The organism is Klebsiella sp. GG_Kp173 (genome assembly GCF_040062415.1).
GTDB classification, from domain to species: domain Bacteria; phylum Pseudomonadota; class Gammaproteobacteria; order Enterobacterales; family Enterobacteriaceae; genus Klebsiella; species Klebsiella quasipneumoniae.
Window position 1 is genome coordinate 1 of record NZ_JBEAFZ010000026.1, and the last position, 57,151, is coordinate 57,151.

Sequence of the window (57,151 nt, forward strand, 5' to 3'; positions counted from 1 at the left end):
GCGCACGTCCAACACGGAGCCGGTGGTGCGTCTGAACGTGGAGTCCAGAGCGGATGTAGCGCTTATGAATGAAAAAACGACCGAGCTGTTACACCTGTTAAGCGGGGAATAAGGTGAGAGATTTACTAACGACGATTTATCGTTATCGGGGATTTATCTGGAGCAGTGTTAAGCGTGACTTTCAGGCACGCTATCAAACCAGTATGCTGGGCGCATTATGGCTCGTTTTACAACCGCTCTCTATGATTCTGGTCTATACTTTGGTTTTTTCCGAGGTAATGAAAGCCAGAATGCCCGATAATACGGGGCCGTTTGCCTACAGTATTTATCTCTGCTCCGGGGTGCTGACCTGGGGATTATTTACAGAGATGCTGGATAAAGGTCAGAGCGTATTCATTAACAATGCTAATCTGATTAAGAAACTCAGTTTTCCGAAAATCTGTCTGCCGATCATCGTGACGTTATCGGCGGTACTTAATTTCGCGATTATCTTTAGTCTGTTTCTTATTTTTATCATTGTCACAGGTAACTTCCCTGGCTGGCTCTTTCTCTCGGTAATACCAGTACTGCTTTTGCAGATCCTGTTTGCCGGTGGGCTGGGTATGATCCTTGGTGTGATGAACGTCTTTTTCAGGGACGTGGGACAACTGGTTGGGGTTGCGCTGCAATTCTGGTTTTGGTTCACCCCTATTGTTTATGTACTAAATTCATTGCCAGCATGGGCAAAAAATCTGCTGCTGTATAACCCAATGACGCGGGTGATGCAATCTTATCAGTCCATCTTTGCCTATCATCAGGCTCCTAACTGGTATTCGTTATGGCCAGTATTGGCTCTCGCCATTATTTTCTGCGTCATCGGTTTCAGGATGTTCCGCAAACATGCGGCGGATATGGTGGATGAATTATAATGAGTTACATCAGAGTAAAGAATGTCGGTAAGGCGTATCGCCAGTATCACTCAAAGACAGGGAGACTGATCGAATGGTTATCTCCACTGAATACCAAACGCCATAATTTGAAATGGATCCTCAGCGATATTAATTTCGAAGTCGCTCCGGGAGAGGCTGTAGGTATTATTGGTATCAACGGTGCGGGTAAGAGTACCCTACTTAAACTCATTACCGGGACGTCCAGGCCTACGACCGGAGAAATTGAAATCTCCGGTCGTGTCGCTGCATTACTCGAACTGGGGATGGGGTTTCACTCTGATTTCACGGGTCGGCAGAATGTTTATATGTCTGGGCAACTGCTGGGATTATCCTCAGAGAAAATAACTGAACTGATGCCGCAAATTGAAGAATTTGCGGAGATTGGGGACTATATTGATCAACCTGTGCGTGTCTATTCCAGTGGTATGCAGGTTCGATTAGCTTTTAGCGTAGCGACGGCTATCCGTCCCGATGTGCTAATTATTGATGAAGCATTATCTGTTGGGGATGCTTATTTTCAGCATAAAAGCTTTGAGCGTATCCGAAAATTTCGTCAGGAAGGGACCACGCTGTTGCTGGTATCCCATGATAAACAGGCGATCCAAAGCATTTGCGATCGGGCCATTTTGTTGAATAAAGGCCACATTGAGATGGAAGGCGAACCTGAAGCAGTAATGGATTATTACAATGCGCTTCTGGCCGATAAGCAAAATCAGTCCATTAAACAAGTTGAGCACAATGGTAAAACGCAAACTGTTTCAGGCACTGGTGAAGTGACTATCTCTGAGGTTCATCTTCTCGATGAACAGGGCAATGTGACTGAATTTGCCTCAGTAGGGCATCGTGTTAGCTTGCAGGTCAACGTTGAGGTCAAGGACGATATTCCTGAGCTTGTCGTCGGATATATGATTAAGGATCGACTAGGGCAGCCGATTTTTGGGACCAATACGCATCATCTCAAACAGACTCTCACCTCCCTGAAAAAAGGAGAAAAGCGCTCGTTCTTATTCTCTTTCGATGCGAGATTGGGGGTTGGTTCCTATTCTGTCGCTGTCGCGTTGCATACTTCCAGTACGCACCTCGGCAAAAACTATGAATGGCGCGATCTGGCCGTGGTATTCAACGTCGTTAACACGGAACAACAAGAGTTTGTCGGCGTGTCCTGGTTGCCACCTGAACTGGAGATTTCTTAATGGGTTCGTCGTTTTATCGTTCATTTGAAGAACGACACAGAGGTTCGGTTGAAGATATCAAGAGCCGCCTGAGTTTTTATTTGCCTTTTCTGTCACGTCTTAAGGAAATTTATCCTGATGGCGTGATTGCGGATATTGGTTGCGGGCGTGGCGAATGGCTGGAGATCCTGACTGAAAATGGCATTGCGAACATCGGCGTCGATCTCGATGATGGCATGCTGGCGCGCGCAAAGGAAGCCGGACTGAACGTGCAGAAAATGGATTGTCTGCAGTTTCTACAAAATCAGGCGGATCAGAGCCTGATTGCGTTGACAGGTTTTCATATTGCTGAACATTTGCCTTTTGAGGTACTGCAGCAGCTCGTCATGCATACCTTGCGGGTGCTGAAACCTGGCGGTTTACTGATCCTCGAAACGCCGAACCCTGAGAATGTAAGCGTCGGCACCTGTTCATTTTATATGGATCCCACGCATAATCACCCTCTGCCGCCGCCACTGCTTGAGTTTTTACCTATTCATTATGGTTTTAAGCGGGCAATTACCGTTCGTCTTCAGGAAAAAGAGGCTCTTAAATCTCCGGATGCTGCCGTCAATTTGATCGATGTACTAAAAGGGGTTAGCCCAGACTACAGCATCATTGCTCAGAAAGCCGCGCCTGAAGATATTCTTGAACGCTTTGAAACCCTGTTTACTCAACAGTATGGTCTAACGCTGGATGCCCTGAGCAACCGTTACGATGAGATTTTGCGCGAACAGTTTTCGTCCTATGCCTCACAGCTGGAGACGTGGAACCATACCTATACGCGCCAGATAAGCAAAATGTCGGACACTATTCAGACGTTGCAAGGTCAGATCGACGAACTGAGCCATATCATCGGTCAGAATCATCAGCTTCATCAGCAAATGGCGGACTTACATAACAGTCGTTCATGGCGTATCACTCAACCACTACGCTGGTTGTCTTTGCAACGTCAATTATTACGTCAGGAAGGGGCAAAAGTGAGAGCCCGTAGGGCGGCGAAAAAAATATTGCGCAAAGGAATGGCGCTCTCGCTGGTCTTTTTCCATCGCTATCCTAAGTCAAAGGTTTATCTGTTTAAGGTTTTGAGAAAAACAGGCTGCTACACATTGCTACAACGTTTGTTCCAGCGGGTCATGCTGGTGCACTCTGACACGATGATGATGCAGTCCAGAAGATATGATGTGGGTACTGAAGAAATGACAAGCCGCGCGTTGAGTATTTATAACGAATTAAAAAATAAAAATACGGAGAAATAACGATGCGTATTGTCATTGATTTACAAGGTGCGCAGACGGAAAGCCGCTTTCGTGGCATTGGTCGTTATAGTATCGCTATCGCCAGAGCCATAATCAGAAATAACAGCCAGCATGAGATTTTCATCGCGCTATCTGCCATGCTGGATGAGTCAATTGCGGATGTTAAGGCGCAATTTGCCGATCTCTTGCCGGCTGAAAATATTGTCGTCTGGCATGCCGCAGGCCCTGTGCGTGCGATGGACCAAGGTAATGAATGGCGTCGGGAGAGCGCGGAACTGATTCGGGAAGCATTTCTTGAATCATTGCGTCCAGATGTCGTTTTCATTACGAGCTTGTTTGAAGGTCATGTCGACGATGCGGCCACATCGGTACACAAATTTAGTCGTCAGTATAAAGTAGCCGTACTGCACCACGATCTTATCCCACTGGTACAGGCGGAAACCTATCTTCTGGACGATGTATTCAAACCCTACTATTTACAGAAAGTTGAATGGTTAAAAAACGCTGACCTTTTATTGACGAACTCAGCGTATACTGCCCAGGAAGCGATCGAGCATCTGCATTTGCAGGGCGATCATGTACAGAATATTGCAGCCGCAGCTGATCCTCAGTTTTGTATGGCGCAGGTGACAACGAGAGAAAAAGAGACGGTCCTTGGCCATTACGATATTCAGCGCGAGTTCGTGTTGTATGCGCCCGGAGGATTTGACTCAAGGAAAAACTTTAAACGGTTAATTGAGGCCTATGCCGGGCTCAGTGATGCCTTACGTCGCAGTCATCAACTGGTTATCGTCAGTAAGCTTTCCATTGGCGATCGTCAGTATCTGGAATCCCTGGCATCAGGTAACGGTTTACAGCAGGGCGAACTTGTGCTGACTGGTTATGTGCCGGAAAATGAGCTGATCCAGCTCTATCGCCTGTGTAAGCTGTTCATCTTTGCTTCGTTACATGAAGGTTTTGGATTGCCTGTTCTGGAAGCTATGTCGTGTGGTGCGCCGGCCATTGGCTCAAATGTCACGAGTATTCCTGAAGTCATCGGTAATCCTGAGGCATTATTCGACCCGTATTCTATCTCTTCCATTCGGGATAAGATGGCGCAATGTTTGACTGATGATTCCTTCCTGGCACGTCTGAAAGAAATGGCGCAGCATCAAGCGGGTAATTTTTCTTGGGATAAAGCTGCGGTGACTGCTCTGGAAGCTTTCGAGAAGATTGCGACAGAAGATACAGGTATTGCGCAGATGTTGCCTGAGGCATTGATTCAGAAGATCCTTGCTATCTCTCATGGACAACCAGATGAGCGCGATCTGCGCTTGTGCGCAACGGCCATTGATTACAATCTGAAGACGGCAGAACTTTATCAAATTGACGATAAGGCGATGACCTGGCGTGTGGAAGGCCCATTCGATAGTTCATATAGTCTGGCGCTAGTCAACCGGGAATTTGCCCGGGCACTCTCAGCTGATGGCGTAGAGGTGTTATTGCACTCCACTGAAGGGCCGGGTGATTTTGCCCCGGATGCCTCGTTTATGGCACAGCCGGAAAATAGCGATCTCTTGGCATTTTATAATCAATGCCGTACCCGCAAGAGTGACGAAAAGATAGATATTCTTAGCAGAAACATCTATCCACCGCGGGTTTCCGAAATGGATGCCAAAGTAAAACTCCTTCACTGTTATGCCTGGGAAGAAACGGGCTTTCCACAACCATGGATCAATGAATTTAACCGGGAACTTGACGGAGTACTGTGTACTTCGGAGCACGTTCGTAAGGTATTGATTGATAACGGACTTAATGTGCCCGCATTCGTTGTTGGCAATGGCTGCGACCATTGGCTCAATACCCCAGCCGAAACGACAAAAAATGTAGATGACGGAACCTTCCGTTTCCTGCATGTCTCTTCTTGTTTCCCACGCAAAGGGGTACAGGCAATGCTCGAGGCTTGGGGGAGGGCATTCACTCGTCGTGACAATGTCATCTTGATCATTAAGACGTTTAACAATCCGCACAATGAAATTGACGCGTGGCTGGCTCACGCCCAGGCTCAATTCGCGGAATATCCCAAAGTTGAAGTGATCAAAGAGGATATGTCTGCCAGCCAGCTTAAGGGGCTTTATGAAAGCTGCGATGTTCTGGTTGCTCCAGGTTGCGCCGAAGGCTTTGGCTTACCTATCGCTGAAGCAATGCTGAGTGGGCTACCGGCCATCGTCACCAACTGGAGCGGGCAACTTGATTTTGTTAATTCACAAAATTCATGGCTGGTTGATTATCAGTTTACCCGGGTAAAAACACACTTTGGTCTGTTTTCCTCAACCTGGGCCAGTGTGGACATTGACAACTTAACGGATGCGTTAAAAGCCGCAGCCTCGACCGATAAATCGGTGCTGCGTGGCATGGCCGATTCTGGACGCGAGCTTATTCTGCAGCAGTTTACCTGGAAAGCAGTGGCCGATCGTTCTTGGCAGGCGGTCAAGACCCTGCGTGCGCATATTGATATTGCTCAGCATCGGGCGCGCATTGGCTGGTTGACGACCTGGAACACGAAATGTGGGATCGCAACCTATTCCCAACATCTGGTGGAGAGTGCACCGCATGGCGCGGATGTTGTTTTTGCTCCTCAGGTCAGTGCTGAAGATCTTGTATGTGCAGACGAAGAGTTTGTACTGCGGAACTGGATTGTAGGTAAAGAGAGCAACTATCTGGAAAACCTCCAGCCACAAATTGATGCTCTGCGACTCAATGTCATCGTGATCCAGTTCAATTATGGATTCTTTAATCATCGCGAACTGTCGGCCTTTATTCGTCGCCAGCATGATGCTGGTCGTTCAGTGGTCATGACGATGCATTCAACTGTGGATCCGTTGGAAAAAGAGCCGACCTGGAATTTCCGTCTTGCCGAAATGGCGGAGGCGCTGGCGCTTTGCGACCGGTTGTTGGTGCATTCTATTGCCGATATGAACCGCCTTAAAGATTTAGGCTTAACTGAGAATGTTGCTTTATTCCCGCACGGTGTAATCAACTACTCCGCACCGAGCGTCGCGCGTCAACAGCAGGCTTTACCGTTGATTGCGAGCTATGGCTTCTGCTTACCGCATAAGGGCCTGATGGAGCTGGTCGAATCCGTCCATCGTCTCAAGCAAGCCGGTAAGCCGGTTCGTTTACGTCTGGTGAACGCGGAGTATCCTGTTGGAGAGTCACGCGATCTGGTGGCTGAGCTCAAAGCAGAAGCTCAGCGGCTAGGTGTTACCGATCTCATTGAGATGCATAATGATTTCCTGCCGGACGCAGATAGTCTGCGGCTGCTCTCGGAAGCTGACCTTCTGATTTTTGCTTATCAGAATACCGGGGAGTCTGCTAGCGGGGCGGTACGTTATGGTATGGCGACGCAAAAACCTGTCGCGGTAACGCCTCTGGCGATATTTGATGACCTGGACGATGCAGTCTTTAAATTTGATGGATGCAGCGTCGATGATATCAGTCAGGGAATTGACCGGATCCTGCATTCCATCCGTGAACAGGACGCTTGGGCGACCAGGACTCAACAACGTGCCGATGCATGGCGGGAACAACATGATTATCATGCTGTTTCACGCCGTCTGGTTAATATGTGTCAAGGCTTAGCTAAAGCTAAATACTTTAAATAAAAATATCCCTCTTGTATTTTTGCCTTTGAATACAAGGGGGATAGATGATGATGTGTCATTTATAATGAAAATTATTTTTGCTACTGAGCCAATTAAATACCCGTTAACGGGCATCGGTCGGTATTCCCTGGAGCTGGTTAAGCGGCTGGCGGTCGCTCGCGAAATCGAAGAGCTGAAGCTGTTTCACGGCGCGTCGTTTATCGACCAGATCCCCCAGGTAGAGAATAAAAGCGATACCAAAGCCAGCAATCATGGTCGTCTGTCGGCGTTTCTGCGCCGCCAGCCGCTGCTGATTGAGGCGTATCGCCTGCTGCATCCGCGGCGCCAGGCGTGGGCATTGCGCGATTACAAAGACTACATTTACCATGGCCCTAACTTCTATCTGCCGCATCGCCTGGAACGCGCCGTAACCACATTTCATGACATCTCTATATTTACCTGCCCGGAATATCATCCAAAAGATCGGGTTCGCTATATGGAGAAGTCCCTGCACGAGAGCCTGGATTCGGCAAAGCTGATCCTGACCGTCTCTGACTTCTCGCGCAGTGAAATCATCCGCCTGTTCAACTATCCGGCGGAGCGGATCGTCACCACCAAGCTGGCCTGCAGCAGCGACTATATTCCGCGTAGCCCGGCGGAGTGCCTGCCGGTCCTGCAGAAATATCAGCTGGCGTGGCAGGGCTATGCGTTGTATATCGGCACCATGGAGCCGCGTAAAAATATCCGCGGTCTGCTGCAGGCCTATCAGCTGCTGCCGATGGAGACCCGCATGCGCTACCCGCTGATCCTCAGCGGTTATCGCGGATGGGAAGACGATGTGCTGTGGCAGTTAGTCGAGCGCGGTACGCGAGAAGGGTGGATCCGTTACCTGGGCTATGTCCCGGATGAAGACCTGCCTTATCTGTACGCGGCGGCCAGAACCTTTGTTTATCCCTCCTTCTATGAGGGATTCGGTTTACCTATTCTTGAAGCGATGTCTTGCGGTGTGCCGGTAGTATGTTCCAATGTCACTTCTTTGCCTGAGGTGGTTGGCGATGCCGGCCTCGTTGCCGATCCTAATGATGTAGACGCGATTAGCGCGCATATTTTGCAGAGCCTGCAGGATGATAGCTGGCGGGAAATCGCCACCGCGCGCGGTCTTGCCCAGGCGAAACAGTTTTCGTGGGAGAACTGTACGACCCAGACCATTAACGCCTATAAATTACTCTAAGGGTGTCAGTTGAGAGTTCTACACGTCTATAAGACCTACTATCCCGATACCTACGGCGGTATTGAGCAGGTCATTTATCAGCTCAGTCAGGGCTGCGCCCGCCGGGGAATCGCAGCCGATGTATTTACTTTTAGCCCGGACAAAGAGACAGGACCTGTCGCCTACGAAGACCATCGGGTCATTTATAATAAGCAGCTTTTTGAAATTGCCTCCACGCCGTTTTCGCTGAAAGCGTTAACGCGTTTTAAGCAGATTAAAGATGACTACGACATCATCAACTACCATTTTCCGTTTCCATTCATGGATATGTTGCATCTCACGGCGCGGCCTGACGCCAGAACAGTGGTGACCTATCACTCGGATATTGTGAAACAAAAACGGTTAATGAAGCTGTACCAGCCGCTGCAGGAGCGATTTCTCGCCAGCGTCGACTGCATCGTCGCCTCGTCGCCCAACTACGTGGCCTCCAGCCAGACCCTGAAAAAATATCAGGATAAAACGGTGGTGATCCCGTTTGGTCTGGAGCAGCACGACGTGCAGCACGATCCGCAGCGGGTGGCGCACTGGCGGGAAACCGTTGGCGATAATTTCTTCCTCTTCGTCGGCGCTTTCCGCTACTACAAAGGGCTGCACATTCTGCTGGATGCCGCCGAGCGTAGCCGGCTGCCGGTGGTGATCGTCGGGGGCGGGCCGCTGGAGGCGGAAGTGCGGCGTGAAGCGCAGCAGCGCGGGCTGAGCAATGTGGTGTTTACCGGCATGCTCAACGACGAAGATAAATACATTCTCTTCCAGCTCTGCCGTGGCGTGGTCTTCCCCTCGCATCTGCGCTCCGAGGCGTTTGGCATTACGTTACTGGAAGGCGCGCGCTTCGCCAGGCCGCTGATCTCCTGTGAGATCGGCACCGGGACCTCGTTCATAAACCAGGACAAAGTGAATGGTTGCGTGATCCCGCCGAATGACAGTCGGGCGCTGGTGGAGGCGATGAATGAGCTCTGGCATAACGATGAAACCGCCAGCCGCTATGGCGAAAACTCGCGCCGTCGTTTTGAAGAGATGTTTACTGCCGACCATATGATTGACGCTTACGTCAATCTCTACACTACGCTGCTGGAAAGCAAATCCTGATGCTAGCTACCCCCGCCGTTGCGGCGGGGGTTAATGCGTTAGTGACGACTCTTCAGATTATCAATCACTTCCCCGAGATCCAGCCCCTGGTCCTGCAGCAGCACCAGCAGGTGATACATCAGGTCTGACGCCTCATTCTTCAGCTCGAAGCGGTCGTTCACCGTGGCGGCCAGCGCGGTCTCCACGCCTTCTTCTCCCACTTTCTGCGCGATGCGCTTGGTGCCGCTGGCATACAGCTTCGCCGTGTAGGAGCTCTCCGGGTCGGCGTGCTTACGCTCGGCCAGCAGCTGCTCCAGCTGATACAGGAACAGCCACTGGTGGCCGGCGTCGCCGAAGCAGCTGGTGGTGCCTTTGTGGCAGGTCGGCCCGATCGGGTTCACCAGCACCAGAAGCGTATCGTTGTCGCAGTCCGGTGTGATGCTCACCACGTTGAGGACATTTCCCGAGGTTTCACCCTTGGTCCACAGCCGCTGTTTGGTGCGTGAGTAAAAGGTGACCTTGCCGGTGGCTTCGGTTTTCTCCAGCGCGTCCTTGTTCATGTAGCCCAGCATCAGCACTTCGCCGGATACGGCGTGCTGCACGATGGCCGGCATCATGCCGTCCGTTTTTTCCCAGTCCAGCTGTTCAGTCAACATACCCTTATCTCCACGCCCTGTGCCGCCAGGTACGCTTTCAGTTCGCCAATATTAATAATCTGTTTGTGGAATACTGAGGCCGCCAGCGCGCCGTCAACGTCGGCGTCGCGGAAGGCTTCGAGGAAGTGTTCCATGGTGCCTGCGCCGCCGGAGGCGATCAGCGGCACATGGCACACCGCGCGGACCTTCGCCAGCTGCTGCAGGTCGTAGCCGTTGCGCACCCCGTCCTGGTTCATCATATTGAGGACGATCTCGCCCGCGCCGCGCTTCTGCACTTCCTCCACCCAGTCGAGGGTTTCCCACTGCGTCACCCGGGTGCGGCTCTCGTCGCCGGTGTACTGATTGACGTGATACTTGCCGGTCTGTGCATCAAACCAGGTATCGATCCCCACCACGATGCACTGCACGCCAAAGTGGTCGGCAAGGCGGGTGATCAGCGTCGGGTCGGCGAGAGCAGGGGAGTTAATCGAGATCTTATCGGCGCCGAAGGTGAGGATCTGCGCCGCGTCTTCCAGCGACTTGATCCCGCCCGCCACGCAGAAAGGAATATCAATCACTTCCGCCACCCGCGACACCCAGCTCTTGTCGACCACCCGGCCATCGCTGGAGGCGGTGATATCATAGAACACCAGCTCGTCGGCGCCTTCGTCGGCATAGCGCTTGGCTAGCGGGACGATATCGCCGATGATCTCGTGATTACGGAACTGCACGCCTTTCACTACCTGGCCGTCGCGGACGTCGAGGCAGGGGATTATCCGTTTTGCCAGCATTGAATGGCCTCCGTTACGTTGAATTTGCCTTCCAGCAGCGCGCGACCGACAATCACGCCGCGCACCCCGGTGCCGCGCAGGGCGGCAATATCATTGAGATCGCCGATGCCGCCGGACGACTGAAACGCCACCTGCGGGTAGCGGGCGCAGACTTCCTCGTACAGCGAGACGTTGGAGCCCGCCAGCGTGCCGTCGCGGGAGATATCGGTGCACAGCACATGCTGCAGGCCGACCGGCAGATAGCTCTCCACCAGCTCCTCCAGGGTCACGCCGGAGTTTTCCTGCCAGCCACTGACCGCCACCTGCTTATTGCCGTCGGCGTCGATACGCACGTCGAGGGCCAGCACCAGCCGTTCAGGGCCAAAGCGTTTAAACCAGCCTTTCACTTCCTCCGGGGATTTCACCGCAGTGGAGCCGACCACCACGCGGGCGACGCCGGCTTCAAGCAGGGCCGCGACATCCGCCTCGGTCCGCACGCCGCCGCCAACCTGCACCGGGACGTCAACGCCGGCGACCAGCGATTTCAGCAGCGGGATCTGGCGCTTCGCCGGATCCTTCGCCCCGGTCAGGTCGACCAGGTGCAGGACTTCCGCTCCCTGAGCGGCATAGGACTGCAGGCGCGGCAGCGGATCGCTGCCATAGTCGCGCTGCTGGCCATAATCGCCCTGGTGGAGACGAACGACGGTGCCGTCGATTAAATCTAAAGCAGGAATAATCATCACATCTCCAGGAAGTTTTTCAGCAGCTGCGCCCCGGCGCTCCCGGAGCGCTCCGGATGGAACTGCACGCCAAAGAAGTTATCTTTCTGCACCGCGGCGGTGAACGCCTCGCCGTAATTGCACTGGGCGATGGTGTACGGGTTGACCGGCATGGCGTAGCTGTGCACGAAATAGAAGTAAGCCCCTTCTTCAATGCCGCGGAACAGACGATCGCCCGCTTTGGCATACACCCGGTTCCAGCCCATGTGCGGCAGCGGCAGGCCGTGGTCGGTCATCTTCGGCACCTCTTCCTCGATAATGCCCAGCAGATCGACGCCGTTGTTCTCTTCACTGCGCTTGCCGAGCAGCTGCATGCCCAGGCAAATCCCCAGCACCGGCTGGGTACAGGCTTTGATCAGGTCGATCAGCTCGCGGTCGCGCAGCTGGTCCATCGCCGCCTGGGCGGTGCCGACGCCGGGAAGAAACAGTTTATCGGCACGCAATACCACCTCCGGGTCGCGGCTGACCACCGGCTCATAGCCGTGGCGGCCAATCGCCGATTTCACCGAATTGAGGTTGGCGCACCCGGTATCAAGGATCACCACATTCATTACAGCACCCCTTTGGAAGACGGCAGGGCATCGCCCTGGACGCGGATCGCCTGGCGCAGCGTACGGCCAAAGGCTTTGAACAGGCTCTCCACGCGGTGGTGATCGTTCTTGCCCTTGGTTTTCAGGTGCAGCGTCACCGCCATGGTGTAAGAGAGCGAGCGGAAGAAGTGTTCCACCATCTCGGTGCTCAGATCGCCGACGCGCTGATAGGTGAAGTCCGCCTTATACTCCAGGTGCGGACGGCCGGAGATATCCAGCGCGCAGCGGGCGAGACACTCGTCCATCGGCAGCACGAAGCCGAAACGGTTGATGCCGCGCTTGTCGCCAAGCGCCAGCTTCAGGGCTTCGCCGAGGGCCAGGCCGGTATCTTCCACCGTGTGGTGATCGTCGATATACAGATCGCCGCCGACGTTGACCTCCATGCGGAAGCCGCCATGGGTGGCGATTTGGTCGAGCATATGGTCAAAAAAGCCGACGCCGGTGTGGATCTTGCTGCCGCCTTCGCGGTCCAGCCACACTTTCACATCCACCTGGGTCTCTTTGGTGATGCGCTCGACGTGGGCATAGCGGTCGCGGCGGGTCAGTTGCTCGCAGATGGTCGGCCAGTTCAGCGTCTCGCGGTCATAGCGCAGACCGATAATCCCCATGTTATCCGCCAGCTCAAGGTCGGTGGCCCGGTCGCCAATCACATAGCTGTGGGCTTTATCCAGTACGCCCTCTTCCAGCCACGGCAGCACCAGCTGGGTTTTCGGCTTGCGGCAGGCGCAGTTGTCGCCCGGGAAGTGCGGACAAATCAGCACTTCTTCAAAGTTAACGCCCTGCGAGGCGAAGATCTGCATCATCAGGTTGTGCGGGCCATCAAACGCCTCCTGCGGCAGGCTGTCGGTGCCCAGACCATCCTGGTTGGTGATCATCACCAGCTTATAGCCTTCCTGCTGCAGCTTCAGCAGCGCCGGGATCACCTGCGGCTCAAACGCCAGCTTGTCGAAACGGTCCACCTGGAAATCCACCGGCGGTTCGGAAATCAGGGTGCCGTCACGGTCAATAAAGAGATACTTCTGGGTCATACATTCTCCGCAGTCAAGGCGTCAATCACGCGCTGGCTCTCGGCACGGGTACCGATAGTGATACGCAAACAGCCGCTCAATGAAGGTTGTTTATTCTGGTCACGTAAGATAATGCCCTGATCCCACAAAGATTTAAACACTGCGCTGGAGGCGGTTATCCGCGCCAGGACGTAGTTGGTTTCGGAATCGAAGACCTGCTCCACGCAGGCGATGCCGCGCAGCTGTTCCACCAGGTAGCGGCGCTCGTCGAGGATCTGCGCCACGCGCTGACGCATCGCGGCGATCCCTTCCGCGCTCAGCGCCTGGGCGGCGATATCGGCCACCGGCGTGGAGAGCGGGTACGGGGCGATCACTTTCAGCAGCACGTTAATCACCTCGGCGTTGGCGAGGGTGAAGCCGCAGCGCAGGCCGGCGAGGGCGAAGGCTTTAGACAGCGTGCGCAGCACCACCAGGTGCGGGTAGTCGCTGAGCCAGCCGGCGAGCGTCGCCTGCGGGCAGAATTCAATATAGGCTTCGTCGGCCACCACGATAGCTTTGCCGCGGGTCATCTCCAGCAGGTCGCGCATCGACTGCGGGTCGATAATTTGCCCGGTCGGGTTGTTCGGGCTGCAGACGAAGACCACCTTCACCCCGTCCAGCTGCGCCTCGATGCCCGGCAGGTCGAGCTGCCAGTCGGCCAGCGTCGGCACGGTGCGGCACTCGACGCCGATGGTCTCGGCGCTGACGCTGTACATGCCGTAGGTCGGCGGGCAGTAGAGCACGGCGTCTTCGCCTGGCTCGCAGAAGGCGCGGATCAGCAGCTCAATGCCTTCGTCGGCGCCGCGGCTGACCAGCACCTGCTCCGGTTTAACCTCGGCGTAGCGGGCGTAGCTCTCAATCACCGCCTTCGGCTGCGGCTCCGGATAGCGGTTCAGCGTCTGCTCGGTCAGCTGGAAGGCCACGGCGGTGGGGAATTCGTTAGCGTTCAGCCAGACGTCGCCTTTCCCACCCAGGCGGCGAGCGGATTGATACGGGGTCAGCGCGCGAACGTTGGCGCGGGCTAAATCTTCAATGCTCATGCTTGCTCCTTCAGGGCGGCAACGCGCAGCGTTACGGCGTTTTTGTGGGCGTCAAGGCGCTCGGCGGCGGCCAGAATCTCAATCGTCGAGGCGAGGGCGGCAAAGCCGTCGCGCGATAACTCCTGCACGGTCATCCGTTTCTGGAAGTCGGCCAGGCCGAGGCTCGAGCAGGTGGCGGTATAGCCATAGGTCGGCAGGACGTGGTTGGTGCCCGAGGCATAGTCGCCCGCGGATTCCGGCGACCAGTCGCCAAGGAAAACCGAGCCGGCGCTGGTGATGCTGTCCACCAGCTCACGGGCCTGGCGGGTCTGAATGATCAGGTGCTCCGGGCCGTACTGGTTGGAGATGGCCACGCACTGCGCCAGGTCGCGGGCCACGATGATCCGGCTGGCGGAGAGCGCCACGCGGGCGGTTTCGGCGCGCGGCAGGGCGGCCAGCTGGCGCTCCACGGCCTCGGCGACGCGGTTGCCCATCCCGGCGTCCGGGGTCAGAAGGATCACCTGCGAGTCCGGGCCGTGTTCCGCCTGCGACAGAAGGTCGGAGGCGACGAAGTCCGGGTTGGCGCCGCTGTCGGCGATCACCAGCACTTCCGACGGGCCGGCCGGCATGTCGATGGCCGCGCCGTCCAGACGCTGGCTGACCTGGCGTTTGGCCTCCGTGACGTAAGCGTTACCCGGGCCAAAGATTTTATCCACCTTCGGCACCGACTCGGTACCGAGGGCGAGGGCGGCGATGGCCTGCGCGCCGCCGACGTTAAAGATGGTTTTCACGCCGCACAGCTGCGCGGCGTAGAGGATCTCATCGGCGATCGGCGGCGGCGAGCAGAGCACCACCTGCTGACAGCCGGCGATGCGCGCCGGCGTCGCCAGCATCAGCACCGTGGAGAACAGCGGCGCCGAGCCGCCCGGAATATACAGCCCGACGGAGGCGATAGGGCGGGTCACCTGCTGGCAGCGCACCCCCGGCAGCGTTTCGACATCCACCGCCTGCAGCTTTTGCGCGTTGTGGAAGGTCTCGATGTTTTGCACTGCTACCGCCATCGCCTGCTTCAGCTCGTCGCTGAGGCGCTCGCCGGCGGCGGCGATCTCCGCCTCGCTCACCTGCAGCGCGGCGACGGTGGTTTTATCAAACTTCGCGCTGTATTCGCGCAGCGCCGCGTCGCCGTTGGCTTTGACGTTATCGAGGATCTCCGCCACCGTTTTACTGATGCTGTCGGAGGCGGAAATCGCCGGGCGCGTTAAGAGTTGTCGCTGTTGGTCTGCGCTACAGCCGTTCCAGTCGATGATTGTGTTGAAGCTCATGATTGTTTTCCCCTGTGTGTCCCGTGACCGGCTGGCCGATTACTCCATCATCTTCTCAATCGGCAGCACCAGAATGGAGCTGGCGCCCAGCGCCTTCAGTTTTTCCATGGTCTCCCAGAACAGGGTTTCGCTGCTGACCATGTGCATCGCCACGCGCTGCTTGTCGCCTGCCAGCGGCAGAATGGTCGGACGCTCGGCGCCCGGCAGCAGGGCAACCACTTCCTCAAGGCGTTCGGTCGGGGCGTGCATCATGATGTATTTCGACTCGCGGGCCTGGATCACGCCCTGAATACGGGTCAGCAGGCGGTCAATCAGCTGCTGTTTGGCGTCGGCCATTTCGCCGTCGCGCTGGATCAGGCAGGCTTTGGAGCGGTAGATCACTTCCACTTCGCGCAGGCCGTTGGCTTCCAGGGTGGCGCCGGTGGAGACGAGGTCGCAAATGGCGTCGGCGAGGCCGGCGCGCGGCGCCACTTCCACGGAGCCGTTCAGCAGACAGGATTTAAAGGAGATACCTTTTTGATCGAGGTAGCGCTTCAGCAGGTGCGGGTAAGAGGTGGCGATACGTTTGCCGTCCAGCGCCGCCGGGCCGTTCCAGGCTTCATCCACCGGGGTCGCCAGCGACAGGCGGCAGCCGCCGAAGTCCAGACGACGCAGGGTGAAGTAGCGCGGGTCTTCGCCCTGGGCGCGGCGGCTGAGCAGCTCTTCTTCCAGCACGTTTTCGCCGATAATGCCGAGGTCGACAACACCGTCCATCACCAGGCCCGGGATATCGTCATCACGCACGCGCAGAATGTCGATTGGCATATTTTCCGCCAGCGCAATCAGACGCTGGGTGTGCAAATTGACTTTAATGCCGCAGCGGCTGAGTAATTCGCGTGAATCTTCGCTTAAACGGCCTGATTTCTGAATAGCTATGCGTAAACGGGTGTTGTCTAACATTGTTCTTTTCCTCTGAATACCTGTCTGAATCTGTCCGAATTTGGTCCAAAAAAAAGCCCCCGGAAGTGAATCTTCCGGGGGCTCTCTGCGCGTTCATGCACCACTGGAAGATCCAAATGTCTTCCAGCACACATCGCCTGAAAGACTAGTCAGGATGATGGTGATGATGGTGGTGTTTAAATTGAACGCGGTTCATAAAATTCTCTGTGAATGACTATGCATTTGATGTCCTTTAACCTAAACCACTTCCGCCGCAGAAAGCAAGGGCTTTTTTCTATCATTAATTCATTTCACATTGAGCGAAGAAATTGTCAGTTGCCGCTGGCTGGCGTAGCCTGTAATCAGCACAGCGAAAGAGTCAGGAGCTTGGGATGAAAAAGGTCGCGATAGTCGGTTTGGGATGGCTGGGGATGCCGCTGGCGCTGTCGTTGACGGCGCGAGGCTGGCAGGTCACCGGCAGTAAAACCACGCAGGATGGCGTGGAGGCGGCGCGGATGTGCGGGATCGACAGCTATCCGCTGCGCCTGGAGCCGCAGCTGGTCTGTGATACCGAGGACCTCGACGCGCTGATGAACGTCGATGCGCTGGTGATCACGCTGCCGGCCCGGCGGACCGGCGCGGGGGAAGGGTTTTATCTGCAGGCGGTGCAGGAGATCGTCGATACCGCGCTGGCGTACCATATTCCGCGGATCGTCTTCACCAGCTCCACCTCGGTGTATGGCAACGTCAACGGCACGGTGAAAGAGAACTCCCCGCGCCTGCCGGAGACCGCCAGCGGGCAGGTGCTAAAGGAGCTGGAAGACTGGCTGCACAACCTGCCGGGGACGTCGGTGGATATTCTGCGCCTGGCCGGGCTGGTGGGGCCGTCCCGTCATCCGGGACGTTTTTTCGCCGGCAAGTCGGCGCCGGATGGCCAGCATGTGGTCAATCTGGTGCATTTGCAGGATGTGGTGGCCGCCATCGAACTGCTGCTGCAGGCTCCGAAGGGCGGGCACATCTATAATCTATGTGCGCCCCGCCATCCGGCACGCGGCCTCTTTTATCCGCAGATGGCCCGCGAGCTGGGGCTGCCGCCGCCGGTGTTCAGCGACAGCCCGGACGGCGGCCAGGGCAAGATTGTGGATGGCAATAGAATCTGCAATGAGCTGGGGTTTGAGTACCAGTACCCCGATCCGCTGGTGATGCCGATGGAGTGATGCGCCAGCGGTGATTCGCATACCGTAAGGGGGTAGCGATGAAACCACTGCTGGATGTCCTCGTGATCCTCGACGCACTGGAAAAAGAGGGGAGCTTTGCCGCGGCGTCGGCAAGGCTCTTTAAAACGCCCTCGGCGCTGAGCTACACCATTCACCGGCTGGAAAGCGATCTCAATATTCAGCTGCTCGACCGCAGCGGCCACCGCGCGCGCTTTACCCCCACCGGACAGATGCTGCTGGAGAAAGGACGGGAAGTGCTACATATCGCCCGCGAACTGGAGATCCGGGCGGTTAAGTTGCAGCAGGGGTGGGAGCATACCCTCCGCCTGGCGGTGGACAGCACCTTTCCCGTGGCGCAACTCTCGCCGCTGATCGCCGCATTTTATCAACAGCAGCCGCTGACCCGGCTGCACTTCACGCTGAACTCCTCGCTGCTGGACTGGCGGCCGCTGACTGAAGGGCAGGCCGATCTCCTGCTGGGGGCGCTCGGCGAGCCGCCGCCGCTGAGCGGCTATGATTATCTTCCCCTTGGCGAGCTGGATCTGGAGCTGGTGGTCTCCCCGCAGCATCCTCTGGCGGAGCGTCGCGCCCCGTTGAGCTGGCGAACTCTGCGCCGTTATCGCGCGGTGGCCACCGGCGAAGGCGGGGCGCTGCTCGGCGATCAGGAGACCCTGACGGTATGTGACGTTACGGCGCAGCTGGCGCTGCTGCGCATGGGACTGGGGTGGGGCTGCCTGCCGCGTTACCAGGTGCAGGGGCTGCTGGAGGGCGGCGAACTGGTCAGCTTGACCGTGCGCGGGCAGTCGCCTCGTCAGCACGCGTGGATCGGCTGGAATGACGCTACCTGCGGTTTGGCTGGTAAATGGTGGCGGGAAACGCTATTAGCAAATAGTGCTATTTTTACAATTTATCATATGGAAACCGTATAGATATTAGCACGTTAAAAAATATGCTTACGCAATGAACTTCATAACATCTTGTCAACGCCGTTGAATTTGTTGCAAAATATGCGGCCTGAAAACCAGAGACTAGCCGACGCTTTTTTTTAAAGTGTCGGTTATTTTTTTGGTCGAAAGACACATCATTCAATACCAAGAGGCCGGGCTTCGTACCGGATAGATATTTACTAAAAACCGACAGTCGTTGTCGCTGAGGAATAGAAAGAAATGGGGCAATTTTTTGCTTACGCGCTGGCGTTCACCGTAAAAGGGGATAACTATGTCGCATAACGCTACTCCAAATACCTCTCGCGTGGAATTACGTAAAACACTTACGCTAGTTCCGGTTGTAATGATGGGCCTGGCCTATATGCAGCCGATGACGCTGTTCGATACGTTTGGTATCGTCTCTGGTATGACCGACGGTCACGTGCCGACGGCCTACGCCTTTGCGTTAATCGCTATCCTGTTTACTGCGCTGAGCTACGGCAAGCTGGTACGTCGTTACCCGTCCGCCGGCTCGGCGTATACCTATGCACAGAAATCCATCAGCCCGACCGTTGGCTTTATGGTGGGTTGGTCCTCGCTGCTCGACTACCTGTTCGCGCCGATGATCAACATTCTGCTGGCGAAAATCTATTTTGAAGCGCTGGTGCCTTCGATTCCGTCGTGGGTGTTTGTTATCGCGCTGGTCGCCTTTATGACCGCCTTTAACTTGCGCAGCATTAAATCCGTGGCCAACTTCAACACCGTGATCGTGGTGCTGCAGGTGGTGCTGATTGCCGTCATTCTCGGCATGGTGATTTATGGCGTGTTTGAAGGCGAAGGCGCTGGTACGCTGGCCAGCAGCCGTCCGTTCTGGTCCGGTGACGCGCACGTGATCCCGATGATTACCGGGGCGACGATCCTGTGCTTCTCGTTTACCGGCTTCGACGGCATCAGCAACCTGTCTGAAGAGACCAAAGATGCAGAGCGCGTCATTCCGCGCGCGATCTTCCTGACCGCGCTGATCGGCGGCCTGATCTTCATCTTTGCCACCTACTTCCTGCAGCTGTACTTCCCGGACATCTCGCGCTTTAAAGATCCGGATGCGTCACAGCCGGAAATTATGCTCTACGTGGCAGGTAAAGCCTTCCAGGTTGGCGCGCTGATCTTCTCCACCATCACCGTACTGGCTTCCGGTATGGCGGCGCATGCTGGCGTGGCGCGTCTGATGTACGTGATGGGTCGTGACGGCGTGTTCCCGAAAAGCTTCTTCGGATACGTCCACCCGACCTGGCGCACTCCGGCGATGAACATCATCCTGGTCGGCGCTATTGCCCTGCTGGCGATTAACTTCGACCTGGTGATGGCGACGGCGCTGATTAACTTTGGTGCGCTGGTGGCGTTTACCTTCGTTAACCTGTCGGTAATTTCGCAGTTCTGGATCCGTGAGAAACGCAACAAGACGCTGAAAGACCACTTCCAGTATCTGTTCCTGCCGATGTGCGGCGCCCTGACCGTCGGCGCGCTGTGGGTCAACCTGGAAGAGAGCTCGATGATTCTGGGCCTGATCTGGGCCGGTATCGGTCTGGTCTATCTGGCCTGCGTGACCAAAAGCTTCCGCAACCCGGTGCCGCAGTACGAAGACGTGGCGTAAGGCGTAGCGTGATGTGATTGAGAAAAGCCGGAGGGAAACCTCCGGCTTTTTTTTCGACTGTGCTTGTTCGATACCGAGGCCTGTTTTTTGCCCGGCGGCGCTGCGCTTGCCGGGTCTGGGGAATATAAGCTGACGGCAGGTCTTTGCAGGACGGGTCAGGCGCAGTGGCTACCCGGCGTAAATACTTATCCCTCCCGCACCATCACGTTAAGCAGCGTATCCAGCAGGCCGGGAAAACGGGCGTCCAGATCTTCCCGGCGCAGCGAAATCATATTCTCCCGTCCCTGAGGCCGCTGCCAGATCACACCGCTGTCGCGCAGGACGCGCCAGTGGTGGGTCATGGTGGACTTGGCCACCTCTTCCTGACGCAGCGCGTTACAGCTCTGCTCGCTGCCGTCGGCCAGCGTGCGGATGATCTCCAGTCGCAGCGGGTTGCCGAGCGCGGAAAGGACATTTTCCAGGCGAATTTGTTCTCGTTCGGGGTGATTGGCGATCATAATAATCCTGTGTCGGCGGTGGCGCGGCGCATGGCGGTCGCAGCCCGTATCGGCGGCTGGCGGCTACTATACCCAAACTCCAGGTCTGATGCCACGCGCGCCGCCGCAACCTGACCAATCATAATAATAGTCAAAATAGTTCGAATATACTCGTACAATTGTACTATCATAGGCGGCAGTTAAATGAACTGCGGATCATTCCGACCGCAGACTGACAGTCAAAACGACTAAGGACGCATCATGCCCCGACCCATCCCCCTCGAACGTTATCGCAACATCGGTATCTCCGCGCATATCGATGCCGGTAAAACCACCACCACCGAGCGCATCCTGTTTTACACCGGGATGAGCCATAAGCTGGGTGAAGTACACGATGGCGCGGCAACCACCGACTGGATGGCCCAGGAGCAGGAGCGCGGGATCACCATTACCTCGGCGGCGGTGAGCTGCTTCTGGCCGGGTATGGACCGCAGCTTCGAGCCGCACCGGATCAATATCATCGACACCCCGGGGCACGTGGATTTCACCATTGAGGTGGAACGTTCCATGCGCGTGCTCGACGGCGCGGTGATGGTGTATGACTCCGTCGGCGGAGTGCAGCCCCAGTCGGAGACTGTCTGGCGCCAGGCGAATAAATACCATGTCCCGCGGCTGGCCTTCGTTAACAAGATGGACCGCCCCGGGGCGGATTTCTTCCGCGTGGTACAGATGATGATTGACCGCCTGAAGGCCAACCCGGTGCCGATTGTCATCCCCATTGGCGCCGAAGAGCATTTCACCGGCGTCGTCGACCTGGTGAAAATGCGTGCCATCCTGTGGGATGACGCCACTCAGGGCATGACCTTCAGCTACGGGCCGGTCCCTGACGATCTGCTGGCAACTGCCCGCGAGTGGCGGGAGAAAATGGTCTCGGCGGCGGCGGAGGCCAGCGACGCGCTGATGGACAAATACCTCGAAACCGGCGAGCTGGACGAGGCGGAGATCGTCGCCGGTCTGCGCCAGCGCACGGTGAAGGGGGAAATCCAGGCAGTGCTCTGCGGGAGCGCCTTTAAAAACAAAGGTGTGCAGCGCATGCTCGATGCGGTGGTGGAGCTGATGCCGTCGCCGCTGGATATTCCGGCGATACAGGGCGTGGATGAGAAAGGCCAGCCGGCGGAACGCCATCCGAGCGATGATGAGCCGCTGTCGGCGCTGGCGTTCAAACTGATGACCGACCCCTACGTCGGCCAGCTAACCTTTATCCGCGTCTACTCCGGGACGCTGAAGAAAGGCGATGCGGTGTGGAACCCGGTGAAGGGCAAGAAAGAGCGCATCGGGCGTATCGTGCTGATGCAGGCCAACGATCGCCACGAAGTTGACGAACTGCACGCCGGGGATATCGCGGCCTGCGTTGGGCTGAAGGATGTCACTACCGGCGATACGCTATGCGACCCGGATGCGGTGATTACCCTTGAGCGGATGGAGTTTCCGGAGCCGGTGATTTCGCTGGCGATTGAGCCGAAGACCAAAGCGGACCAGGAAAAAATGGGCATCGCGCTGCAGCGGCTGGCGGCGGAAGATCCGTCGTTCCGTCTGCATACCGATGAAGAGTCCGGCCAGACGATTATCTCCGGCATGGGCGAGCTGCATCTGGAGATCATTGTCGACCGGATGAAGCGCGAGTTTGGCGTCGAGGCCAACATTGGTCGTCCGCAGGTCACCTACCGCGAAACCCTGCGCAAGAAAGTGACGGACGTGGAAGGCAAATTTGTGCGCCAGTCCGGCGGTAAAGGGCAGTACGGGCACGTCGTGCTGACCCTGGAGCCGCTGGAGCCGGGCAGCGGTTTCGTCTTCGAGGACGCCACCAAAGGCGGGGTAGTGCCGCGCGAGTACATCCCTTCCGTGGAGAAAGGGCTGCGCGAAGCGATGGGCACTGGCGTGCTGGCGGGCTATCCGGTGGTTGACGTGAAAGCGACCCTGACCTTCGGGTCGTACCACGACGTGGACTCCTCAGAGATGGCGTTCCGCATGGCGGCGATCTTCGGCTTCCGGGAAGGGGCGCGCAAAGCGGACCCGGTGATCCTGGAGCCGGTGATGCACGTGGAGGTGGAGACGCCGGAAGAGTACGCCGGGAATATCATGGGCGATCTCTCTTCCCGTCGCGGGATGGTGCAGGGGATGGAAGAGCGCTTCGGCAGCCAGATCATCCGCGCCGATGTGCCGCTGGCGGAGATGTTTGGTTATTCCACCACGCTGCGCTCGATGTCTCAGGGACGAGCAACCTACAGCATGGAGTTCCACCACTACGCCGAAGCGCCGCGCAACGTAGCGGATGAAATCATCGCCAGCCGCGCGAAAAGTTAAGCCAGTCATCCCGGGTAGCGGCTAGCGCCTTACCCGGGCTACTCTGGTACCAGCGTCAAGGCCCGGGTAAGGCGAAGCCGCCACCGGGCAAAAAGATAAGCACGAACTGGGGAGGCAATGCCCGGCGGCGCTGCGCTTGCGCGGGCCTACGGTCAGGCGTCCTCCCCGGTCATCGTTTGTAGCCCGGGTAAGGCGTTAGCCGCAACCCGGGAATTTCAGCCAATCAGACAATATCCTGTGCGTACTGCCACAGCGCCTTTAGCTGCGCCAGCTTCTCTTTATCATCCGCATACTGCTGATACAGCATCTGCAGCTCATCGGCATAGGCCTGCAAAAACTCAGGCGTAAATACCTGACGACGGTGCTCTAACCAGCGCTGCTGCTCATGTTCATCGAGCGTGCCGGGGAAGTTGCGCGCCCGGTAGTTAAACAGCAGGCGTTCGATGCGCTTGTCGGCGAAGGTGATATCCAGCGCCGGCAGATTGCGCGGTTCGGTTTCCAGCACGATTTTCATCGCCGCGCGGTCGGCATCGCTAAAGAACCCATTGTAAAGCTGGGCGTCGACGTTTTCGGACGGCACGAACGGCTCGGCTTCGGCATACACCGCCACCACTTTCTCCCGCACCTGCGGATTCGCCCGCAGCAGCTGGGCATTGTCCAGACAGCGTTGAATGGAGATCCCCAGCCGGTCGGCATCCTGCGGGCGCAGGGTATTGGCCTGGGCCAGCACCGGACATTTGTTCAAATGCACCAGCTTAATCGGTGCTGCCGGCAGATCGCCAAGCTCGGCGCGTGGGGTGTAAAGCCGCTCGCGCAGGGCGTCGGCATCCAGTTCCAGCAGCGGCGCCATATCCCCCACCAGATCGACCATGATCACCGCATTGCGGTTTTCCGGATGCCAGGCCAGGGGCGCCACCAGGCTGGTGTTGCCGCGCGCGGCGCCGAACATGCCGGAGACATGCACCAGCGGCTTCATTTGCGGCACGTCGATGAGCGTCGCTAGCTTGCGCTTATTGCGGTGGCTGTAGAGATAGTCAAACAGCCGCGGCTGCCGGGTTTTCACCAGCTTCGCCATGGCGATAGTGGCGTAAACGTCGGCCATCGCGTCATGGGCGTTCTGGTGTTCAATACCGTTGGCGACGGTCAGATGTTCAAGCCGGAAGCTCGGCAGACCCTCGTCATTTTCCGGCCAGACGATCCCTTCCGGACGCAGGGCATAGCAGGCGCGCATCACGTCGAGCAGATCCCAGCGCGAGTTATCGTGCTGCCAGCTCCAGGCATAAGGGTCATAGAAGTTGCGATAGAAGATATTCCGCGTCACTTCGTCGTCAAAGCGCACGTTGTTATAGCCGACGATGCAGGTCTGCGGCACCGTGAACAGATCGTGGATGCGGCGGGCAAACGCGGCCTCGTTATCCCCTTTGGCCAGCGCTTCCTGCGGGGTGATCCCGGTGATCATCACCGCCTGCGGCTGCGGCAGATAATCGTCAGCGGGCTTGCAGTAAAACACCTCGGGCTCGCCGAGCACGTTTAACTCCGCGTCGGTGCGGATGGCGGCGAACTGCGCCGGCCGGTCGAGGGAAGGGCTGGTGCCGAAGGTTTCATAATCGTGGAATAAAAATCCGGGCTGGTTGACGCTATCTTGCATAGTCTGTTCATTATCCGTGGTGGCGTGCGACCGGTATGGTAAACGATTTGCCCGGTCATCAGAAGGGTAACGGCAAGCAACTTCCTCTGCTGTGTCATATTTTCTTGCAATTAAACCCTGATATGAAACGCGAAGTTCCGTAAAAAGGACGGCGGATCTGTAAATCTAGAGGATATGCCGTTGAAAGGCCGTTTGTTTATTGCTGTATCTTTGCTCGCTTCGAGCGTTTCCTGCGCATTTGCCGTCGACTTACCTGCTACGGTCGCGCCGCCTTCTATTCAGGCTGGCTCATGGGTGCTGATGGATTACACCACCGGTCAGGTGCTGACCGCGGGTAACGAACATCAGCAGCGTAACCCTGCCAGCCTGACCAAACTGATGACCGGCTACGTGGTCGATCGCGCCATCGACAGCCATCGTATCACCTTTGACGATATCGTCACCGTAGGTAAAGACGCCTGGGCGAAGGGCAACCCGGTGTTCGACGGGTCATCCCTGATGTTCTTAAAGCCAGGGGATCGCGTCAGCGTCCGTGACCTCAGCCGCGGGTTGATTGTCGACTCCGGTAACGACGCCTGCGTCGCGCTGGCCGACTATGTCGCCGGCGGTCAGCCGCAGTTTGTCGCCCTGATGAATCAGTATGTCGAAAAACTGCATCTGCGGGACACCCATTTCGAAACCGTCCACGGCCTCGATGCCCCGGGCCAGCACAGTTCGGCCTATGACCTGGCGGTGCTGTCGCGGGCGATTATCCATGGCGAGCCTGACGTCTACCACATGTACAGCCAGAAAAGCCTGACGTGGAACGGCATTACTCAGCAAAACCGTAACGGTCTGCTGTGGGATAAAACCATGAACGTCGATGGCCTGAAAACCGGCCACACATCGGGCGCCGGGTTCAACCTGATCGCCTCGGCGGTGGATGGCCAGCGCCGGCTTATCGCCGTGGTAATGGGGGCCGACAGCCCGAAAGGCCGCGAGCAGCAGGCCGCGAAACTGCTGCACTGGGGGCAGCAGAACTTCGACACCGTGCAGGTGCTGCAGAAAGGGCAGAAGGTCGGCACTGAGCGCATCTGGTACGGCGATAAAGAGCAGATTAAGCTCGGCACCGATCAAGATTTCTGGTTAGCGCTGCCGAAGGCGGAAGTATCGCGGATTAAGGCGAAATACGTGCTGGATAAAAAGGATCTGGAGGCGCCGATCGCCGCCAATCAGCGGGTCGGCGAGATTTCTCTGTATGACGGCGACAAGGTCGTGGGCCACTATCCGCTGGTCACCCTCGAAAGCATTAATAAAGGCGGGGTATTCTCGCGAATGAGCGATTACCTGCACCACGAGCTGTAACCATGATAACCGCCTCTTTGCAGGCGGTTTTTTTTCGGCTGCCGCCCGGCAGACGCGGCGACAAAATCGCCGTTTTTTTCATCAGCCGCAATGGCGACTCTGTGAATTCGCGCACATACTGAGGGGGGATCTCCTGCTAGATTAACTGTACATTTATACAGTAATATATTCACGAAGGAGGCAAGATGAACTACAGTGTCACCACCCTCGGCAAGAAAACCATTGCCGGTTTCCATCTGGTCGGGCCCTGGGATCAAACCGTCAAGCAGGGGTTTGAGCAACTGATGATGTGGGTTGAGAACCATAAGGTGCCCGCCCGCGAGTGGCTTGCCGTCTACTACGATAACCCGGAGGACGTGCCAGCGGAAAAACTACGCTGCGCCACCGTGGTCGCCGTTGACGAGGATTACGTCATTCCCGCCAACAGCGAAGGGGTGATACTGGCGGCGATTGCCGGCGGGGATTACGCCTGCGCCCGCGCTCGGGTGGTGGATTACGATTTTGCTACCCCGTGGATGCAGTTTTTCGACAGTCTGCTGCAGAGCACAACGCATCGCGTGGCCCCCAGGCCCTGTTTTGAGATCTATCTCAACGATGGCAACCACGACGGCTACTGGGATATCAACATGTATGTCCCCGTTGAGCGCGTTGCGTCGTAGCGGTTTATCCCTGTTCCGGACAAGGATTTTTACATTCCCGGCACGCTCCGGGCGAAAAAGCAGTTACAATTGGCCTTTTCGTTTTGCCGGAGAGGGTTGTGCGCGCTGATAAATCACTCAAGCCATTTGAGATCCGCTTGTATCGCCATTATCGGGTGGTGCATGGTGTGCGGATTGCGCTGGCCTTTGTGCTCACCTTTTTGCTGGTGCGCCTGCTGAACGTGCCCGAGGGGACCTGGCCACTCATCACCCTGGTGGTGGTGATGGGGCCGATCTCCTTCTGGGGCAACGTCGTGCCGCGGGCGTTTCAGCGCATCGGCGGCACGATCCTCGGCTCGGCGCTGGGGCTGGTGGCGCTGAAGCTTGAGCTTATCTCCCTGCCGCTGATGGTCCTCTGGTGCGCGGCGGCAATGTTCCTCTGCGGCTGGCTGGCGCTGGGCAAGAAACCCTATCAGGCGCTGCTGATCGGCATTACCCTGTCGGTGGTGGTCGGGGCGCCGCCCGGCGATATGCATACCGCGCTGTGGCGAAGCGGCGACGTGATCTTCGGCTCGCTGCTGGCAATGCTGTTTACCGGTATCTGGCCGCAGCGGGCGTTCATCCACTGGCGCATCCAGATGGCCAGCTATGTCACCAACTTTAACCGCCTCTACCAGGCCGGCTTCTCGCCAAATCTGGTGGATCGGCCGCGGCTGGAAAAGCATCTCCAGCAGGCGCTGAACGACGTCGTCAAAATGCGCGGGCTGATCACCCCCGCCAGCAAAGAGACGCACATCCAGAAGGCGATCTTCGAGGCTATCCAGACCGTCAGCCGCAACCTCGTCTGCATGCTGGAGCTGCAGATCAACGCCTGGTGGGCAACCCGTCCGGGTCACTTCGTGATGCTCAATGCGCACACCCTGCGGGAGACGCAGCAGATGACCCAGCAGACGCTGTTGGCCATCGCCCACGCGCTGTACGAAGGAAACCCTCAGCCTGTGCGCGCCAACAATGAAAAGCTGAATGAGATTGTCCTCGAACTGCGCCAGCTGATGAAAGAGCAGGGGGACGACAGCCTGGCGGAAACCCCGATCCATGGCTATGTTTGGCTCTCTATTGAACTGGCACGCCAGCTGGAGCTGCTGTCGCATCTGATCTGCCGCGCATTGCGCAAATAAGCACCAGATGCGCCGGGTAACAGCATGGGTTGTTTCGATTCAGCAGCGTTTAGGGTTATGATAAACGCAAAGGAAAAAACATTGTCATCAGCGACTGCTAGCAGTTATGTTAGCCCTATAACGCAGTCGCTTTACGAATCCGAATCTCAATTATTAGGGGTGTAAAAATGGAAACAACTAAGCCTTCTTTCCAGGACGTACTGGAGTTTGTTCGTCTGTACCGTCGTAAGAACAAACTGCAGCGTGAAATTCAGGACGTTGAGAAAAAGATCCGTGATAACCAGAAGCGCGTTCTGCTGCTGGACAACCTCAGCGACTACATCAAGCCGGGCATGAGCGTGGAAGCCATCCAGGGCATCATCGCCAGCATGAAGAGCGATTACGAAGACCGCGTTGATGACTACATCATCAAGAATGCCGAGCTGTCCAAAGAGCGTCGCGACATCTCCAAAAAACTGAAAGTGATGGGCGAAGCCAAAGTCGAAGGCTAATCCCTGCTGTCCGGCGGCGGTCAGCGTCGCCGGGCTGTTCTGCACTACCAACTCCTGTCTCTTTTTCTGCGAAAACTTTGTCCCGGCAACTGCCTCTCCTCACCGACTCTTTGCTATACTGCCCCGCGAAAACGTATTGATATCGGAAAGGTTTCTCTCATCCTGGCCGGGCATCTGACGCAGCGGCGTCAGGGCGATATCTCAACACCTCTCACCTCTCCGACGATCGATTCGCCAGAAGACAAACTCAGGTGCTGACCGGGCGCGACAGAACTCTTCCGCTGCTTTCGCCGACAGGAGTCAACCCCACGTGATTAAGTCATTCTTTGCTGCACTCTCGTTTATCAGCCGTCTGCCGGTCCCGGCGCGGTTATCCCAGGGCCTGGAGATCGAACAGTACCAGCGCAGTATCGTTACCTTCCCGCTGGTCGGTTTACTGCTCGGCGCCATCGCCGGCGCGGTGGTGTACCTCCTGCAGCCATGGTGCGGCGTCCCGCTGGCGGCGCTGTTCGGCGCGCTAGCGCTGGCGCTGCTCACCGGCGGATTTCACCTTGACGGGCTGGCCGATACCTGCGACGGCATCTTCTCCGCCCGCACCCGCGATCGGATGCTGGAGATCATGCGCGACAGCCGGCTGGGTACCCACGGCGGGCTGGCGCTGATTTTTGTGCTGGTGGCCAAGGTGCTGGTGGTCGGCGAACTGCTGCTGCGCGATGTCAACCCCATCGCAGCGCTGGCGGCGGCCTGCGCCGTCGGTCGCGGGATGGCGGTACTGCTGATGTATCGCCATCGCTATGCGCGGGAAAAAGGGTTGGGCAATCTGTTTATTGGCAAGATTAGCCTGCAGCAGACGCTAACGACGTTGGCGATAGCGATCGCGCTGGCCACCGCCCTGCTGGGGCTGCAAGGGCTGCGCGCCGCGCTGATCGCCCTGGTGCTGATCGGGGGCCTGGGGTGGGCGCTGAAGCGCACCCTCGGCGGGCAGACCGGGGATACCCTCGGAGCGGCGATCGAGCTGGGCGAATTATTCTTTTTACTGGCGCTACTGTAAGGCCTGGCATCCACGGTGAGGAACAGAATGGAAACACTTTCGGCGTTACTGGCTGCCATTCCGCAGCCCGATGTGGCGGGCATGGCGCGCGCGCAGCAGCATATTGACGGCCTGTTAAAGCCGCCCGGCAGCCTTGGCCGTCTGGAGAGCCTGGCGGTGCAGCTGGCCGGTCTGCCGGGGCTGCAGGGGCAGCTGGCGCTGAGCGATAAAGCCATCGTGGTCATGTGCGCCGATCACGGCGTCTGGCATGAAGGCGTGACCCCTTCGCCGCAGGCGGTGACGGCCATTCATGCCGGCAATATGGTACGGGGCAACACCGGCGTCTGCGTGCTGGCGGCGCAGGCCGGGGTGAGAGTGGAGGTGGTGGATGTCGGCATCGACGCCGAGCCGCTGCCGGGCCTGATCAACCTCAAGGTGGCCCGCGGTAGCGGGAATATCGCCCGGACGGTGGCGATGAGCCGTCAGCAGGTGGAGACGGTGCTGCTGGCCAGCATACGTTTCACCCGCCAGCTCGCCGCCGACGGAGTGAAAGTCTTTGGCGTGGGAGAGCTGGGGATGGCCAATACCACCCCGGCGGCAGCGACGATCAGCGTCCTGACCGGCAGCGACCCCGACGCGGTGGTGGGCTGCGGGGCCAATTTGCCGTTGGCGCAGCGGGGCCATAAGGTGGCGGTGGTGCGCCAGGCGATCGCTCATAACCAGCCGAACCCGGCGGACGGGCTGGACGTGCTGGCGAAGGTGGGCGGTTTTGATCTGGTGGGCATGAGCGGGGTAATCCTCGGGGCGGCTTCCAGCGGCTTGCCGGTGGTGCTGGATGGCTTCCTCTCCTACGCTTCGGCTCTGGCGGCCTGCCGCATGGCCCCGGCGGCGCACCCGTATCTTATCCCTTCGCACCTGTCGGCGGAGAAAGGGGCGCGGATCGCCCTCGACGCGCTGGGTCTGCGCCCGTATCTCGATATGGACATGCGCCTGGGTGAGGGCAGCGGCGCTGCGCTGGCCATGCACTTGCTGGATGCCGCCAGCGCGATGTACCACCAGATGGGGACCCTGGCGCAGAGCAACATTGTGCTGCCCGATAGCGCGCCAACGTCCTGATGATAAAGCGCATCGTTTCGACGATGCGCCGGGTTTACAGCGCCTGCTGCCAGACCGCCTGCGGTAGCAGGTAAACCTGCGCCGGGGCGCGCATACCGTCGCTGACAATATGGCCGATACCGCTGGCCATCACCGCCAGGGTGACGTCAAAGGCGTTCAGGCTGTCGCCGAAGCCGGCGGTCAGGTTGAGCATCGAGCCATTGGCCATCAGGTAGACGGTTTTGTCAGCCATGCGGTAGGCGTTGATATACGGCATCACCTCTTCCTGAGGATACTGGCGCAGGTATTCGCCATCGATCTCTTCCGCCACGTGGCCGACGTTAAGGATAAACACTCCCGCTTTCGCCCGGTCCAGAGCCTGGCGATTAACCACGTTTTTACCGCCGGTCGCCGTGGCGACCACGTCCGCCGAGGCGATAGCCTCCTGGAGATCGACCACGTGCCAGCCGTCATAGGCCGCCTGCAGTCGACGGGCAGGATCGATCTCCGCCACCATCACCTGGCCGCCAAAAGCTTTTGCCGCCGCCGCGACGCCCTGGCCAACCAGGCCATAGCCGATTACCAGCACTTTTTTCTCATGCAGGGTGAGATGAGTGGTCTGGAAGAAGGTATGCCAGGCGGTGAGTCCGACCATATGGCGGTTATGCAGCCCCTCTTTGACCGGCAGATCGTCCCAGTTAAAGATCGGATAGCCGGGCTGAATATCCCCCAGCCGATTGACGCCGGAGCCGGTGGCTTCCAGACCCGCCACGATGTTGCCGAACTCGCCGCGCTGGTGGAGGAGGGTGGTGATATCGGCTCCCATTTCGCACAGGTGAGTCGGCTGCCAGGCGATCGCTTTTTCCCATGACTGTTGCCAGTCGGCATCGCTCATATTGCGCCAGGCGCAGGCCTCGGCGCCACGCTCCACCAGCCAGGCCACCACGTCGTCCTGCACGGTGGTGGGGTTACAGGTAGTTAAAAAGACCTGAGCGCCCTTGTCGAGGATCCCCTGCACCAGCGGGATCATTTTCATGTCGAGGTGCATACAGCAGGCCAGGCGGACGCCGCTGAGGTCGGGCAGGGCGGCGACCTGGCGCAGGGTACGCGGCATATTCTGGCTGGCCCATGCCACTTCTTTCGCTAAAGAGATTTTATTATTCACTGGGTTATGACCTTCAGTTCGCAAAGGGGTATCCCCCTGACAGAAAAGGGATTCTATCAGTCCGGGCGAGAATTCACAGCCCTGTGCCGCCTGGAAATCGCCGCCCGCGCGATCCCCTGTGAAATACAGGGTTGTTAATGTAAGGTTAAAAAAAGAAAATAAAATATAAGTTATTCCTATGATCTGAGCGATAAAGCGATGTTGAGTGTCATTCCCGCGGGCCTGTTTTCACGGCTGCGGATTTTCCTTGGGCGGTTGAAGCCGCATGCGCTGCCGGTGGCTCGACGGCATATTGTGCTGGGCTCCATCGGCGCCGGCACCGGCCTGGCGGTGACCAGCATGTTCAGCCACTGGCTGCTGGGCGAAGTTAACTTGTGGTTTATTGCCCCCATGGGCGCCTCGGCGGTACTCCTGTTTGGCGTGCCGAGCAGTCCGCTGGCGCAGCCGTGGTCGATTGTCGGCGGCAATGTGCTGTCGGCGCTGATCGGCGTCACGGTGGGTATGCTGGTGCCCGACCCGGCGCTGGCCTGCGGGCTGGCGGCGGCGCTGGCCATCGCCGGAATGTATTTTCTGCGCTGCCTGCATCCTCCCGGCGGCGCGGTGGCCCTGACGGCGATCCTCGGCGGCGCCGGGGTGCATAGCGAAGGCTATCACTTTGTGCTGACGCCGGTGCTGCTCAACTCCCTGATGCTGGCGCTGCTGGCCATCGTGTTTAACAATCTGGTTGGCCGCCGCTACCCCCATCCGCTGGCTGCGGAGGAGGTCAAATCCCGGACGGTGCCGCTGGGCATTTCGGTTACCCGGGAAGATATTCACGCCGCGCTGCTGGAAGGACAGTTCCTCGATATTGACGAAGACGATGTCCAGGAACTGCTGGAAAATATCGAACAGCAGGCGCGCCAGCGCATCGCGGCGGCTGGCCGCCGCTGACAGCGCTCTCCCGGCCGCGGGTTAGAGATCGCCGGTAAGATACTGGGCGACCCCGCGGCCAAAGCTCCAGTCGCCTTTCTGGTTGCTGATAATCGACACCATCAGATCATCGCCGCTCAGGCTGCAGTGCTCCGCCAGCTCCTGCTGCAATATGGCGAAGAAGCGCTGCTTCTGCGCGTCGCTGCGCGGGCTGGTATAGACCCGCACCACCACCAGATCCCGCGTGCGGGTCAGTCCGAGGCCGGTATCTTCAATCACCATATGGTGGGCTTTGTTTTCGTGAACAATCTGGTAGCGGTCGTGTTCCGGTACCTCGAAGGCGCGCAGCACGGCGCGATGAGCGGCATCCAGCAGGGTTCTGATCTCCTGTTCCGTACGGCCTTCTATCAGGTCAAATGTCAGTAATGGCATGCAGGTGTTCCTTATCGTTAGGCAATAATCGCGGTCTGATAAAGATGCTAGCCGATGCCGTCGCGGGCAAAAACCGCTATAGTTGAATACATTGTTTTTACTGGTGAACAATCAACATGAGCGAGAGTCGTCCGGAGAGTTACTGGGCCCATCTCTACTGGCTAACGGTGCTGGAAGAGCAGAAAAGCTATACCCGGGCCGCGGAAAAGCTGGGGATCAGCAAGTCGGCCATCAGCCAGAAAATCAGCGAGCTGGAGCGGGTGACCGGTAAAACGCTGGTCCATCGCACCACCCGCAGCGTCAGCCTCAGCGACGACGGGCTGCGGCTGGTGGCGGAGCTCAATGAGCCGTTTGGCCAGCTGCGGGATATTTTCACTGGCGCCTGCGATGAGGGCGGGCCGCTGCGGGGGACGCTGCGCCTGACCGCGCCGGTGGCCTTTTCCCGTCAACAGCTGGTGCCGGCCATCGCGCCCTTTTTGCATCAGCATCCCCAGCTGCATCTGCAGCTGGAGGTGACCGACCGGCTGGTCTCTCTCGGCAGCGAAGGGTTCGACCTCGCCATCCGCCACTGTCGGCGCGAGGCGCTCCCGGACACCCACGTCGCCTGGCCGCTGTGTCACACCGCGACGCTGATCGTCGCGTCCGCCGACTATATCCGCCGCCATGGCCGCCCCGAGACGCCTGACGATCTGCGTCATCACCAGTGCCTGACCTATCCCCGTGGGCCCCAGCGCCCGCAGTGGACGTTTGCCTCCCGCCAGACGCCCGATGAACGGGTGACCATCAACGTGCAGGGGCCGTTCGCCACCAACAACAGCGAGTCGCTGCGCGATGCGGTGCTGGCGGGGTTGGGGGTGGCGCTGCTGCCGGATTTTAGCGCCCGGGAGGCCATCGGCCGCGGGCTGGTGCAGGAGCTGCTGCCGGCGTGGCAGCCGGTGGAGGTGTTCGCCGATCGGCTGTACGTCATCCGGCCCTATGCTCCGCGGGTGTCGCGCGCGGTGGAGACATTCAGCCGCTACCTGAAAGCGACCTTCAGCGAGCCGCGTCCAGCTCCCGCGCCAGCGCCTCGCTGAATCGGGGGAGCAGATGGCGCTCGCCGGGAAGCAACTGCGCCAGGGTGACGGTTTTGTCGGCGCGGTAGACCCGCCCGCTGCCAAGCTGCGCTTCGAAGGCGTTCGCCGCCTGATGCGCCGCGCTAAGGTCGGCGTCAATAAGGATCACCGCATGGGCCAGCACCACATGGCCGCCGCTCGCTGTCAGCGGCCGCCAGTACTGGGCGGTACCGACAATCTTACGCGCCGCCTCTCCCTCCCCGCAGGCGAGGTTATAACGGCCATCGCAAAAGGAACCGCTCACCGCCCGGGGGTGGCTGGCAACGCCGAAGCGCGCGAGGGTGCGCTGCAGCACAGCGCACAGCGAGTGATAGATGGGTTCGGCGGCTTCGCCGAGAGGCTGCTGCACCGGCCAGGCGAGGCTGAGGTTGATAATCCCCGGCCCCTGGGGCACCAGACCGCCTCCGGAGCGGCGGAGCCATACCGGCCAGCCCCGCGCGGCAAAATGCGCGCTGACCGCCGGCAGGTCCGCAAACTGACGATAGCTCCCCGGCACCACGAATCCCTGCGGCGCCTGCCAGAGCTGGGCGACGGCCTCGCCGGCGCAGGCTTTGGCAAACAGCGGCTGTTCTGCCAGGGTGGGGTCCTCGCAAAACTGCAGCGCCAGCGAGGCGGGGGTAAAGCGGCGTGGCCAGCAGTCGGCCAGAGGCAATAAAGACATGCATTCTCCTTACCGGAGGGCGCGGGTCGCGCCCTCCGCAGGCTGGTCAGTCGACGGTATGTTTTTTCATCAGCAGCGCGGTGAGTGCTGACAGCAGGCATCCCGCGGTCAGATAGAGGGCCACGCTGTGCCAGGCTCCCCCGGAGAAGGTGACCAGCGCCGCGGCGATAAACGGCGTAAAGCCGCCGCCGACTACGCTCGCTACCTGGTAGCCGACGCCGGCGCCGCTATAGCGATAGCTGGCGCCGAACAGCTCGGTAAACATCGGCTGCTGGACGCAGACCACCATATCATGGGCTATATTGGCCAGCATCAGGGCGAAGAACAGGATCCAGAAAACGGACTGACTCTCCAGCGCCATAAAGAACGGGAAACCGCTCAGCGTGCCGATTAGCGCCCCGGTAATGTAGATCCGCCGACGGCCAAAGCGGTCCGCCAGCCAGGCGAAGCAGGGGATAGTCAGGCAGCTGAGGCCGCCCACCAGCAGGCCGATGTTGAGAAACAGCTCGCGCGGCAGGCCGAGGTTTTGCGTTGAGTAGTTGAGGGCGAAGGCGGTGACGATATACATGGTCAGCAGTTCGCACAACCGCAGGGCAATAATCAGTAAAAACGCCCCGGGATGGCGAAGCAGGGCTTCCACCACCGGCAGCCGCTTTTTCACCTGCGGCGCGTTGGTCTGGCGCTGTTGGGCCTCAAACTCCTGCGATTCGGCCATACCGTTACGGATCCACAGCGCAATCAGGACCAGCGCCACGCTGAACAGGAAGGGTAAGCGCCAGCCCCAGCTGAGAAACTGCTCGTCGGTGGTCAGGCTGCTGATCAGCGATACCAGCCCGGTGGAGAGCAGCAGGCCGACGCCGTAGCCCACCTGCACGCCGCTGCTGTAAAAGGCTTTTTTTCCCTTCGGGGCGTTCTCCACCGAGAGCAGCGCCGCGCCGCCCCATTCGCCGCCGACGGCAAAGCCCTGAACCGCCCGCAGGAATACCAGCAGCACCGGCGCCCACCAGCCGATCTGGCTGAACGACGGGAGCAGGCCGATGCAGGCGGTGGCGATACCCATCATCCAGACGGTCATCATCAGCATCCGCTTGCGCCCGAGACGGTCGCCGAAGTGGCCAAAGATAATCCCGCCCAGCGGGCGAAAAAGAAACCCGACGCCGAAGGTGGCAAATGCGGCAAGGGTGCCCATCGCCGGGCTGATTTGCGGGAAAAATTCGCGGTTGAACACCAGCGCGGCGGTAATGCCATAGAGAAGAAAATCGTACCAGTCGACCACGGCGCCGGCAAAGCTGCCCCATGCCGCCCGCCGGGCCCGATGCAGCGAATCCGGCGCCTCGTCGGGCTGCACGCTTATTGTTGAATCCATACCCTGTCCTGTCAGTCACATATTCGTTGTTATTGGAATGAGACGCTTTTAGCATTGCGTCTGCTCTGAGACTACCGCGCGGCGGCCGTGGAGGAAAGTAGTTTGCCTGCTAAGCGGAGAACTGGTGCAAAAATAAGCGGCCGGAAAGGCGGGCGAAATCACACCCTTTACTAAACATTCTGGCAATTTGCCAGCCAGCTTATACTTTTAATTAAATCAACGGATAACAAAGAGGAGCACCTTTTAAGAATTGACGTAAATGGTTTACACTTAACATGTCTCCTTCTCTGGAATGGTGAGTTAAATGCGTCTACTTCTTGCAGTTTTATTTTGTTCTGTCATGTTGCCTTCTGCTTATGCTGAAAAACTGCCTGCGCCGACAGGAAAACCTGTACTGACCATTTCCGGGAAAATCGGAAATACGAATGTCGGTGACAAGGCGGTTTTTGATCTCGCGATGCTGGAAAAACTGGGTATGAAGACGGTGGAAACCACCACCCCCTGGTACACCGGGAAGGTCCGTTTTGATGGCATTCCCCTTAATAAACTCATGGATTTAGTCGGCGCTAAAGGCCAATCCGTCCGCGTGCTGGCGCTCAACGACTACACCACCCTTATCCCGATGGACGATTTTTATAAATTCCCGGTCATTATGGCGTTAAAAATGAACGGCGAATATATGCGCGTTCGGGATAAAGGCCCGTTATTTATCGTCTACCCTTACGACAGCAGTGCTGAATTACAGAACCAGATCTATTATTCCCGATCGGCCTGGCAAGTTTCTAAGATTATTATAGAGTAAGGGTTGGATCTTGAATCGAATACTCACGGCTATTATTTTGTCGTTGTTTATTGTTACTGGATATATTACTTATCTGGTGCATGAGCGACAAAGTGAGTTGCAAAAATTTACCCGCTATACGGACTCGTGGTCAATGTCGCAGATGGTATCGGAATATATGCGACTGGAGTCTCGTCTGGCGGGCATGGCGATTGGGGCCGAAGGGGCGGACCACGATGAGGTGCGCCTGCGCCTCGAGATCATGATGAGCCAGATCGAACTTCTGCAGCAGGGCGATCTGGGTCGCTTTATTAATAAAAGCGAACAGCGGAAGGCGGTGGTCGCCACGCTGATCCGCAATCTCCATTTGCTTGATAAACAAGTTGACACCATGACGCCGGCACAGGTTAAAGCGATCCTGCCGGTGTTAAGCGAGCTGGATGGTCCACTGACCTCAATGGCGGCCGCCACGCTGACGCAAGATATTAATATCGTTAATATCACCCATGATAAAATTCAGCATCTCTATTATATCTACTCGGTGATCTCCATTTTGCTGATCGCCATGTGTATTACCCTCGGGCTGCTGATGCTGCGGCAGAATAATAATCTGCGGCGCGCCCACGTTCGTATGAAAACCCTGGCCAACGATCTGCAGGCCTCGAAAGAGAAGCTGCAGGTGCAGAACCGTCGTCTGCAGTACGACGCCTACCATGATTCGCTGACCGGTATGCCAAACCGTCTCTCTTTCTGGCAGCGTCTGCAGGAGATCGTCAATCAGGTGCGTCCCTATAACGGATGCGCCGTGGTGATGCTTTTTGACCTCGACAGCTTTAAGGATGTAAACGATACCCTCGGCCATGACGCCGGCGATAAGCTGCTGCAGGATCTGGCCAGCCGCCTCTCTTTTTTCCGTAAAACCTCTGAGACGCTGTATCGCCTCGGCGGCGATGAGTTCGCGATGCTCTCTTACGATCTCACCGAAGAGATGGCCCTCGAGCGGGCCAATGTTATCCGGGAGAAGATCAGCCAGCCCTATCAGATCTACGATGCGCAGATTAATATCGACGCCTGCATCGGGATCGTGATCTCTGATGGCGAAAGCCGGACCGATTATCTGTACAAGTGTGCCGACCTCGCGCTGTATGAGGCGAAAAAAGAGGGCAGCGGCCATGTACAAATCTTCCGGCCGGGGATGCTGCAGCGTCTGCAGGAGAATAAATCGTTTGAAGACGATCTGCTGCAGGCCCTGTCCCATGACGAATTCAAAGTCTACTACCAGCCGATCGCCGATACCGTCACGCGCGAAATCTACGGCTACGAAGCGCTGGTTCGCTGGTTCCATCCGGTGCGCGGCGCCGTGCCGCCGACGGTGTTTATCCCGGTGGCAGAGAAAATCGGCCTTATCAATGCCCTCGGCGAGTGGGTGCTGAAAACCGCCTGTGCCGAAGCGGCCAGCTGGGCGACGCCGCTCAAGGTCTCGGTCAACGTTTCGCCGATTCAGCTGATGAACACCTCGCTGACCGACACCATTATCAGCGTATTGCAGCAGACTGGCCTCGACCCGCGACGGTTGGATCTGGAGATCACCGAGTCGGACGTGTTCAATGAGAACACCCGTTCGCTGGAAATTCTCAGCCAGCTGCGAGAGCAGGGCATTCAAATCTCCATCGATGACTTCGGTACCGGCTATTCTTCGTTGTCACGTTTAAGCTACTTCCCGTTCGACAAAATCAAAATCGACCGCTCGTTTGTTATTAATATTCCGGAGCAAAAAGACGATCTGGATATCGTGCGCCTGATTATCAGCATGGGAAAGAGCCTGCATATGCGTATTGTGGCTGAAGGCGTGGAGACCGAAGAGCAGTTGGCCTCGCTGCAGGCGCTGGGCTGCGACCTGGTGCAGGGCTATTTAATCGGCAAACCGAGTCCGCTGCGCTAATTTAAATGTAAACGGCTTAACATAATTATTGCGGGGCGATTTCAGGACACTGTAATCGCCTTTTTTATTTTATCAAAGCGTTAATCCCTGAGGGGTATAAAAAGGAGTAGAGGTAAAATTCACCAGCAAAATAATATCCTTCCCCTTTGAAAGAGGTATATGATATGCATCATATCGATTATTTCTGACCGTATCCTGTGCGACGGTAAAGTGAGGTGCAATCATGCAGCGAATTATTATTCCCACCCATTACGTTCATACCCGCAGCACGCCGCTGTGGACAAAGGAGACCGCGCCGGCCTCTATCTGGCGCCGCCATCTGGACGCTGGCACCCGCCAGGGGGTCTATCCCCGGCTGTCGGTGATGCAGGGGGCGATCCGCTATCTCGGCTATGCCGATGAGAGCAGCCCCGAGCCGGTTGAAACCCTGACCATTGAAGCCGGCCAGTTTGGCGTTTTTCCGCCGGAAAAATGGCACTGCATTGAGGCCCTGTCGGAGGACACGGTATTTAATGTCGACTTCTATGTTGATCCGAATATTCTTATCGAGGGCTAAAAGCATGAACAGTGAAAATAAAGGTTATACCTTAGCGGTAGAGAATGGCCGCCTTCAGCGGAAACAAGAAAAAATATTCCTCAAACCGATGGCATTGTATATTCCGCAGCAGGCGGTGGAGGCCGTTAATGGACTGCTGAGCGATCTGCCGGACGACAATTTAGAGGGGGAGTTTGTGCTGACGGTCACCAATAACAATAACGGCGTCTCGGTCGATAAAAGCTTTTCCTCGCTGGCGGCGCTGCGCGACCCGCTCACCGCGGCCGATGCGGTGAAGGAGCTGATCAATATCGTCCGCGGCTATGAGTCCGACGAAGAGACCAACGTTTGCGGCTGGTAAGGCCGCTATCCCGCTGCTGGCTGGCCGCTGTCGCCCGAGGCCATCTGCCCCACCAGCCACTCCCGCAGCGCGATAATATCCGCCCGCTGCGCTGCCGCCTCGGTGGTGACCAGGTAGTAGCTGGCGCCAGGTAACGCGCTGCTGAATGGCGCGGATAACACTCCGCGCTGCAGCAGATCCCGCGCCAGCAGTTCGCTGGCGATCACCGCCCCCTGGCCAGCCACCGCCGCCTGCAGGGCATGGGTTTCATCGCTAAAAGTTAACCCCGCGTCAATATTCAGCGTCGGCGGTCCATAGCGGCGACGCCAGTTCTCCCAGCTCGGCGAATCCGCCGGTACGTGCCGGTTGGCGACGTGAAATAGCGTCACTTGCGCCAGATCGTCAGGCCGACTGAGGGCCAGCGTCGGGCTGGCGACCACGATAAAGCGATCCTCATGCAGCAGCGTACAGCACAGATCCGGCTCGGGCGTTTCGCGATAGCGAATCGCGGCGTCCACCGTGCCCAGATGCAGATCTACCCGTTCGACGCTGGTGTGCAGACGCAGGTCGATAGCCGGAAAGCGGGCGGTGAAGTCCGCCAGCCGTGGCACCAGCCAGTGGGTGAGAAAATTGGAGGTGGTGGTGACGGTTAAGGATGGCGGCTGGCGGGCCTGGGCTATCTGCACAACGGCCTGTTCCAGAGCGCTGAAGGCGCGCTGGGTGGCGGCGTAGAGGATCTCGCCGTCGGCGGTCAGGCTGACGCCCTGCGCGCTGCGCTCGCAGACCCGGCACTCCAGGACTGATTCCAGCAGTTTAATCTGATGGCTGACCGCCGTCGCGCTGACGCCGAGCGCCCCGGCGGCCAGTTTAAAACTACGCTGGCGGGCGACGGCGTGAAATGCGCGCAGGGCGCCCAGCGGCGGCAGGCGGGGTGTTCTCATGGCTGAGTTTTTCTCATCTATGGCTGAAAACTATGCGTTTGTGTGTCCGTGTATAGTGGCGATAGGCTACGGGCATGTAAAGACAATGGCATGAGTTATTTTCATGTCGTTTACGGTGTCAGGAGCTGAATATGCACGTTTTACACCACCATGCCGCCGCGGACGCGGCGGGAACCATCGACCCGCGCGGCCGCGCCATCGCTCTCAGCGTGCTCTTCGCCGCCGGGGCCTTGCTGTTAATCATGGCCCCCGTTATCGGGGCGAGCGGCACGCTGGGTCTGCTGGCGCTCCTGAGCGCGGCCTTCGGCGCCGGATGGGGATTCGCGCGCGCGCAGCCCAGGCTCTATCGGGCGCCCCTGGCGGCGACGCGCTGGGCTTTCCTGCTGTCGGCGGCCGGCTGGCTGCTGGCGCTGGTGGCGTGGTATGGCGGCCAGGCCTGGCCGGCGCTGCTCCCCGGCGTGACGTTCGGCAGCGCGGGGGCGGCTGTCGCCTGGCGCGTTGCCGCGGGACGGGCGGCACTGTCGGGTAGCCGCGTCAGCGGCGCCACGGCGCTGAGCGTGGCTGTCGCCATCGCGGCGACGCTGCTGACCTGGCACACCGCCGGGGCAGGACGCGACGGCGTGTGCTTTGCCTTCGCCGTGCTGCTGGACTGGGCGCTGCTCGGCGCGCTGATTGTGCGGATCCGTCAGCAGGAGAGTGCGGCGTAGCCGCTGGCGCTTGCTGGGCTTGAGCGAGCCGATCAAGCGAGACGGGATAAGTCGTCCGGCGGGGTGATAAATTTCTTCTACACTGTTACTGGCATCACATTCCTGCGCGGCTGGCATCTCAGCCGGCCGCCGTCGGCATTCAGCCCAGGCACGGGCCTGCAGGCTGGTTATCCTGAGAGAGGAGTCTGTAACATGGCATTTGTCACCACCCAAGACGGCGTCAATATTTACTTCAAAGACTGGGGTCCAAAGGAAGCTCAGCCGATTGTTTTCCATCACGGCTGGCCGTTAAGCGCCGACGATTGGGATAACCAGATGTTGTTTTTCCTTGCCGAAGGTTTTCGGGTCATCGCTATCGACCGCCGGGGCCATGGCCGCTCCGATCAGGTCAGCGAGGGGCATGATATGGACCATTATGCGGCAGACGTCTCGGCGGTAGTGGAGCATCTGGATCTGCACAATGCGGTCCATGTTGGACACTCTACCGGCGGTGGCCAGGTCGCCCGCTACGTGGCCCGCTACGGTCAGCCGCAGGGGCGGGTGGCGAAGGCGGTGCTCATCAGCGCCGTCCCGCCCCTGATGGTCAAGACCGAACAGAATCCTGGCGGCACGCCGATCGAGGTGTTTGACGGTTTCCGCAAAGCGCTGGCGGCTAACCGCGCCCAGTTCTATCTCGACGTCGCCTCTGGCCCGTTCTATGGCTTCAATCGTGACGGGGCGGAGGTGTCGCAGGGGACGATCCAGAACTGGTGGCGACAGGGGATGATCGGCAGCGCCAAAGCCCATTATGAAGGCATCAAGGCGTTTTCAGAAACCGACCAGACCGAAGATCTTAAGTCGATTACGCTGCCGGTGCTGGTTATGCAGGGGGATGACGATCAGGTCGTTCCCTATAAAAATGCCGCTATCCTGCAGGACCAGCTGCTGCCCAACAGCCAGCTGATCATTTATCCTGGCTTCCCGCACGGGATGCACACTTCTCACGCCGATACCATCAACGCCGACCTGCTGGCGTTTATCCGCGCCTGATCTTCCCTTTCGCCGGGCGGAAAGCCGTCAATGGCCTTCCGCCAGCGCCCTGGCCGCCAGTCGCCGGGGCGCGCCGGTTGACGAGCAGGGGAAATCTGCTTAACTCATGGGATACCTGACGACTATTTTTCCCCTGGCAGGATAAAACACCGGGTTTCCTGTCGGAAGCCCGGTGGAATTCTGCGCAAGAGACAAGAGAGAGACAATGAAATTAGCCGGACTTCATCCCGACGAGCAGCGTCGCCTGCAATCGCTTCGCTCTTCCGGGCTGTTGAATAGCGGAAAAGAAGAACGCTTTGATCGCCTGACCAGGCTTGCCCGTTCGCTGTATAACCTGCCGGTGGCCTCCATCAGCCTGGTAGGGGAAGATCTGCTGCACATCAAATCCTGTGCCGGTCTGGATGTGGACACGGTGCCGAGAGATATTTCATTTTGCGCCCATACCATTTTGCAAACCGACCCGCTTATCGTTAACGACATGCAGCAGGACGAGCGTTTTCACGACAATCCGCTGGTGATTCAGGCGCCGTTTATCCGCTTTTACGCCGGGTACCCGGTTCAGCTGCCGGATGGCGCGACGGTGGGGTCTTTTTGTCTGATGGACCATCAGCCGCGTTCGTTCTCCGCGCATGAAATACAGATCTTAAGCGATCTGGCGGCGATCGTGGAGGATGAGTTCAAGGTGCTGGATGCGGCAACCTCCGATGAGCTGACGGGACTGTTTAACCGCCGGGGATTCCTCACCCTCGCCGAGTATGCCCTGTTGACGGCCCAGCGCCGCCATGAGCCGGTGAGCCTGGCGTTTGTCGACCTCGATCGCTTTAAGCACATCAACGATACCTGGGGGCATGAAGAGGGCGATCGCGCGCTGATCGCCATCGCCGATTTGATGAAAAGCGCCTTCCGTGAATCCGATATCCTCGCCAGGCAGGGAGGCGATGAGTTTATTATTCTGTTCGCCAATACCAGCCGTCACGATGCCGCGGCGGCAATGGAGACGCTCAGCCACAACGTAGCGCGTTTCAATCAACAGGCGGCTCACCCCTGGCAGCTGGCGTTCTCCTGGGGCTGCGTCGAGTACGATCCCGCCAGCCATCCCAGTCTCAACGCGCTGGTGGCCACCGCCGACCGCCTGATGTATCAGGCGAAGCAGAAACAGGGGCGCGAACGCCGTTAATCCTTTGCCGCGGCGGCATTGAGCAGGTACTGCTGCGCCTGCTGCCGCTTCTGCGCATAGTCACCGAGTAGCGCCTGCTGCGATTTCCCAGCGTTGTCGTAAAACAGGCCGCCTTCGTCGGCGATAAAGCGATAATGCTGTTCCAGCTGGCCTATCACCCAGTCGATACGTTGCAGGGTGAGCAAGGTGCAGGACTGGCCATGCAGGTCGTCTTCAATATCCAGCACATGGGAGCGGAAGGCTTCCAGGGCGAACAAGCGGCGCAGCGCGGCAGGGTCAGCCAGCGCCGTCTCCCAGCGCGTCGTTATCTGCTGAAAATGAGCCTGCACCTGCGGGGCTGCCCGCCGGGCGCGAAGCCAGACCAGCTTGCGCCGGTAGCTTTCGACGGCCAGCCGCTTCATCTCGCGATACTGCGCCAGCTGCTGTTCGGCATCGGGCACCCGGGTCATCAGCCAGCTAAAAAAGAAGCGGGTCTCAAAGCGCTCGACAAAGTGAAACAGGGGATCGGCCAGACCGTTGCTGTTGAATTCTTTCAGCGGGTCGAAGGGATACATATAGCCAAAATCGAACAGCCACAGCTGCTCCTCCCGGTCCACCAACAGGTTCCCGCTACAGAGATCCCACTCCATCAGCCCCTGCTCCTCGCAGGCTTCCAGCGTGGTGAACAGCTGGGCGATAAGCGGCGGGGTCAGCTGGTGAATCGGCTCGCCATCGATCCAGGGGGAGAGCAGGATGCCGAGGCGATAATCGGCATACAGCGTTGGGACGATGTGGGTGAAGCGCGGTGCGGTATTTGGGTCATCCTTCAGCCGTTGCAACGCCTGTCGGCGCTGTACCTCATTCAAAAACGACAGCTGGCCGTTAAGATTGGCAACGCCGGCGACGGCGCGTCGTTTCTTTAAATTATACTCCTTGCCGGCGATGCGCAGCCGGTAAACCTCGCCGGTCAGACCCGAACCGTATACCTGCGCCACATAGGGGGAATCCGGACCCAGCGCGGCGAGGGTCTCCGGCGGCAGTGGACAGTGGTTGACGTCGCCGACGATAAGCGGCTGACCGCTGCGGTCAAACGCCTGCTGCTGCTGTTGTCTGAGGTTCATGGCGCCTCCTTACAAGACATGGGACAGAGTGATTCATTCACGCTATCTCACCCGCAAGCGTCAGCAAAATCATCCTACCGCCGGGCGCTTTTTCAGGCTGAGCGGAGACGTGTTCATGGAGGATACCTGGGGCGTAGGGCGGCGGTAGCGAAAGGCAAGCGTCTGAAACGCATACCTGTCGCCGTTGTCAATGAGGTGCTTGCCGGGCTGGATGCGATTCTGCGTTAAGGCCAGAGACGCAGAAAAGCAAAAAGCCTGCTCGAAAGCAGGCTTCTTAAATGTGGCTCCTCTGACTGGACTCGAACCAGTGACATACGGATTAACAGTCCGCCGTTCTACCGACTGAACTACAGAGGAATCGTGTGGAGTCGTATCTTAGCGGCGAAAAATCTTTTGTCAAACATCAATTCGTCCGTTCAGGTGCAACTGCCGCTTCCATCAACAATTTGTTGTCATTTCCGACAATTATTACGGAAAAATACTTTGCAGGATATCCATTTCTCGATCATCATTTGAAATGTTGTTTCAACATCTCTCACTAAGGTCTCTCTTGAACGTCACCTCCGCCGTACGCCAGGCAGTCGAACGGACATCCTGGTTTAAAAAACGTCAGCGTTATCGTGTGCTGTACTGGCGCGAAATCAGCCCCCTCGCTGTGCCCATTCTGCTGGAAAATGCCTGCGTATTGTTGATGGGGGTGTTGAGCACCTTCCTTGTCAGCTGGCTGGGAAAAGAGGCCATGGCCGGGGTGGGTCTGGCCGATAGCTTTAACATGGTGATCATGTCGTTCTTTGCCGCCATCGATCTGGGTACCACGGTGGTGGTGGCCTTTAGCCTCGGCAAGCGAGATCGGCGGCGAGCGAGAGCGGCCGCGCGCCAGTCGCTGGCCATTATGACCCTGTTTTCCATTGTGCTGGCGGGGGTGATCCACGCCTTTGGTCAGGAAATTATTAATTTTGTCGCCGGCGATGCCACCCCGCAGGTCAAGGACCTGGCGCTGACCTATCTCGAGCTGACGGTGCTGAGCTATCCGGCGGCGGCGATTGCGCTGATCGGCAGCGGGGCGCTGCGCGGGGCCGGTACCACTAAAATCCCGCTGTTGATCAACGGCGGGATGAACATCCTCAATATCCTAATCAGCAGCGTGCTCATCTATGGCCTCTTCTCCTGGCCGGGGCTGGGCTTTGTCGGCGCCGGTCTCGGGCTGACCATTGCCCGCTATATTGGCGCCATCGCCACTATCTGGGTGCTGATGGTGGGCCTCAATCCCGCGCTGCGGCTGTCGCTGAAAGGCTACTTCAAACCCTTTAACTTCGCCATTATCTGGGAGGTGATGGGGATCGGCATCCCGGCCAGTATCGAATCGGTTCTGTTCAATGGCGGTAAGCTGCTGACCCAGATGTTCGTCGCCGGGATGGGCACCAACGTTATCGCCGGCAACTTCATTGCTTTTTCGGTGGCGTCGCTGATTAACCTGCCGGGCAACGCCCTCGGCTCCGCCTCGACGATCATCACCGGCAAGCGGCTGGGGAAAGGGCAGATTGGTCAGGCGGAATTCCAGGCCTGGCATGTGTTCTGGCTGTCGACCATTATTCTGACGCTGATTGCCTGGGGCAGCGCCCCGTTCGCGGGCTTTATCGCCTCTTTCTATACCCATGAAGAGGATGTAAAAGAGGTGGTGAAGCAGCTGCTGTGGCTCAACGCCCTGTTTATGCCGATCTGGTCGCTGTCGTGGACTTTACCCTGCGCCTTCAAAGGCGCCCGTGACGTACGCTATACCATGTGGGTGTCGATGCTCGGCATGTGGGGCTGTCGGGTGGTGGCGGGCTATACGCTGGGCATCGTGCTGGGGATGGGGGTGATCGGCGTCTGGTTAGGGATGGTGCTCGACTGGGCCGTGCGCGGCGTGCTGTTTTACTTCCGCATGGTGAGCGGTCGCTGGCTGTGGAAGTACCCGCGGGTTAAGGCCTCAACGCCGGAAACCTGATCCGTTTGCCGGATAAACGCCATTTTTTGCGCAAAGTGAGGAATAATTCGGCAAACGATTCATTTTATTAAAAACAGGCTTTACAGCGTCCGGCGTCACCGTTAATATTCGCCCCGTTCACACGATTCCTCTGTAGTTCAGTCGGTAGAACGGCGGACTGTTAATCCGTATGTCACTGGTTCGAGTCCAGTCAGAGGAGCCAAATTTAAAAAAGCCTGCTTTCGAGCAGGCTTTTTGCTTTTCTGTCTGCCTGTTTCCTTGCGGACGAAAAATCTGGAGTCACCGCCGGGACGTTTGTTTCGCTCACCCGAGCGCCGACGCTCCCCTGCGGGGAACGCCAGCGTTTTCCTCTTTATTCCCACGTCACCGGTTAGCGGAACGGCGGTTCGTTGAAGGTGCGTAGCTTACGCGAGTGCATGTGATCCCCCTCGGCGCGCAGCAGGTCGATAGCCCGGATGCCGATCTGCAGATGCTCAGAGATGGCCCCCTCATAGAAGCGGTTGGCCTGACCGGGGAGTTTGATCTCACCGTGCAGCGGTTTGTCCGAGACGCAGAGCAGCGTGCCGTAGGGGACGCGAAAGCGATAGCCCTGGGCGGCGATGGTCGCGCTCTCCATATCGATAGCCACCGCGCGGCTGAGATTAAAGCGCAGCGCGGAAGCGGAATAGCGCAGCTCCCAGTTACGGTCGTCGGTGGTGACCACCGTCCCGGTACGCAGCCGCTGCTTCACCTCCTCGCCCGGCATCCCGCTCACCTGCTTGGTGGCGTCGTACAGGGCGCGCTGCACTTCGGCAATGCTGGGGATTGGAATATCCGGCGGCAGCACCGCATCCAGTACATGGTCGTCGCGCAGATAGGCGTGGGCCAGCACATAGTCGCCGATGGCCTGGCTTTCGCGCAGGCCGCCGCAGTGGCCGATCATCAGCCAGACATCCGGGCGCAGCACCGCCAGGTGGTCGCAGATGGTTTTGGCGTTGGCCGGGCCGACGCCAATATTAATCAGCGTGATCCCTTTGCCGTCGTGGGTGATCAAATGCCAGGCCGGCATCTGGTGCTTCTTCCACGCCAGATCGGAAATGGCCTGCTCCGGCGCTTCGGTTTCGGCGGTGATCCAGATCCCGCCGGCGCAGGAGAGAGCGATATAGGGGCTGTCGGGATCGAGGATCTGGCTGCAGCCCCAGCTGACGAACTCATCCACGTAGCGGGTATAGTTGGTGAACAGCACGTAGGGCTGGAAGTGTTCCGCCGGCGTGCCGGTATAGTGCCGCAGACGCGCCAGCGAAAAATCGACGCGGCGGGCGTCAAAGTGCGACAGCGGATAGAACTCGGTAGGATGGAACAGGCCGTCTGCGGTCTCATCGCCAATCTGCGACAGCTCGGTGGTAGGGAAATAGCGCGTCAGACCGGCGCTCATCGAGCGGTCGAGTGTCAGGGTGGAACCATCTATCACGTAAGGATAGGGGATCTCATGCTGCGACAGCTCGACGCTGATATGCGCGCCATAGTCCTGATACAGCAGGGTCAGCTGTTCCAGCAAATAGTGGCGGAACAGTTTTGGATTGGTGATGGTGGTGGTATAGCACCCTGCATGGGTGAAACGTCCCCAGGCGCGCGTTTTGAGGGCTTTATGATCGGCGCCGTCCCAGGAGACCGAGAGCTGCGGATAGACAAAAAGACCTTCCGCGCGGGCTTCGGTATCGGGGAGCGTATTATGGTCGATATAGTCGCCGATGGCTTTGCGTAATGCCGTGACCGAGGCTTCATAGCGCGCTTCCAGCTCGGCAAGCGCTTGTTCCGGGGTCAGACTGGCGGCCTTGTTATTCATGATTCGCTCCTTGTTTCAGGTCTGCTGACATTCCCGATAGTATGTCACAGCGTGAAAAGGGCGAAGGGGAATTTATCTGTCAGATGCGAAGAGACCCAGATCATCTCTGGCAAAGGGGGCGGACCCGATTTATTTGCCGGCGTTTGCCCAGCGCTCACTGCTATAATGGGTTGCTTTGAGGATCTTCAACGTCTGTGTCGGGTTATTATTCAGACAATAACGCGCATCGGCCAGCGGAGTAAGTTTATCGCCTTCCTGCAGGTGAAGGCGACAGGCTTCAATTTCAGCAATCATCGCTAATGTACCGCTCTGAAGCACGACGCAGCAGGGGCTGGTCATTGAATTTTTTCTCACTTTTTTTACCCACCACTCCATCTATATCTTCCTGTCCTGATCACATCCCTGCCGATAATTCATGTTTCCTGAAGGCCTGACAATAAGATTATCCCCTTGGTTTATACAGTGTTTAAAAATAGGCGACCTAACGTTGATCTCAGCGGTAGGCTTTTTTTCGCTGAACATGAATGATCTGCCGGGTTTAATTTGCCGGAGCCGATGACTATGCTGAGAAGCAGACAGTGAAAATAGCCTGTCAGGAATAGGGCAGCTGAGTTCGGCTATGCGAAAAATAATAGAGAGAGCGTCATGAAGCATGTTTTACGCCACTGGCGAACGTCAGGCGCCGTTATTGGCTCACTGTTAAAAAAAGGGATCGTTGCGGTGCTGGCGCTGCTGGTGGTGTTTCTCGCCGGACGGATCTATGAGTCCCAGCGCGGCCCCGCGCTGCATTCCTGGCATACCTGGCATGGCAACGAGATGACGGCCAAAGAGATCGACCAGGCGAACTTTGCCCAGTATCTGGCGCGGGAGAAAACGATTTTCGCCGATCTTCAGCGTGAGGTGACAGAGGCCTTGCCGGAAGAAGATAAAACCCCAGTCAACCGCTTTTATCGCCACAGCCGGGTCTGGCCGGGACAGTTTACGCAGGACTGGAATCGCTCTTTTGTACTATTGCCGCAGGGAAAACCGCGCGGCAGCGTGGTGCTGCTCCATGGCCTGACCGATTCGCCCTACAGCGTGCGCTATCTGGCGCAACTCTGGCGGCAGCGGGGTTATGTGGCGGTGGCGCCGCGTTTGCCGGGCCATGGCACCGCGCCGGGGGCGTTAACCGCCGTTGACTGGGAGACCTGGCTGGCGGCAACGCGTCTGGCGGTGCGCGAAGCGACGCGCCTGGCCGGGGCGGACGTGCCGCTGCATCTGGTCGGCTACTCTAACGGCGGCGCGCTGGCGCTCAAGTATGCCCTCGATAGCCTGGAGGACAGCCATTTACGCCAGCCGCAGCAGATTATCCTGCTGTCGCCGATGATCGGCGTGACGGCGTTTGCCCGTTTTGCCGGTCTCGCCGGGCTGCCGTCCATCTTCCCGGCGTTTGCCCGCGCGGCCTGGCTAAACGTGGCGCCTGAATTTAACCCGTTCAAGTACAACTCTTTTCCGGTAAAAGCGGCGAGACAGTCCTGGCTGTTAAGCCAGGCGCTGCAGCAGCAGATTATTCGTGCGTCCCGTCAGGGGGAGCTGAAAGCGCTGCCACCAGTCCTCACCTTTCAGTCGGTGATGGATTCCACCGTCAGCACCCGGGCGGTGGTGGAGTCCCTGTATCGCTACCTGCCGGACAACGGCAGTGAGCTGGTGGTGTTCGACATAAACCAGGCGGCGGATCTCCGTGTCCTGTTCCGTCCCGCGCTCTATGCGGCGGTGAATACGCTGCTGCCGCCGGCGCCGAGGGCCTATACCACCACGGTGGTGACCAACGCGACGGCGCACACGCTGCAGACCGTCGCCCGCACTACGCTGGCCCAGGAACGGGAAGAGCATCGTTATCCTCTACACCTTGCCTGGCCGGCGGATATGTACTCCCTGTCGCATGTGGCGGTGCCGTTTCCCCTGAGCGACTCGCTGTATGGCCGCGAGCCGGACGAGAAGAACCGCTACGGCATTAGCCTGGGCACCATTTCACTGCGTGGAGAAACCGGAACGCTGAGCGTGGGGCTGGAGACGTTAATGCGCGTCACCTCTAATCCTTTCTTTCCGTGGATGCTGGCGCGCGTCGATGAGCATATCGCCTGCGGCGAACAGGCGGCGGTAGTGGCCTGCCTGAAGGCGCAGGCCAGCTCGGAGGCGTTAAAAGAGGATCAGGTGCAGGACGGTGCGCAGCAGAATACCGACGATCGCCGCGGGAACCACGAAGCGAAACAGGCGGACAAACCGTGAGCTGATGCCGAGGAAAATACCGATTCCGGGCAGATCGAAGGTCTGGATCAGCAGGCCTGCCGAGGCGTTGACCTGGCTGACGGTGACTTTGCCCTGCTGGATCAGCTCGGAAATGACGCCAAAGTAAGCGGTGCCTCCGGCGACGCACTTCACCAGCGCCGGCAGCACAAAGTTCTGCGGAATGTGCAGCCAGCCGAGCACCGGTTTCAGCAGCTGCTGCAGCAGGTCGATGGCGCCAGCGCCCTGAAGCAGTCCGACGATGGTTAACGACAGGATCAGCATCGGCACCGCGCCGAGCGCCAGGCGGATGGCGTCGGAGCCGGCGCTATTGATCACCGCCAGAATGCCCTGACTGTTCTGCTCGGCGTTGGGCAGCGCTTCCGCGCGAGGATTCTCGGCGACCGATAAGCGCCGTCCGGTGACGTGCCAGGCGACTGCCGCCGCGCACAGGCCGCCGACCACTGAGATAACGATCGAGGCCAGCCAGTGGAGGCCGAAAGGGGTGAGGGGATAGAAGACGTTGCCTTGCCCCATGGCGAAGACCATGGCCAGCGTGGCGGCCATTTGCCGGTCAGAAACGCCGCGTTTGTCCATAATGGACAGCGTGGCCAGCGGGGCGGCGAAGCTGACAAAGTTAATCTGGATCAGGGCGAAGGCGCTCATCCCGGTTAAGCCGAAGGGCTTCAGCAATGGCGCAACCCAGCGCACAATCACATCGAGGATGCCGCGGACCTCCAGATATTTCATGATAATCAGCATGATCACCATGATCGGCAACAGCGTATACAGCGCGACGTCAACGGACGATTTGCCCGCCGCCATAATGATGCTTATGACATCCATTTACGTTCTTTACCACTCGCAAAGCCATTCGTTCGCGTCATCATAATCCCGTGGGGAAGGAAATGATATGTCAGGATCGCCCCGGGGACCGGCGCCATGGGGCGCCGGGAGGAGAGAATTACTGGCCGATGTTGACCAGCGTGCGGCCATGAATATTGTTGCTGAGGAAATCTGCGGCATACGCTGGCGCCTGCTCCAGCGTGATTTCGGTGGCTGCCTGCTGGTAGTAGCCTTCCGGCAGCAGCTGGGCCAGACGCTGCCAGACCGCGTCGCGTTCTGCGGTGGGCACCATCACCGAATCCACCCCCTGCAGACGCACATTGCGCAGAATAAACGGCATTACGGTGGTCGGCAGATCGAAGCCCCCGGCCAGACCGCAGGCGGCGACGCAGCCGCGATATTGCGTTTGCGCCAGCACTTTAGCCAGCATCGTGCCGCCAACGGTATCCACCGCGCCCGCCCACAGCTGTTTCTCCAGCGGGCGGGTCTCTGCGAAGTCGCTGCGCGGCAGGATGGCGTCGGCGCCGAGCTGCCGAAGGTAATCGTGCGTCGACTCGCGGCCCGATACGGCTGTCACCCGGTAGCCGAGCGCTTTCAGCAGTACCACGGCGGTGCTGCCGACCCCGCCGCTGGCGCCGGTGACCAGGATATCACCGCTTTCCGGGGTGATGCCCGCACTGACGAGGGCATCGACGCACAGCATTGCGGTAAAGCCGGCGGTGCCGATGATCATCGCCTGGCGCGCGCTGAGTGCCTCCGGCAGGGCAACCAGCCAGTCGCCTTTGACACAGGCCTCGGTGGCCAGACCGCCCCAGTGGTTTTCGCCCACGCCCCAGCCGGTGAGGATCACGGCCTGGCCGGGAACAAAGCGCGGATCGCGGCTTTCACTTACCCTGCCGGCAAAATCAATCCCCGGCACCATCGGGAACTGGCGGATGATTTTGCCTTTGCCGGTGATCGCCAGGGCATCTTTATAGTTGAGACTCGACCAGTCGATGGCGACCCGCACGTCGCCTTCGGCAAGGGCAGGCAGGTCAATCGCTTTGACGGCGGCCACGGTGCGGTTGTCAATCTGGTCCAGAACTAATGCTTTCATGACTGAGTATTCCTCGTCTGAAGGGAGTTATCGGCGCTATCGCCGTCCTGTGCAGGTGTTATTGTCATCATATTGTGCGCAAAGAAATCCCAGTACTGGTTAAGGGGAGCGGCGGACTGGACCAGCCTGGCGCGCATCACCGCGCCTTCCCAGCCGATCCAGAACACCTGGGCCAGCGCCTCCGGTGAGGTGTCGCTGGCGATCGCCCCGGCAGCCTGCGCCTCGTGCAGGCAGCGGGCCACGCGCGCCTCCCATGCCGCCAGGATGGCCTGCAACCGCTGGGTAAATGCCTCGGGCAACAGCGGAGCTTCCTGCAGCAGGTTGCCTACCAGACAGCCGCGACGAAACTGGTATTTCTCCATTCCCTGACCGGCATCTCGCACGAAGGCCGCCATCCGTTCCAGCGGCGGCACGGCGTCGTCCAGCAGGAATTTATCTAATTTATGCGCAAAGTAGTCGCCATAGGCGGCAAGCACGGCGAGGCCAAAGGCCTCCTTGCTTTTGAAACAGTGGTAAAACGACCCCTTTGGCACGGCGATATTCTTGATTACCGCATCAATCCCCGCCGCGAGATAGCCCGTTTCGGTCAGCACCTCCAGGCCCGAGCGAATCAGCGCCTGGCGGGTGTCGACAAACTGCCGATCGGCCTTTGGCGGTCGGCCGCGGCGGGGCTTCAGGTTGGCGGAGATAGCGGAATTCATCATTTAGACCGTGTGGTTTAATTGTTTGTCAGGGTACCCCCAATCCTGGTATGGGGCAAGCAATGTATGGCAGCGAAGGGCGGGATTTCGAGGCATTCGGCTTATGAAAGGCAACGCGGATTATCAATAATGGCTAATGCATGGATATCGGGCCGTTACGACAGAGAATATCAATCCGCTGAGGCTATTCCGCTGACCATATATCTCTCTGGTCGCCACGGAATGATAAGGATGAATGGTAGAGATTATATTGCCGGGCTGACGATGATTTGCAGACCATAGCGGATTGACAATGCCGGCATGATAAAACACATTGTCCCCCCTGAATGGGCGCCGGTTGCCACCTCAGTTTAAATAAACACGCCGCCAGACAGGAAAGCCTGTCCTTTATTATCGGCGTCTGGATAAATAACCCGCCGCTGAAACCACACCTGCGAAAAAGGAATAACAGCCTGATGTACAGAATGAATATTGCCGTCAAAGGAGGGGAGGAATGTCGCTAATCGCTATTGTGCTGGTCTTTATCATGGCCATCGTGGTGACGGTGTTCATTTCCCATCTTCTGCCCGTTAAAGTGCCGCTGCCGTTGATCCAGATTGCGGCGGGCGCCGCGCTGGCCGCCGGTGGTTTTCAGGTCGATTTCGATCCGCACATCTTTTTGCTGTTGTTTATCCCGCCGCTGCTTTTCCTTGATGGCTGGCGGATCCCGAAAGACGCGTTTTTCCGCGATATGAAGCCGATTCTGTCGCTGGCGATAGGCCTGGTGATGGTGACTATCCTCGGTATTGGCCTGTTTATTCACTGGCTTATTCCGGCGATTACCGTGGCGGCGGGGTTCGCCCTGGCGGCGATTCTGTCACCCACCGATCCGGTGGCGGTATCGGCAATGACCGCCAGCTCGCCGCTGCCTTCCCGGATGGCGCATATCCTAGAAGGGGAGTCGCTGTTAAACGATGCTTCGGGTCTCGTCGCTTTTAATTTTGCCATCGCCGCGGTGCTGACCGGCAGCTTCTCACCGGGAGAGGCGGTGATGAAGTTTTTCCTGATGGCGTTCGGGGGTATCCTCAGTGGGCTCGTGGTGGTGTGGGTCACCGGCAAATGTAATAACTTTCTGGTGCGGCGCACCCGCGAGGAGCCGGCCATCCAGATCCTGATCAGCCTGCTTATCCCCTTCGCCGCCTACCTGCTGGCCGAGGCGTTCCATGTCTCCGGCATTCTTGCCGCCGTCGCCGCCGGCATTGCGATGCACTATGAGCAGCTGTCGGGGCCACGGCTTCCCGCGACGCGCATGAAAAGCAGCGCGGTGTGGTCCATGCTGCAGACTACCCTCAATGGGATGATCTTCCTGATGCTGGGCGAGCAGTTGCCCCGCATGCTCAGGACGTTGCCGGCGGTAGCCAGCCAGGCCGGCGTCCCTTCGCCCTGGTATCTGCTGCTGTACGCCGTGGCCATCACTCTCGCGCTCGGTCTGATGCGTTTCGCCTGGGTATGGCTGTCGATGACGCTGACCATTTTTCGCCGTAAACGCCGGGGCAAGGCCATCACCGTCCGTCCGCGATTCAGCATCCTCGCCGTCATGGCGCTGGCGGGGGTTAAAGGCTCCGTGACGCTCGCCGGTATTCTGACGCTGCCGGCGGTGCTGGCGGATGGTTCACCATTCCCGGGCCGCGAACTGCTGATCTTTCTTTCAATGGCGGTGATCCTGATGTCGCTGGTGGTGGCGGCTATCGGTCTGCCGTTCATGACCCGCTATCTTGCCGATGATTTACCCCATGACACCGGCAAGGACGATATTGGCGCCGTCATGACCGAAGTGGCCATCAACCGGCTAAATGCGCTACTCGACGAGCCGGTGGAGGATCCCACTGAGCAGGCCCTGCGGGCGGATGCCGGCAATATGCTGCTGGAAACCTACCAGCGTCGGCTTCACTATAACGACAATGACGAAGGGCAGGACGTCGGGCTGGAGCTGGCGAAGCGCGCCAGGCTGGAGAAATATATGCAAAGAGAGGTCATTATCGCCCAGCGTCAGGAGCTGTTCCGGCTGCGTCGCGCTCACAACATTAGCGATATCACCTTTTATGAGGTGCTGCGGGAGATAGACCTGAAGGAAGAGAGTTTGCGCTAGGGGCGCCATTGCTGGAGGGGAGCCTTCGCCCTCCGGCCGCGCAGCTGGCGCGGAAAAGCAAAAAGCCTGCTCGAAAGCAGGCTTTTTTAAATTTGGCTCCTCTGACTGGACTCGAACCAGTGACATACGGATTAACAGTCCGCCGTTCTACCGACTGAACTACAGAGGAATCGTGTGAACGGGGCGCATATTAACGATGCCACCCGGCCTTGTCAAAGCCTGATTCAAAGAATTGCGTTCGACTGCTGACAATTTCAGCAACCCTCACTCGTGCGCTGTTTTTTTCAGCAGATTGCACCGTTGTAGTGCGAATGTACCCCTAATGGGGCATACCACAATCTGCTTACCGGGCAAATAAAAACCGGATTGCTATCACTATCCCTTATAACACCGCCTGTGGCGGGCAGCGGCAGCGGAAATGAAAAGCTGGCAAGCAAATTGCAAAACCAGTTTCATCATACTTCCAGCGTTGACGCTGGCGTTCCTTACAGGAGGCAAAATGAACTTAAGACGACTGAAATATTTTGTGAAAATCGTCGATATCGGCAGTCTGACCCAGGCCGCTGAAGTCTTGCACATCGCCCAACCGGCCCTCAGCCAGCAGGTCGCGACCCTGGAAGGTGAAATGGACCAGCAGCTGCTGATACGCACTAAGCGAGGGGTCACGCCAACGGAAGCCGGTAAAATCCTGTATACCCATGCGCGGACCATCCTGCGCCAGTGTGAGCAGGCGCAGCTGGCGGTCAATAACGTCGGTCAGACGCTGCGTGGCCAGGTCTCGATCGGCCTGGCGCCGGGCACGGCGGCCTCTGCCATTACTATGCCGTTGCTGCAGACGGTGCGTAATGAACTGCCCGAGGTGATGGTCTATCTGCAGGAGAGCAGCGGCACGGCGCTGAATGACAAGCTGCTGGCGGGCCAGCTGGATATGGCGGTGCTGTATGAGCGTTCACCGGTGGCCGGCATCGTCAGCCAGCCGCTGCTGAAAGAAGATCTCTACCTGGTCGGTACCCGCGATTGCCCGGGGCAGAGCGTGGACCTCACGGCGGTGGCGGAGATGAACCTGTTTCTGCCGCGCGATTACAGCGCGGTACGGGCGCGGGTCACCGAAGCGTTCACCCTGCGTCGTCTGTCGGCGAAAATTATCGGCGAGATTGAATCCATTACCACCCTGACCGCGGCCATCGCCAGCGGCATGGGGGCGACGGTCCTGCCGGAATCCGCTGCCCGCTCCCTGTGCGGCGCGGCGAACGGTTGGATGGCGCGGATTAGCACGCCGTCAATGAGCCTGTCGCTGTCGTTGAACATGTCGGCGCGCGGCGGTTTGTCGCCGCAGGCGCAGGCGGTGAAGGAGATCCTGCTGTCTCTGGTGAGCCGTCCATCGCTGGAGAACCGTGAACTGCAGCTGGTGAGTTAGGCTATATTCTCTTAAGGAATAAGTTGCTGGTTTTTATTATTTGTTACCCGGGACAACAGACTTTAACAATAGCAGATACGTTAAGTCCATTGGCCCGGAGGAAAGGGTGAACTTCCAGCAACTGAAAATTATCCGTGAGGCGGCCCGTCAGGATTACAACCTGACGGAAGTCGCGAATATGCTCTATACCTCGCA

52 protein-coding genes, 3 tRNA genes, 1 pseudogene and 1 other annotated feature (1 of these 57 cut by a window edge) are annotated in these 57,151 nt (G+C 58.2%); of the genes and pseudogenes, 32 read left to right on the forward strand and 24 right to left on the reverse strand.

Translation table 11 applies throughout. The annotated features are described in order from the left end of the window. From ABLU50_RS13720 to wbdC, 7 genes are all read left to right on the forward strand, one after another. On the forward strand, window positions 1–112 hold a 112-nt coding region (locus tag ABLU50_RS13720), incomplete at its 5' end, for a hypothetical protein (protein WP_348864800.1). Window position 113: 1 nt separating this feature from the next. After that, window positions 114–908 carry an O8 family O-antigen export ABC transporter permease subunit gene (gene wzm, locus ABLU50_RS13725; protein WP_019704354.1) on the forward strand — a complete coding sequence of 265 codons (795 nt, stop codon included), beginning with the start codon at window positions 114–116 and terminating at the stop codon, window positions 906–908. Next, entirely contained in the window at window positions 908–2,122 is a 1,215-nt protein-coding gene (gene wzt, locus ABLU50_RS13730) for an O8 family O-antigen export ABC transporter ATP-binding subunit (RefSeq protein ID WP_087832122.1), read from the forward strand. The genes wzm and wzt overlap by 1 nt, the downstream gene beginning before the upstream one ends. Then, window positions 2,122–3,399: a methyltransferase domain-containing protein gene (locus ABLU50_RS13735; protein ID WP_087832123.1), complete on the forward strand. Its 1,278-nt coding sequence runs from the start codon at window positions 2,122–2,124 to the stop codon at window positions 3,397–3,399. The genes wzt and ABLU50_RS13735 overlap by 1 nt, the downstream gene beginning before the upstream one ends. A 2-nt stretch (window positions 3,400–3,401) precedes the next feature. Further along, on the forward strand, window positions 3,402–7,043 hold the full coding sequence (locus ABLU50_RS13740) for a glycosyltransferase (RefSeq protein WP_087832124.1): 3,642 nt from the start codon (window positions 3,402–3,404) through the stop codon (window positions 7,041–7,043). Window positions 7,044–7,107: 64 nt separating this feature from the next. Next, window positions 7,108–8,253, forward strand: coding sequence for a glycosyltransferase family 1 protein (locus tag ABLU50_RS13745; RefSeq protein WP_004203596.1), 1,146 nt, complete (start codon window positions 7,108–7,110; stop codon window positions 8,251–8,253). 9 nt (window positions 8,254–8,262) lie between these two features. Beyond that, window positions 8,263–9,378 (forward strand): N-acetyl-alpha-D-glucosaminyl-diphospho-ditrans,octacis-undecaprenol 3-alpha-mannosyltransferase WbdC, encoded by a 1,116-nt coding sequence (wbdC, locus tag ABLU50_RS13750; protein WP_087832125.1) that lies wholly within the window; start codon window positions 8,263–8,265, stop codon window positions 9,376–9,378. Between the two features lie 38 nt (window positions 9,379–9,416). Here the strand turns inward: wbdC and hisIE are convergent, their stop codons facing one another. The 9 genes from hisIE to hisL form a co-directional block, all read right to left on the reverse strand. Beyond that, window positions 9,417–10,013 (reverse strand): bifunctional phosphoribosyl-AMP cyclohydrolase/phosphoribosyl-ATP diphosphatase HisIE, encoded by a 597-nt coding sequence (gene hisIE / locus ABLU50_RS13755; RefSeq protein ID WP_004203593.1) that lies wholly within the window; start codon window positions 10,011–10,013, stop codon window positions 9,417–9,419. Next, on the reverse strand, window positions 10,007–10,783 hold the full coding sequence (gene hisF / locus ABLU50_RS13760) for an imidazole glycerol phosphate synthase subunit HisF (RefSeq protein ID WP_087832126.1): 777 nt from the start codon (window positions 10,781–10,783) through the stop codon (window positions 10,007–10,009). Before hisF ends, hisIE begins: the two co-directional genes overlap by 7 nt. Continuing rightward, window positions 10,765–11,502 (reverse strand): 1-(5-phosphoribosyl)-5-[(5-phosphoribosylamino)methylideneamino]imidazole-4-carboxamide isomerase, encoded by a 738-nt coding sequence (gene hisA / locus ABLU50_RS13765; protein WP_004200373.1) that lies wholly within the window; start codon window positions 11,500–11,502, stop codon window positions 10,765–10,767. Before hisA ends, hisF begins: the two co-directional genes overlap by 19 nt. After that, on the reverse strand, window positions 11,502–12,092 hold the full coding sequence (gene hisH, locus ABLU50_RS13770) for an imidazole glycerol phosphate synthase subunit HisH (protein ID WP_002912227.1): 591 nt from the start codon (window positions 12,090–12,092) through the stop codon (window positions 11,502–11,504). Before hisH ends, hisA begins: the two co-directional genes overlap by 1 nt. Continuing rightward, on the reverse strand, window positions 12,092–13,159 hold the full coding sequence (gene hisB, locus ABLU50_RS13775; protein WP_017899706.1) for a bifunctional histidinol-phosphatase/imidazoleglycerol-phosphate dehydratase HisB: 1,068 nt from the start codon (window positions 13,157–13,159) through the stop codon (window positions 12,092–12,094). Before hisB ends, hisH begins: the two co-directional genes overlap by 1 nt. Continuing rightward, on the reverse strand, window positions 13,156–14,217 hold the full coding sequence (gene hisC, locus ABLU50_RS13780) for a histidinol-phosphate transaminase (protein ID WP_004203588.1): 1,062 nt from the start codon (window positions 14,215–14,217) through the stop codon (window positions 13,156–13,158). The genes hisB and hisC overlap by 4 nt, the downstream gene beginning before the upstream one ends. Continuing rightward, entirely contained in the window at window positions 14,214–15,518 is a 1,305-nt protein-coding gene (gene hisD, locus ABLU50_RS13785) for a histidinol dehydrogenase (protein WP_004203587.1), read from the reverse strand. Before hisD ends, hisC begins: the two co-directional genes overlap by 4 nt. 39 nt (window positions 15,519–15,557) lie before the next feature. Further along, window positions 15,558–16,457: an ATP phosphoribosyltransferase gene (gene hisG, locus ABLU50_RS13790; protein ID WP_002912152.1), complete on the reverse strand. Its 900-nt coding sequence runs from the start codon at window positions 16,455–16,457 to the stop codon at window positions 15,558–15,560. A 47-nt stretch (window positions 16,458–16,504) separates the two neighbouring features. Then, window positions 16,505–16,627, reverse strand: a sequence feature (His leader region). Beyond that, window positions 16,603–16,653, reverse strand: a complete 51-nt coding sequence (gene hisL / locus ABLU50_RS13795) for a his operon leader peptide (RefSeq protein ID WP_004899375.1) — start codon at window positions 16,651–16,653, stop codon at window positions 16,603–16,605. It overlaps the preceding feature by 25 nt. A gap of 175 nt (window positions 16,654–16,828) precedes the next feature. On the opposite strand from hisL, the gene ABLU50_RS13800 reads away from it, so the two are divergent. From ABLU50_RS13800 to plaP, 3 genes are all read left to right on the forward strand, one after another. After that, window positions 16,829–17,653: an SDR family oxidoreductase gene (locus tag ABLU50_RS13800; RefSeq protein WP_004203585.1), complete on the forward strand. Its 825-nt coding sequence runs from the start codon at window positions 16,829–16,831 to the stop codon at window positions 17,651–17,653. Between the two features lie 38 nt (window positions 17,654–17,691). Continuing rightward, window positions 17,692–18,582 (forward strand): LysR family transcriptional regulator, encoded by an 891-nt coding sequence (locus tag ABLU50_RS13805; RefSeq protein WP_087832127.1) that lies wholly within the window; start codon window positions 17,692–17,694, stop codon window positions 18,580–18,582. A 289-nt stretch (window positions 18,583–18,871) separates the two neighbouring features. Continuing rightward, window positions 18,872–20,230, forward strand: a complete 1,359-nt coding sequence (gene plaP, locus ABLU50_RS13810; protein WP_004148994.1) for a putrescine/proton symporter PlaP — start codon at window positions 18,872–18,874, stop codon at window positions 20,228–20,230. A gap of 185 nt (window positions 20,231–20,415) precedes the next feature. Here plaP and ABLU50_RS13815 read toward each other — a convergent pair whose 3' ends face one another. Further along, on the reverse strand, window positions 20,416–20,727 hold the full coding sequence (locus tag ABLU50_RS13815) for a helix-turn-helix domain-containing protein (RefSeq protein WP_017899702.1): 312 nt from the start codon (window positions 20,725–20,727) through the stop codon (window positions 20,416–20,418). Window positions 20,728–20,967: 240 nt separating this feature from the next. Between ABLU50_RS13815 and fusA the strand changes: the two genes are divergently transcribed. Further along, entirely contained in the window at window positions 20,968–23,070 is a 2,103-nt protein-coding gene (fusA, locus tag ABLU50_RS13820; RefSeq protein WP_023318673.1) for an elongation factor G, read from the forward strand. Between the two features lie 223 nt (window positions 23,071–23,293). Here the strand turns inward: fusA and sbcB are convergent, their stop codons facing one another. Next, complete coding sequence (gene sbcB, locus ABLU50_RS13825; protein WP_087832128.1) at window positions 23,294–24,718, reverse strand: exodeoxyribonuclease I; 1,425 nt, start codon at window positions 24,716–24,718, stop codon at window positions 23,294–23,296. A 180-nt stretch (window positions 24,719–24,898) separates the two neighbouring features. Here sbcB and dacD point away from each other — a divergent pair, with 180 nt between their 5' ends. The 6 genes from dacD (at window position 24,899) to cobT (ending at window position 30,515) form a co-directional block, all read left to right on the forward strand. Further along, window positions 24,899–26,062, forward strand: coding sequence for a serine-type D-Ala-D-Ala carboxypeptidase DacD (gene dacD / locus ABLU50_RS13830; protein ID WP_004153104.1), 1,164 nt, complete (start codon window positions 24,899–24,901; stop codon window positions 26,060–26,062). Between the two features lie 185 nt (window positions 26,063–26,247). Next, window positions 26,248–26,721, forward strand: a complete 474-nt coding sequence (sbmC, locus tag ABLU50_RS13835; protein WP_087832129.1) for a DNA gyrase inhibitor SbmC — start codon at window positions 26,248–26,250, stop codon at window positions 26,719–26,721. Window positions 26,722–26,819: 98 nt separating this feature from the next. Then, on the forward strand, window positions 26,820–27,878 hold the full coding sequence (locus ABLU50_RS13840) for an FUSC family protein (RefSeq protein WP_004203544.1): 1,059 nt from the start codon (window positions 26,820–26,822) through the stop codon (window positions 27,876–27,878). A 167-nt stretch (window positions 27,879–28,045) separates the two neighbouring features. Continuing rightward, window positions 28,046–28,369: a DUF496 family protein gene (locus tag ABLU50_RS13845; RefSeq protein WP_002911883.1), complete on the forward strand. Its 324-nt coding sequence runs from the start codon at window positions 28,046–28,048 to the stop codon at window positions 28,367–28,369. 310 nt (window positions 28,370–28,679) lie between these two features. Continuing rightward, window positions 28,680–29,420, forward strand: coding sequence for an adenosylcobinamide-GDP ribazoletransferase (gene cobS / locus ABLU50_RS13850; RefSeq protein ID WP_017899696.1), 741 nt, complete (start codon window positions 28,680–28,682; stop codon window positions 29,418–29,420). A 27-nt stretch (window positions 29,421–29,447) separates the two neighbouring features. Then, window positions 29,448–30,515: a nicotinate-nucleotide--dimethylbenzimidazole phosphoribosyltransferase gene (gene cobT / locus ABLU50_RS13855; protein WP_087832130.1), complete on the forward strand. Its 1,068-nt coding sequence runs from the start codon at window positions 29,448–29,450 to the stop codon at window positions 30,513–30,515. Window positions 30,516–30,549: 34 nt separating this feature from the next. Here the strand turns inward: cobT and ABLU50_RS13860 are convergent, their stop codons facing one another. After that, the gene (locus ABLU50_RS13860) at window positions 30,550–31,659 is read right to left on the reverse strand and encodes an adenosylhomocysteinase (RefSeq protein ID WP_004203536.1); all 1,110 of its coding nucleotides are present in this window, start codon (window positions 31,657–31,659) and stop codon (window positions 30,550–30,552) included. A 198-nt stretch (window positions 31,660–31,857) separates the two neighbouring features. Between ABLU50_RS13860 and ABLU50_RS13865 the strand changes: the two genes are divergently transcribed. Further along, window positions 31,858–32,589, forward strand: coding sequence for an HPP family protein (locus ABLU50_RS13865; RefSeq protein WP_017899693.1), 732 nt, complete (start codon window positions 31,858–31,860; stop codon window positions 32,587–32,589). Window positions 32,590–32,610: 21 nt separating this feature from the next. Here ABLU50_RS13865 and ABLU50_RS13870 read toward each other — a convergent pair whose 3' ends face one another. Continuing rightward, the gene (locus tag ABLU50_RS13870) at window positions 32,611–33,000 is read right to left on the reverse strand and encodes a tautomerase family protein (protein WP_087832131.1); all 390 of its coding nucleotides are present in this window, start codon (window positions 32,998–33,000) and stop codon (window positions 32,611–32,613) included. 116 nt (window positions 33,001–33,116) lie between these two features. Here ABLU50_RS13870 and ABLU50_RS13875 point away from each other — a divergent pair, with 116 nt between their 5' ends. Next, window positions 33,117–34,073, forward strand: a complete 957-nt coding sequence (locus tag ABLU50_RS13875) for a LysR family transcriptional regulator (protein WP_087812509.1) — start codon at window positions 33,117–33,119, stop codon at window positions 34,071–34,073. On the opposite strand, the gene ABLU50_RS13880 is transcribed toward ABLU50_RS13875, so the two are convergent. Further along, entirely contained in the window at window positions 34,033–34,773 is a 741-nt protein-coding gene (locus ABLU50_RS13880) for a hypothetical protein (protein ID WP_017899690.1), read from the reverse strand. The two genes, ABLU50_RS13875 and ABLU50_RS13880, sit on opposite strands and share 41 nt — an antisense overlap. Window positions 34,774–34,819: 46 nt before the next feature. Then, entirely contained in the window at window positions 34,820–36,139 is a 1,320-nt protein-coding gene (gene shiA / locus ABLU50_RS13885) for a shikimate transporter (RefSeq protein WP_048325038.1), read from the reverse strand. Window positions 36,140–36,479: 340 nt separating this feature from the next. Between shiA and ABLU50_RS13890 the strand changes: the two genes are divergently transcribed. The 4 genes from ABLU50_RS13890 (at window position 36,480) to ABLU50_RS13905 (ending at window position 39,758) form a co-directional block, all read left to right on the forward strand. Then, the gene (locus ABLU50_RS13890; protein ID WP_023318660.1) at window positions 36,480–36,941 is read left to right on the forward strand and encodes a molybdopterin-dependent oxidoreductase; all 462 of its coding nucleotides are present in this window, start codon (window positions 36,480–36,482) and stop codon (window positions 36,939–36,941) included. Window positions 36,942–36,951: 10 nt separating this feature from the next. Continuing rightward, complete coding sequence (locus tag ABLU50_RS13895; protein ID WP_062914128.1) at window positions 36,952–38,862, forward strand: EAL domain-containing protein; 1,911 nt, start codon at window positions 36,952–36,954, stop codon at window positions 38,860–38,862. A 223-nt stretch (window positions 38,863–39,085) separates the two neighbouring features. Beyond that, window positions 39,086–39,418: a DUF1971 domain-containing protein gene (locus ABLU50_RS13900; RefSeq protein ID WP_004203524.1), complete on the forward strand. Its 333-nt coding sequence runs from the start codon at window positions 39,086–39,088 to the stop codon at window positions 39,416–39,418. Window positions 39,419–39,422: 4 nt separating this feature from the next. After that, on the forward strand, window positions 39,423–39,758 hold the full coding sequence (locus ABLU50_RS13905; RefSeq protein WP_069603149.1) for a DUF1869 domain-containing protein: 336 nt from the start codon (window positions 39,423–39,425) through the stop codon (window positions 39,756–39,758). Window positions 39,759–39,763: 5 nt separating this feature from the next. On the opposite strand, the gene ABLU50_RS13910 is transcribed toward ABLU50_RS13905, so the two are convergent. After that, entirely contained in the window at window positions 39,764–40,678 is a 915-nt protein-coding gene (locus ABLU50_RS13910) for a LysR substrate-binding domain-containing protein (RefSeq protein WP_087832132.1), read from the reverse strand. A 131-nt stretch (window positions 40,679–40,809) separates the two neighbouring features. Here ABLU50_RS13910 and ABLU50_RS13915 point away from each other — a divergent pair, with 131 nt between their 5' ends. The 3 genes from ABLU50_RS13915 (at window position 40,810) to ABLU50_RS13925 (ending at window position 43,591) form a co-directional block, all read left to right on the forward strand. Continuing rightward, the gene (locus tag ABLU50_RS13915) at window positions 40,810–41,385 is read left to right on the forward strand and encodes a hypothetical protein (protein ID WP_087832133.1); all 576 of its coding nucleotides are present in this window, start codon (window positions 40,810–40,812) and stop codon (window positions 41,383–41,385) included. A 192-nt stretch (window positions 41,386–41,577) separates the two neighbouring features. Further along, on the forward strand, window positions 41,578–42,414 hold the full coding sequence (locus ABLU50_RS13920) for an alpha/beta hydrolase (protein ID WP_004203515.1): 837 nt from the start codon (window positions 41,578–41,580) through the stop codon (window positions 42,412–42,414). 205 nt (window positions 42,415–42,619) lie between these two features. Further along, a complete protein-coding gene (locus ABLU50_RS13925) occupies window positions 42,620–43,591 on the forward strand; it encodes a sensor domain-containing diguanylate cyclase (protein WP_004203513.1) in 972 nt (323 codons plus the stop codon). Here ABLU50_RS13925 and ABLU50_RS13930 read toward each other — a convergent pair. Next, on the reverse strand, window positions 43,588–44,691 hold the full coding sequence (locus ABLU50_RS13930) for an AarF/UbiB family protein (RefSeq protein WP_064149672.1): 1,104 nt from the start codon (window positions 44,689–44,691) through the stop codon (window positions 43,588–43,590). The two genes, ABLU50_RS13925 and ABLU50_RS13930, sit on opposite strands and share 4 nt — an antisense overlap. Before the next feature lie 281 nt (window positions 44,692–44,972). Further along, window positions 44,973–45,048 (reverse strand) — tRNA-Asn (locus ABLU50_RS13935). A 193-nt stretch (window positions 45,049–45,241) separates the two neighbouring features. On the opposite strand from ABLU50_RS13935, the gene ABLU50_RS13940 reads away from it, so the two are divergent. Together ABLU50_RS13940 and ABLU50_RS13945 are read left to right on the forward strand one after the other, a co-directional pair. Then, entirely contained in the window at window positions 45,242–46,678 is a 1,437-nt protein-coding gene (locus ABLU50_RS13940) for an EmmdR/YeeO family multidrug/toxin efflux MATE transporter (protein WP_004203508.1), read from the forward strand. Between the two features lie 126 nt (window positions 46,679–46,804). Then, window positions 46,805–46,880, forward strand: a tRNA-Asn gene (locus ABLU50_RS13945). Window positions 46,881–47,048: 168 nt separating this feature from the next. Here the strand turns inward: ABLU50_RS13945 and ABLU50_RS13950 are convergent. Together ABLU50_RS13950 and pmrD are read right to left on the reverse strand one after the other, a co-directional pair. After that, a complete protein-coding gene (locus ABLU50_RS13950; protein ID WP_004203506.1) occupies window positions 47,049–48,503 on the reverse strand; it encodes an AMP nucleosidase in 1,455 nt (484 codons plus the stop codon). A 129-nt stretch (window positions 48,504–48,632) separates the two neighbouring features. Then, entirely contained in the window at window positions 48,633–48,878 is a 246-nt protein-coding gene (gene pmrD, locus ABLU50_RS13955; protein WP_004203504.1) for a signal transduction protein PmrD, read from the reverse strand. A gap of 270 nt (window positions 48,879–49,148) precedes the next feature. On the opposite strand from pmrD, the gene ABLU50_RS13960 reads away from it, so the two are divergent. Next, complete coding sequence (locus ABLU50_RS13960; protein WP_087832134.1) at window positions 49,149–50,771, forward strand: alpha/beta hydrolase; 1,623 nt, start codon at window positions 49,149–49,151, stop codon at window positions 50,769–50,771. On the opposite strand, the gene ABLU50_RS13965 is transcribed toward ABLU50_RS13960, so the two are convergent. From ABLU50_RS13965 to ABLU50_RS13975, 3 genes and pseudogenes are all read right to left on the reverse strand, one after another. Next, window positions 50,682–51,614, reverse strand: a complete 933-nt coding sequence (locus ABLU50_RS13965) for a nucleoside recognition domain-containing protein (protein WP_023318652.1) — start codon at window positions 51,612–51,614, stop codon at window positions 50,682–50,684. The two genes, ABLU50_RS13960 and ABLU50_RS13965, sit on opposite strands and share 90 nt — an antisense overlap. A gap of 118 nt (window positions 51,615–51,732) precedes the next feature. Further along, a complete protein-coding gene (locus tag ABLU50_RS13970) occupies window positions 51,733–52,647 on the reverse strand; it encodes an MDR family oxidoreductase (RefSeq protein ID WP_223171745.1) in 915 nt (304 codons plus the stop codon). Next, window positions 52,586–53,411: pseudogene (locus ABLU50_RS13975) on the reverse strand (TetR/AcrR family transcriptional regulator). Before ABLU50_RS13975 ends, ABLU50_RS13970 begins: the two are co-directional and overlap by 62 nt. A 493-nt stretch (window positions 53,412–53,904) precedes the next feature. On the opposite strand from ABLU50_RS13975, the gene ABLU50_RS13980 reads away from it, so the two are divergent. Next, complete coding sequence (locus ABLU50_RS13980) at window positions 53,905–55,539, forward strand: Na+/H+ antiporter (protein WP_004203499.1); 1,635 nt, start codon at window positions 53,905–53,907, stop codon at window positions 55,537–55,539. Window positions 55,540–55,632: 93 nt separating this feature from the next. On the opposite strand, the gene ABLU50_RS13985 is transcribed toward ABLU50_RS13980, so the two are convergent. Continuing rightward, window positions 55,633–55,708, reverse strand: a tRNA-Asn gene (locus ABLU50_RS13985). A gap of 330 nt (window positions 55,709–56,038) precedes the next feature. On the opposite strand from ABLU50_RS13985, the gene nac reads away from it, so the two are divergent. After that, the gene (nac, locus tag ABLU50_RS13990; RefSeq protein ID WP_004203498.1) at window positions 56,039–56,956 is read left to right on the forward strand and encodes a nitrogen assimilation transcriptional regulator NAC; all 918 of its coding nucleotides are present in this window, start codon (window positions 56,039–56,041) and stop codon (window positions 56,954–56,956) included. A gap of 106 nt (window positions 56,957–57,062) precedes the next feature. Beyond that, window positions 57,063–57,151, forward strand: the 5' portion of a protein-coding gene (gene cbl / locus ABLU50_RS13995) for an HTH-type transcriptional regulator Cbl (protein ID WP_004180456.1). 862 nt of this gene lie beyond the right edge of the window; only the first 89 of its 951 coding nucleotides appear in the window; its start codon is at window positions 57,063–57,065; its stop codon lies beyond the right edge, outside the window.

Excerpts from the sequence above, each read along its gene's own strand:
- shiA (WP_048325038.1), bottom strand. The coding sequence starts at position 36,139 with ATGGATTCAACAATAAGCGTGCAGCCCGACGAGGCGCCGGATTCGCTG.
- ABLU50_RS13905 (WP_069603149.1), top strand. The coding sequence starts at position 39,423 with ATGAACAGTGAAAATAAAGGTTATACCTTAGCGGTAGAGAATGGCCGC.
- hisC (WP_004203588.1), bottom strand. The coding sequence starts at position 14,217 with ATGAGCATTGAAGATTTAGCCCGCGCCAACGTTCGCGCGCTGACCCCG.
- ABLU50_RS13915 (WP_087832133.1), top strand. The coding sequence starts at position 40,810 with ATGCACGTTTTACACCACCATGCCGCCGCGGACGCGGCGGGAACCATC.
- ABLU50_RS13735 (WP_087832123.1), top strand. The coding sequence starts at position 2,122 with ATGGGTTCGTCGTTTTATCGTTCATTTGAAGAACGACACAGAGGTTCG.
- ABLU50_RS13875 (WP_087812509.1), top strand. The coding sequence starts at position 33,117 with ATGAGCGAGAGTCGTCCGGAGAGTTACTGGGCCCATCTCTACTGGCTA.
- ABLU50_RS13870 (WP_087832131.1), bottom strand. The coding sequence starts at position 33,000 with ATGCCATTACTGACATTTGACCTGATAGAAGGCCGTACGGAACAGGAG.
- ABLU50_RS13965 (WP_023318652.1), bottom strand. The coding sequence starts at position 51,614 with ATGGATGTCATAAGCATCATTATGGCGGCGGGCAAATCGTCCGTTGAC.
- ABLU50_RS13805 (WP_087832127.1), top strand. The coding sequence starts at position 17,692 with ATGAAACCACTGCTGGATGTCCTCGTGATCCTCGACGCACTGGAAAAA.
- ABLU50_RS13880 (WP_017899690.1), bottom strand. The coding sequence starts at position 34,773 with ATGTCTTTATTGCCTCTGGCCGACTGCTGGCCACGCCGCTTTACCCCC.
- ABLU50_RS13845 (WP_002911883.1), top strand. The coding sequence starts at position 28,046 with ATGGAAACAACTAAGCCTTCTTTCCAGGACGTACTGGAGTTTGTTCGT.
- ABLU50_RS13910 (WP_087832132.1), bottom strand. The coding sequence starts at position 40,678 with ATGAGAACACCCCGCCTGCCGCCGCTGGGCGCCCTGCGCGCATTTCAC.
- ABLU50_RS13950 (WP_004203506.1), bottom strand. The coding sequence starts at position 48,503 with ATGAATAACAAGGCCGCCAGTCTGACCCCGGAACAAGCGCTTGCCGAG.
- hisA (WP_004200373.1), bottom strand. The coding sequence starts at position 11,502 with ATGATTATTCCTGCTTTAGATTTAATCGACGGCACCGTCGTTCGTCTC.
- fusA (WP_023318673.1), top strand. The coding sequence starts at position 20,968 with ATGCCCCGACCCATCCCCCTCGAACGTTATCGCAACATCGGTATCTCC.
- ABLU50_RS13925 (WP_004203513.1), top strand. The coding sequence starts at position 42,620 with ATGAAATTAGCCGGACTTCATCCCGACGAGCAGCGTCGCCTGCAATCG.
- sbmC (WP_087832129.1), top strand. The coding sequence starts at position 26,248 with ATGAACTACAGTGTCACCACCCTCGGCAAGAAAACCATTGCCGGTTTC.
- sbcB (WP_087832128.1), bottom strand. The coding sequence starts at position 24,718 with ATGCAAGATAGCGTCAACCAGCCCGGATTTTTATTCCACGATTATGAA.
- ABLU50_RS13740 (WP_087832124.1), top strand. The coding sequence starts at position 3,402 with ATGCGTATTGTCATTGATTTACAAGGTGCGCAGACGGAAAGCCGCTTT.
- ABLU50_RS13800 (WP_004203585.1), top strand. The coding sequence starts at position 16,829 with ATGAAAAAGGTCGCGATAGTCGGTTTGGGATGGCTGGGGATGCCGCTG.
- ABLU50_RS13815 (WP_017899702.1), bottom strand. The coding sequence starts at position 20,727 with ATGATCGCCAATCACCCCGAACGAGAACAAATTCGCCTGGAAAATGTC.
- ABLU50_RS13920 (WP_004203515.1), top strand. The coding sequence starts at position 41,578 with ATGGCATTTGTCACCACCCAAGACGGCGTCAATATTTACTTCAAAGAC.
- hisB (WP_017899706.1), bottom strand. The coding sequence starts at position 13,159 with ATGACCCAGAAGTATCTCTTTATTGACCGTGACGGCACCCTGATTTCC.
- nac (WP_004203498.1), top strand. The coding sequence starts at position 56,039 with ATGAACTTAAGACGACTGAAATATTTTGTGAAAATCGTCGATATCGGC.
- plaP (WP_004148994.1), top strand. The coding sequence starts at position 18,872 with ATGTCGCATAACGCTACTCCAAATACCTCTCGCGTGGAATTACGTAAA.
- ABLU50_RS13980 (WP_004203499.1), top strand. The coding sequence starts at position 53,905 with ATGTCGCTAATCGCTATTGTGCTGGTCTTTATCATGGCCATCGTGGTG.
- hisG (WP_002912152.1), bottom strand. The coding sequence starts at position 16,457 with ATGTTAGACAACACCCGTTTACGCATAGCTATTCAGAAATCAGGCCGT.
- hisF (WP_087832126.1), bottom strand. The coding sequence starts at position 10,783 with ATGCTGGCAAAACGGATAATCCCCTGCCTCGACGTCCGCGACGGCCAG.
- pmrD (WP_004203504.1), bottom strand. The coding sequence starts at position 48,878 with ATGGAGTGGTGGGTAAAAAAAGTGAGAAAAAATTCAATGACCAGCCCC.
- hisD (WP_004203587.1), bottom strand. The coding sequence starts at position 15,518 with ATGAGCTTCAACACAATCATCGACTGGAACGGCTGTAGCGCAGACCAA.
- wzt (WP_087832122.1), top strand. The coding sequence starts at position 908 with ATGAGTTACATCAGAGTAAAGAATGTCGGTAAGGCGTATCGCCAGTAT.
- ABLU50_RS13960 (WP_087832134.1), top strand. The coding sequence starts at position 49,149 with ATGAAGCATGTTTTACGCCACTGGCGAACGTCAGGCGCCGTTATTGGC.
- ABLU50_RS13865 (WP_017899693.1), top strand. The coding sequence starts at position 31,858 with ATGTTGAGTGTCATTCCCGCGGGCCTGTTTTCACGGCTGCGGATTTTC.
- cobT (WP_087832130.1), top strand. The coding sequence starts at position 29,448 with ATGGAAACACTTTCGGCGTTACTGGCTGCCATTCCGCAGCCCGATGTG.
- ABLU50_RS13745 (WP_004203596.1), top strand. The coding sequence starts at position 7,108 with ATGAAAATTATTTTTGCTACTGAGCCAATTAAATACCCGTTAACGGGC.
- hisH (WP_002912227.1), bottom strand. The coding sequence starts at position 12,092 with ATGAATGTGGTGATCCTTGATACCGGGTGCGCCAACCTCAATTCGGTG.
- ABLU50_RS13890 (WP_023318660.1), top strand. The coding sequence starts at position 36,480 with ATGTTGCCTTCTGCTTATGCTGAAAAACTGCCTGCGCCGACAGGAAAA.
- ABLU50_RS13900 (WP_004203524.1), top strand. The coding sequence starts at position 39,086 with ATGCAGCGAATTATTATTCCCACCCATTACGTTCATACCCGCAGCACG.
- ABLU50_RS13930 (WP_064149672.1), bottom strand. The coding sequence starts at position 44,691 with ATGAACCTCAGACAACAGCAGCAGCAGGCGTTTGACCGCAGCGGTCAG.
- hisIE (WP_004203593.1), bottom strand. The coding sequence starts at position 10,013 with ATGTTGACTGAACAGCTGGACTGGGAAAAAACGGACGGCATGATGCCG.